Origin of the sequence: Bordetella trematum (assembly GCF_900078335.1) — a bacterium.
Lineage (GTDB): Bacteria > Pseudomonadota > Gammaproteobacteria > Burkholderiales > Burkholderiaceae_B > Bordetella > Bordetella trematum.
The window spans coordinates 110335-166537 of sequence record NZ_FKBR01000006.1 but is presented as its reverse complement, the minus strand read 5'-3'; the positions used below and the strand labels follow the sequence as shown (position 1 = coordinate 166537).

52 protein-coding genes (2 of these 52 running past the window's edge) are annotated in these 56203 nt (G+C 67.7%); 33 read left to right on the top strand and 19 right to left on the bottom strand.

All coding sequences use genetic code 11. The features are described from left to right. Positions 1–2135 carry the 3' portion of an efflux RND transporter permease subunit gene (locus A7V84_RS01440; protein ID WP_063492275.1) on the top strand. Its footprint begins 922 nt before the window's first position, so 2135 of the gene's 3057 nt are visible here — the last part of the coding sequence; its start codon lies off the left edge, out of view; its stop codon occupies positions 2133–2135. Here A7V84_RS01440 and A7V84_RS01435 read toward each other — a convergent pair. After that, positions 2132–3151, bottom strand: coding sequence for a helix-turn-helix transcriptional regulator (locus A7V84_RS01435; RefSeq protein ID WP_025516169.1), 1020 nt, complete (start codon positions 3149–3151; stop codon positions 2132–2134). The two genes, A7V84_RS01440 and A7V84_RS01435, sit on opposite strands and share 4 nt — an antisense overlap. Positions 3152–3316: 165 nt before the next feature. On the opposite strand from A7V84_RS01435, the gene A7V84_RS01430 reads away from it, so the two are divergent. The 5 genes from A7V84_RS01430 to A7V84_RS01410 all read left to right on the top strand — a co-directional run bounded on the left by A7V84_RS01430 (position 3317) and on the right by A7V84_RS01410 (position 9068). Next, positions 3317–3694 (top strand): RidA family protein, encoded by a 378-nt coding sequence (locus A7V84_RS01430; RefSeq protein WP_033534713.1) that lies wholly within the window; start codon positions 3317–3319, stop codon positions 3692–3694. 2 nt (positions 3695–3696) lie between these two features. Continuing rightward, positions 3697–4884: an acetylornithine deacetylase gene (gene argE / locus A7V84_RS01425; protein WP_033534714.1), complete on the top strand. Its 1188-nt coding sequence runs from the start codon at positions 3697–3699 to the stop codon at positions 4882–4884. 19 nt (positions 4885–4903) lie between these two features. Next, on the top strand, positions 4904–6184 hold the full coding sequence (locus A7V84_RS01420; protein WP_025516164.1) for an MFS transporter: 1281 nt from the start codon (positions 4904–4906) through the stop codon (positions 6182–6184). Between the two features lie 33 nt (positions 6185–6217). Beyond that, positions 6218–7198 (top strand): threonine/serine dehydratase, encoded by a 981-nt coding sequence (locus A7V84_RS01415; protein ID WP_033534715.1) that lies wholly within the window; start codon positions 6218–6220, stop codon positions 7196–7198. Positions 7199–7661: 463 nt separating this feature from the next. Further along, entirely contained in the window at positions 7662–9068 is a 1407-nt protein-coding gene (locus tag A7V84_RS01410; RefSeq protein WP_025516161.1) for an amino acid permease, read from the top strand. A 49-nt stretch (positions 9069–9117) separates the two neighbouring features. On the opposite strand, the gene A7V84_RS01405 is transcribed toward A7V84_RS01410, so the two are convergent. From A7V84_RS01405 to A7V84_RS01390, 4 genes are all read right to left on the bottom strand, one after another. Beyond that, the gene (locus A7V84_RS01405) at positions 9118–10803 is read right to left on the bottom strand and encodes an HAL/PAL/TAL family ammonia-lyase (RefSeq protein ID WP_063492276.1); all 1686 of its coding nucleotides are present in this window, start codon (positions 10801–10803) and stop codon (positions 9118–9120) included. A 15-nt stretch (positions 10804–10818) separates the two neighbouring features. Beyond that, complete coding sequence (locus A7V84_RS01400) at positions 10819–11997, bottom strand: MBL fold metallo-hydrolase (protein ID WP_082833028.1); 1179 nt, start codon at positions 11995–11997, stop codon at positions 10819–10821. A 252-nt stretch (positions 11998–12249) separates the two neighbouring features. Beyond that, entirely contained in the window at positions 12250–12876 is a 627-nt protein-coding gene (locus tag A7V84_RS01395; RefSeq protein WP_033534716.1) for a response regulator, read from the bottom strand. A gap of 27 nt (positions 12877–12903) precedes the next feature. Then, positions 12904–13884 (bottom strand): tripartite tricarboxylate transporter substrate binding protein, encoded by a 981-nt coding sequence (locus A7V84_RS01390; RefSeq protein WP_025516155.1) that lies wholly within the window; start codon positions 13882–13884, stop codon positions 12904–12906. Positions 13885–14044: 160 nt separating this feature from the next. Here A7V84_RS01390 and A7V84_RS01385 point away from each other — a divergent pair, with 160 nt between their 5' ends. Then, on the top strand, positions 14045–15148 hold the full coding sequence (locus A7V84_RS01385) for a PAS domain-containing sensor histidine kinase (RefSeq protein WP_025516153.1): 1104 nt from the start codon (positions 14045–14047) through the stop codon (positions 15146–15148). Between the two features lie 70 nt (positions 15149–15218). Here the strand turns inward: A7V84_RS01385 and A7V84_RS01380 are convergent, their stop codons facing one another. Genes A7V84_RS01380 through A7V84_RS01365 form a run of 4 tightly spaced genes read right to left on the bottom strand, consistent with a single transcriptional unit; the run spans position 15219 to position 20517 of the window. Further along, positions 15219–16013 (bottom strand): crotonase/enoyl-CoA hydratase family protein, encoded by a 795-nt coding sequence (locus A7V84_RS01380; RefSeq protein ID WP_025516152.1) that lies wholly within the window; start codon positions 16011–16013, stop codon positions 15219–15221. A gap of 27 nt (positions 16014–16040) precedes the next feature. Further along, the gene (locus tag A7V84_RS01375; RefSeq protein ID WP_025516150.1) at positions 16041–16838 is read right to left on the bottom strand and encodes an enoyl-CoA hydratase; all 798 of its coding nucleotides are present in this window, start codon (positions 16836–16838) and stop codon (positions 16041–16043) included. 9 nt (positions 16839–16847) lie between these two features. Further along, positions 16848–18713: an acyl-CoA synthetase gene (locus A7V84_RS01370; RefSeq protein WP_063492277.1), complete on the bottom strand. Its 1866-nt coding sequence runs from the start codon at positions 18711–18713 to the stop codon at positions 16848–16850. 19 nt (positions 18714–18732) lie between these two features. Then, a complete protein-coding gene (locus tag A7V84_RS01365) occupies positions 18733–20517 on the bottom strand; it encodes an acyl-CoA dehydrogenase (protein WP_033534719.1) in 1785 nt (594 codons plus the stop codon). A gap of 186 nt (positions 20518–20703) precedes the next feature. Here A7V84_RS01365 and A7V84_RS01360 point away from each other — a divergent pair, with 186 nt between their 5' ends. Next, positions 20704–21108 (top strand): DUF2946 family protein, encoded by a 405-nt coding sequence (locus A7V84_RS01360; protein WP_127070820.1) that lies wholly within the window; start codon positions 20704–20706, stop codon positions 21106–21108. Between the two features lie 114 nt (positions 21109–21222). After that, positions 21223–23298 (top strand): TonB-dependent copper receptor, encoded by a 2076-nt coding sequence (locus A7V84_RS01355; RefSeq protein ID WP_063939965.1) that lies wholly within the window; start codon positions 21223–21225, stop codon positions 23296–23298. Here A7V84_RS01355 and A7V84_RS01350 read toward each other — a convergent pair. Continuing rightward, positions 23295–24167 (bottom strand): LysR family transcriptional regulator, encoded by an 873-nt coding sequence (locus A7V84_RS01350; protein WP_235815943.1) that lies wholly within the window; start codon positions 24165–24167, stop codon positions 23295–23297. The two genes, A7V84_RS01355 and A7V84_RS01350, sit on opposite strands and share 4 nt — an antisense overlap. Positions 24168–24281: 114 nt before the next feature. Between A7V84_RS01350 and A7V84_RS01345 the strand changes: the two genes are divergently transcribed. Next, positions 24282–25496 carry an amidase gene (locus A7V84_RS01345; RefSeq protein WP_082833080.1) on the top strand — a complete coding sequence of 405 codons (1215 nt, stop codon included), beginning with the start codon at positions 24282–24284 and terminating at the stop codon, positions 25494–25496. 19 nt (positions 25497–25515) lie between these two features. Continuing rightward, positions 25516–26487, top strand: a complete 972-nt coding sequence (locus A7V84_RS01340) for a Bug family tripartite tricarboxylate transporter substrate binding protein (protein WP_025516138.1) — start codon at positions 25516–25518, stop codon at positions 26485–26487. Between the two features lie 72 nt (positions 26488–26559). Here the strand turns inward: A7V84_RS01340 and A7V84_RS01335 are convergent, their stop codons facing one another. Next, positions 26560–27012 carry an Lrp/AsnC family transcriptional regulator gene (locus A7V84_RS01335; RefSeq protein WP_025516136.1) on the bottom strand — a complete coding sequence of 151 codons (453 nt, stop codon included), beginning with the start codon at positions 27010–27012 and terminating at the stop codon, positions 26560–26562. 81 nt (positions 27013–27093) lie between these two features. Between A7V84_RS01335 and A7V84_RS01330 the strand changes: the two genes are divergently transcribed. Continuing rightward, entirely contained in the window at positions 27094–27711 is a 618-nt protein-coding gene (locus tag A7V84_RS01330) for a LysE family translocator (RefSeq protein ID WP_033534720.1), read from the top strand. 20 nt (positions 27712–27731) lie between these two features. Here A7V84_RS01330 and A7V84_RS01325 read toward each other — a convergent pair whose 3' ends face one another. Further along, complete coding sequence (locus A7V84_RS01325) at positions 27732–28100, bottom strand: RidA family protein (protein ID WP_170283328.1); 369 nt, start codon at positions 28098–28100, stop codon at positions 27732–27734. Further along, entirely contained in the window at positions 28097–29020 is a 924-nt protein-coding gene (locus A7V84_RS01320) for an NAD(P)-dependent oxidoreductase (RefSeq protein ID WP_033534799.1), read from the bottom strand. The genes A7V84_RS01325 and A7V84_RS01320 overlap by 4 nt, the downstream gene beginning before the upstream one ends. 291 nt (positions 29021–29311) lie before the next feature. Here A7V84_RS01320 and A7V84_RS01315 point away from each other — a divergent pair, with 291 nt between their 5' ends. Beyond that, positions 29312–29995, top strand: a complete 684-nt coding sequence (locus tag A7V84_RS01315) for a GntR family transcriptional regulator (protein ID WP_025516129.1) — start codon at positions 29312–29314, stop codon at positions 29993–29995. A gap of 15 nt (positions 29996–30010) precedes the next feature. On the opposite strand, the gene A7V84_RS01310 is transcribed toward A7V84_RS01315, so the two are convergent. Next, positions 30011–30775: an AraC family transcriptional regulator gene (locus A7V84_RS01310; protein ID WP_025516127.1), complete on the bottom strand. Its 765-nt coding sequence runs from the start codon at positions 30773–30775 to the stop codon at positions 30011–30013. A 96-nt stretch (positions 30776–30871) separates the two neighbouring features. On the opposite strand from A7V84_RS01310, the gene A7V84_RS01305 reads away from it, so the two are divergent. Further along, entirely contained in the window at positions 30872–31984 is a 1113-nt protein-coding gene (locus A7V84_RS01305; protein WP_025516125.1) for an MFS transporter, read from the top strand. A 42-nt stretch (positions 31985–32026) separates the two neighbouring features. On the opposite strand, the gene A7V84_RS01300 is transcribed toward A7V84_RS01305, so the two are convergent. Beyond that, positions 32027–33106, bottom strand: a complete 1080-nt coding sequence (locus A7V84_RS01300; protein WP_063492280.1) for a DNA-binding protein — start codon at positions 33104–33106, stop codon at positions 32027–32029. A gap of 236 nt (positions 33107–33342) precedes the next feature. Between A7V84_RS01300 and A7V84_RS01295 the strand changes: the two genes are divergently transcribed. From A7V84_RS01295 to A7V84_RS01205, 19 genes are all read left to right on the top strand, one after another. Then, the gene (locus A7V84_RS01295; protein ID WP_025516122.1) at positions 33343–34350 is read left to right on the top strand and encodes a site-specific integrase; all 1008 of its coding nucleotides are present in this window, start codon (positions 33343–33345) and stop codon (positions 34348–34350) included. Between the two features lie 99 nt (positions 34351–34449). Beyond that, the gene (locus tag A7V84_RS01290; protein WP_025516121.1) at positions 34450–34731 is read left to right on the top strand and encodes a peptidylprolyl isomerase; all 282 of its coding nucleotides are present in this window, start codon (positions 34450–34452) and stop codon (positions 34729–34731) included. 382 nt (positions 34732–35113) lie between these two features. Beyond that, positions 35114–35827 carry a GntR family transcriptional regulator gene (locus A7V84_RS01285; RefSeq protein ID WP_025516120.1) on the top strand — a complete coding sequence of 238 codons (714 nt, stop codon included), beginning with the start codon at positions 35114–35116 and terminating at the stop codon, positions 35825–35827. Continuing rightward, positions 35824–36543, top strand: a complete 720-nt coding sequence (locus tag A7V84_RS01280) for an ABC transporter ATP-binding protein (protein WP_063492281.1) — start codon at positions 35824–35826, stop codon at positions 36541–36543. The genes A7V84_RS01285 and A7V84_RS01280 overlap by 4 nt, the downstream gene beginning before the upstream one ends. Then, positions 36540–37334, top strand: coding sequence for an ABC transporter permease (locus A7V84_RS01275; protein WP_052125714.1), 795 nt, complete (start codon positions 36540–36542; stop codon positions 37332–37334). Before A7V84_RS01280 ends, A7V84_RS01275 begins: the two co-directional genes overlap by 4 nt. Positions 37335–37353: 19 nt before the next feature. After that, on the top strand, positions 37354–38346 hold the full coding sequence (locus A7V84_RS01270; protein ID WP_063492282.1) for an ABC transporter substrate-binding protein: 993 nt from the start codon (positions 37354–37356) through the stop codon (positions 38344–38346). A gap of 45 nt (positions 38347–38391) precedes the next feature. Next, on the top strand, positions 38392–39396 hold the full coding sequence (locus A7V84_RS01265) for a zinc-binding dehydrogenase (protein WP_197479215.1): 1005 nt from the start codon (positions 38392–38394) through the stop codon (positions 39394–39396). Positions 39397–39412: 16 nt separating this feature from the next. Then, a complete protein-coding gene (locus A7V84_RS01260) occupies positions 39413–39835 on the top strand; it encodes a PaaI family thioesterase (RefSeq protein ID WP_025516112.1) in 423 nt (140 codons plus the stop codon). Positions 39836–39839: 4 nt separating this feature from the next. Continuing rightward, complete coding sequence (locus tag A7V84_RS01255) at positions 39840–41366, top strand: class I adenylate-forming enzyme family protein (RefSeq protein ID WP_063492283.1); 1527 nt, start codon at positions 39840–39842, stop codon at positions 41364–41366. Next, on the top strand, positions 41363–42442 hold the full coding sequence (locus A7V84_RS01250; protein WP_063492284.1) for an ABC transporter substrate-binding protein: 1080 nt from the start codon (positions 41363–41365) through the stop codon (positions 42440–42442). The genes A7V84_RS01255 and A7V84_RS01250 overlap by 4 nt, the downstream gene beginning before the upstream one ends. Then, positions 42439–43728 (top strand): acyl-CoA thioester hydrolase/BAAT C-terminal domain-containing protein, encoded by a 1290-nt coding sequence (locus A7V84_RS01245; RefSeq protein WP_063492285.1) that lies wholly within the window; start codon positions 42439–42441, stop codon positions 43726–43728. The genes A7V84_RS01250 and A7V84_RS01245 overlap by 4 nt, the downstream gene beginning before the upstream one ends. Then, the gene (locus A7V84_RS01240) at positions 43725–44483 is read left to right on the top strand and encodes an ABC transporter ATP-binding protein (RefSeq protein WP_025516105.1); all 759 of its coding nucleotides are present in this window, start codon (positions 43725–43727) and stop codon (positions 44481–44483) included. Before A7V84_RS01245 ends, A7V84_RS01240 begins: the two co-directional genes overlap by 4 nt. Beyond that, positions 44476–45255: an ABC transporter permease gene (locus A7V84_RS01235; RefSeq protein ID WP_025516104.1), complete on the top strand. Its 780-nt coding sequence runs from the start codon at positions 44476–44478 to the stop codon at positions 45253–45255. The genes A7V84_RS01240 and A7V84_RS01235 overlap by 8 nt, the downstream gene beginning before the upstream one ends. Positions 45256–45307: 52 nt before the next feature. Then, on the top strand, positions 45308–45526 hold the full coding sequence (locus A7V84_RS01230; RefSeq protein WP_025516102.1) for a SlyX family protein: 219 nt from the start codon (positions 45308–45310) through the stop codon (positions 45524–45526). Positions 45527–45563: 37 nt separating this feature from the next. Further along, complete coding sequence (locus A7V84_RS01225) at positions 45564–46346, top strand: deaminated glutathione amidase (RefSeq protein WP_063492286.1); 783 nt, start codon at positions 45564–45566, stop codon at positions 46344–46346. 449 nt (positions 46347–46795) lie between these two features. Next, positions 46796–47569: a sterol desaturase family protein gene (locus tag A7V84_RS01220; RefSeq protein ID WP_025516098.1), complete on the top strand. Its 774-nt coding sequence runs from the start codon at positions 46796–46798 to the stop codon at positions 47567–47569. Beyond that, positions 47553–48446: a fatty acid desaturase gene (locus A7V84_RS01215; protein ID WP_063492287.1), complete on the top strand. Its 894-nt coding sequence runs from the start codon at positions 47553–47555 to the stop codon at positions 48444–48446. The genes A7V84_RS01220 and A7V84_RS01215 overlap by 17 nt, the downstream gene beginning before the upstream one ends. Positions 48447–48461: 15 nt before the next feature. Next, positions 48462–50378 carry a StlD/DarB family beta-ketosynthase gene (locus A7V84_RS01210; RefSeq protein WP_063492288.1) on the top strand — a complete coding sequence of 639 codons (1917 nt, stop codon included), beginning with the start codon at positions 48462–48464 and terminating at the stop codon, positions 50376–50378. Next, positions 50375–51271 (top strand): DUF6999 family protein, encoded by an 897-nt coding sequence (locus A7V84_RS01205; protein ID WP_025516092.1) that lies wholly within the window; start codon positions 50375–50377, stop codon positions 51269–51271. Before A7V84_RS01210 ends, A7V84_RS01205 begins: the two co-directional genes overlap by 4 nt. A 1-nt stretch (position 51272) precedes the next feature. Here A7V84_RS01205 and A7V84_RS01200 read toward each other — a convergent pair whose 3' ends face one another. The 4 genes in view from A7V84_RS01200 to A7V84_RS01185 are tightly spaced (at most 11 nt apart) and all read right to left on the bottom strand, a layout consistent with a single transcriptional unit that may run on beyond the window. Then, entirely contained in the window at positions 51273–52205 is a 933-nt protein-coding gene (locus A7V84_RS01200; RefSeq protein WP_063492289.1) for an acyl-CoA dehydrogenase family protein, read from the bottom strand. Positions 52206–52209: 4 nt separating this feature from the next. Then, on the bottom strand, positions 52210–53355 hold the full coding sequence (locus A7V84_RS01195) for an acyl-CoA dehydrogenase family protein (protein ID WP_025516088.1): 1146 nt from the start codon (positions 53353–53355) through the stop codon (positions 52210–52212). Between the two features lie 11 nt (positions 53356–53366). Then, positions 53367–54329, bottom strand: a complete 963-nt coding sequence (locus tag A7V84_RS01190) for a tripartite tricarboxylate transporter substrate binding protein (protein WP_063492290.1) — start codon at positions 54327–54329, stop codon at positions 53367–53369. A 10-nt stretch (positions 54330–54339) separates the two neighbouring features. Beyond that, a protein-coding gene (locus A7V84_RS01185; RefSeq protein ID WP_063492291.1) for an acetate--CoA ligase family protein crosses the window boundary here: on the bottom strand, positions 54340–56203 show its 3' portion. It continues 242 nt past the right edge of the window; the window shows 1864 of its 2106 coding nt (coding positions 243–2106); its start codon lies beyond the right edge, outside the window — the gene reads right to left on this strand; its stop codon occupies positions 54340–54342.

The window sequence follows — 56203 nt, the reverse complement described above, 5'->3', positions numbered from 1 at the left end:
CGCTGTTGCCGGCCGACGTTGAACTGGCCGTGGTGCTGGACCGCTCTCCCGGCATCCAGGCCACGCTGCAGGAGGCCCACCTCACGCTCGCCCTGGCAAGCCTGCTGGTCATCCTGGTGGTATGGCTGTTTCTGGGCGACCTGCGCGCAGCGGCCATTCCCAGCCTGGCCATCCCTGTGAGCCTGGTGGCCACCTTTGCGGTCATGTACCTGGCCCGGTTCTCGCTCAACAACCTCTCGCTGATGGCCTTGATCGTGGCCGCGGGACTGGTGGTCGACGATGCCATCGTGGTGGTGGAGAATATCCGCCGTCACATGGAGCTGGGCGTGCCGCCCCTGCGCGCCGCTCGTCGCGGCATGGCCGAAGTCGGTTTCACACTGGTGGCCATGACCCTGGCGCTGGCGGTGGTGTTCGTCTCCATCCTCTTCATGGGCGGGCTGGTCGAGCGCCTGTTCAGCGAGTTTTCCATCACCCTGGTGGCGGCCACGTTGATTTCGCTGTTCGTGGCGGTGGCCATCATCCCCGGGCTGTGCGCTGCCTGGCTGCGCCCGGCGGCCGGCCCGCCGCGCCGCCTGGACCGGCTGCTGCAGCGTCTTCAGAATGGCTATGACCGCTCGCTGGCCTTCACGCTGCGCCATCGCCGCAGCGGGCTGGCGGTGCTGGCGGCCATCGTGGCGCTCAATGTGTGGTTGTACCAGCAGGCCCCCAAGGGCTTCATGCCGACCCAGGACACCGGCCAGCTGCTGGGGTTCGTGCGCGGTGACGACGGCTTTTCCTTCCAGGTGATGCAACCCAAGATCGAAGCCTACCGGGAACTGGTGCGGGGCCACCCCGCCGTGGAGGACGTGATCGGGTACAACGGCGGCAGCCTGGGCATCAGCAATTCGCTGTTCCTGATCCGCCTCAAGCCCGCCTCCCAACGACGCGACAGCGCCTCTCAGGTAGTCGACTGGTTGCGCGCCAATGAGCCGGCTGTCGCCGGCGGCATGTTCTTCGTCAACGTCGACCAGGACCTGCGCATGCCTGGCGGCTTCAATGCGTCGGGCGACCAGGAGCTGGCCATTCTGGCCAGCGACGTCACGACCCTCAAGCAATGGTCGCGCGCCATTTCCCGCGCCTTGCAGGACCTGCCGGAGCTGCGCGATGTGGACGCCGTGGGCGAAGCGGCCACGCTGCAGGTGCAGGTAGAGATCGACCGTGTCGCCGCGCAACGCCTGGGCGTGGACATGCAGACCATCGCTGGCGTGCTCAGCAATTCGTTCAGCCAGCGCCAGGTCGCCACGCTGTACGACGCGATGAACCAGTACCGCGTCGTGCTGGAGCTGGATCCGCGCTATACCGAGGATCCCGCCGTGCTGGAGCGCGTTCAGGTCCTGACCGCCGAAGGCCGGCGCGTGCCGCTGGCCGCCTTCGCGAGCTATCGCTACGGGATGGTCGATGACCGCATCTACCATGATGGCCTGTTCGCCGCGACCGGTATCGGCTTTTCGCTGGCGCCCGGCGTCTCGCTCGAACAGGGTCTGGCCGCCATCGACCGCGCCATGACCGAACTGATGCTGCCCTCGCAGATCCAGACCCGGCTGGGAGGGAGCGCGCGCAGTTTCCAACAGGCCCTGCAGGACCAGCCGGGGTTGATCCTGGCGGTGCTGGTGGCGATCTACCTGGTGCTGGGCATGCTGTATGAGAGCCCGGTGCACCCGCTCACCATCCTGTCCACCCTGCCCTCGGCCGGCATCGGCGCTTTGCTGGCCTTGCGCCTGGCCGGCATGGAATTCAGCTTGATCGCTCTGCTTGGCCTCTTTCTGCTGGTGGGGCTGGTCATGAAGAATGCCATCATGATGATCGACTTCGCCCTGCTGCTGGAGCGGCGCGAAGCCCTGGCTCCCGAAGTCGCGATCCGACGCGCGGCCAGACTGCGGCTGCGTCCCATCCTGATGACCAATTTGGCCGGTTTGCTGGGCGCGCTGCCGCTGATGCTGGGGTTGGGCGAAGGTTCGGAACTGCGCCGTCCGCTCGGCGTGGCTATCGTCGGGGGCTTGCTTATCAGCCAGTTCATCACCCTCTACAGCACGCCGGTGGTTTACGTCGCGCTGGATCGCCTGCGCCGGCGCCCGCCTGCCGCGGGCCCGACCTAGGCCGGATCGGGCAATCCGGCCGCCTCGCGCGGCGCCACGCCATAATGCCGCCGGAAAGCCGTGGAGAAATTGCCCGGATGGTCATAACCGACCTCGTAGGCGATCTGCGTGACCGGCAGGCGCGCGGCGCGGATCAGGATCAGGGCATGGCGCATCCGGACGCGCAGCAGGAACTCGGGCACGGTCACCCCGTGCACGCGCTTGAAAAGGCGCGAGAGGGTGGAAACGCTGACCCCGGCCTCGTCGGCAAGCTCGCGCAGGCTGGGCGGCTCGCGGAATGCCGCCGCCAGGCGAGCCGCCGTCTGTTCGGCCAGGCCGCGATCACGCGGACGTACGTCGGCCGCGTCATGCCGCATATAGGAAAAAAACTGCCGCACGATGTCTTCTGCGCGAGCCTGCAGCAGCAGCCGGCGCGCCGGCAGATCAGCCTGCGGCTCGAAGAAACACTGCGCGGCCTGCTGCATGGCCGGCGTCAGCCCGGCATGGAACAAGGCGAAGGTGTCGGGCTGTTTGTCCAGGTAACGGCCCAGCGGCCCGACATAGGCGGCGCTATCCAGCCCGAGCTCGTCGAGCAGATACTCGCGCGAGCAGGAAATCGTGACCGACCTCTCGCGCGCCCCGGCCCCGAACCGCTCGATCTTGTGGGCCCCGCGCGGTTGCAGCAAGGCGCTGCATGACAGGGCCTCGATCGGATGCGGCGCCTCGCGGCCGTCGGTGACCGCAGAACACCCGCTCATGCGCAGGTGTATCTTGAGCGCGCCGCTGCAGTCGTAGAGTTCTTCGGTTGCCTGCGGGCGCACGATCTCGGCCCAGCTGGCTGAGAGCCCTTCACGCAGCAACAGGGTATCGCGATAGCCCTGCATGCCGCCGCTGGCCGGCCGGGCGGCGATGAAACAGGCCGACCCCACCGGCTGCATGTCCACCACCTGATAGGTATGCGGCACATAGGCATGCAGACGGTGATCGGGAAACGGCGGCACGGAACGAGAAAGCGGGACGGGCAAGATGGCGCTCACGTTACCGGCAGCCCGGCGCGCTGGCAAGCCTCCTGCGCACGGGCGCGGGAAAACCCGCAAGTCGCCCGTTTCTGCCGCTTTGGCATAGGTTCATGGCGGCTGCGCATAAGCAAGGCCGCTAAGGCAGGGATAAGCTGGGCGCCGGATTTTGTTCGGAGCCACAAGATGTCCCAGCCTGACCTTGCGCCGCGGCGCCAGCCGCAATTCTCCAGCCATCGCCGCGCCGGCGAACTGGTGTTCGTTTCCGGCCAGATGGCCTTTGGCGAAGGCTTTCGCATCGAAGGCGATGACGTTGCCGCCCAGACGGCACGCTGCCTGCAGCGCATCGCCGACGAACTGGGGCGCGCCGGCCTGGGGCCGGGCGACATCGTCAAGGCGACCGTCTGGCTGGCACGGGTGGAAGACTTCGCCGCCTTCGATCAGGCTTACGGGGCCTGGTTCGCCGGCCATATCCTGCCTGCCCGCTCTACCGTGCGCGCCGATCTCATGGTGCCTGGCGCCCTGGTGGAGATCGAAGCCATTGCCTGCCAACCCGGAGCCTGACCATGAGCCAGACCTCGCCGCAACCCGATTCCGCCATCGACTGGATCGGGCGCCTGATTCGTTTCGACACCACCAGCCGCAACTCCAACCTGGCGCTGATCGACATGGTGCGCAGCACCTTCGAGCGGTTCGACATGGTGTCGCACCTGACCTATGACGCCAGCGGGAAAAAGGCCAATCTCTACGCGACCCTGCCGGCGGCTGACGGCAACACCCAGGGCGGGATCGTGCTTTCCGGGCACACCGACGTGGTGCCGGTCGATGGCCAGGCCTGGGACACCGATCCGTTCGACCCCGTGATCCGCGACGGGCGTCTCTACGGGCGCGGCGCCTGCGACATGAAAGGCTTCATCGGTACCGCCCTGTCGCTGCTGCCGCAGATGCGCCGTACCCGACTGGCCAAGCCCATCCATTTCGCGCTCTCGTACGACGAAGAGGTCGGCTGCGTGGGCGCGCCCCTGATGCTGGCCGATCTGCAGGCGCGCGGGCAGCGGCCGGAGGGCTGCATCGTTGGCGAGCCGACCTCCATGCGCGTGATCGTGGCCCACAAGGGGATCAATGCCTGGCGCTGCTGCGTGCGCGGGCAGGCCGCCCACTCCTCGCTCACGCCCAAGGGTCTGAACGCCATCGAGTACGCCGCGCGACTGATCTGTTTCATCCGTGAACTGGCCGACGAGATGCGCATCGCCGGCCCTTACGATGAGGCTTTCGACGTGCCGTTCAGCACTGCCCAGGTCGGCACCATCCAGGGCGGCATCGCCATCAACACCATTCCGGCGCTGTGCCAGTTCGACTTCGAACACCGCAATCTGCCGGGGGCCGATCCGGCCCGTTTCTTCGCCCGCATCCGCGCCTATGCCGAAGAGGAATTGCTGCCGCGCATGCGCTCGGAATCCCCCGAGGCGGCCATCGACTTCGAATCGCTGGCCAGCGCCCCGTCGCTGGATGCCTCCGAGCAGGCCGCCATCACGCAACTGGTGCGCGCCCTCACGGCCGATCAGGCGCACCGCAAAGTGGCCTACGGCACCGAGGCCGGTCAGTTCCAGCAGGCCGGCATCCCGGCGGTAATCTGCGGCCCGGGCGATATCCGCCAGGCCCACAAGGCCAATGAATTCGTGGCGCTGGACCAGGTTGCCCAGTGCGAAGGCTTCCTGCGCGGCGTCATCGATAATCTTGCCCAACAATCCTAGCCCTCGGAGGCTTGCCCCCATGACTACCGCAAGTGCACAACCGGCCGGCGCCAAGCCCCAGCCTTCTTCATGGCGCATCATCGCCGCCGCCTCCATCGGCAATGCGCTGGAGTGGTTCGACCTGGTGGTCTACGGTTTTTTTGCCGTCACCATCGCCCGGCTGTTCTTTCCCAGCGACAACGAAAGCGTGTCGCTGCTGCTGACGCTGGGCACTTTCGGCGTGTCATTCTTCATGCGGCCGCTGGGCGCGCTGGTGCTGGGGGTCTATGCCGACCGGGTCGGGCGGCGGGCCACGCTGACGCTGGCCATCATGCTGATGATGCTGGGCACCCTGATCATCGCAATCATGCCCACCTATGACGCGATCGGCATCTGGGCGCCCATCGGCATCGTGGTGGCGCGGATGATCCAGGGCTTCTCGGCTGGCGGCGAGTTCGGCAGCGCGACGGCCTTCCTGGCCGAGCACACCCCCAACCGGCGGGGCTTTTTCTCCAGCTGGCAGGTCGCCAGCCAGGGCGTGACGACGCTGCTGGCTGCCGGCTTCGGCGCCGGCCTGAACGCGTGGCTGAGCGCCGAGCAGATGGCCGACTGGGGCTGGCGCATCCCGTTCTTCTTCGGGCTGCTGATCGGCCCGGTGGCCTATTACATCCGCACGCAGATCGACGAAACGCCCGAGTTCCTGGCGACCGAACGCAGCGCCGCCCCCCTGGCGGAGACCTTCACGGAGCACCGGCTGCGCCTGTTGCTGGCCATCGGCACCGTGGTGCTGGGCACTGTTGCAACCTATCTCGTGCTGTTCATGCCGACCTATGCGGTCAAGCACCTGGGCATCCCGCCGACGGCCGCCTTCGCGGCCACCCTGGTCACTGGGGTGGTGCAGTTGATCGTCTCGCCCTTCGTGGGGCACTGGTCGGATCGCCACGGCCGTACCGGCGTGATGATGGCGTCCGCCGTGCTGTTCCTGCTGTGCATCTACCCCTTGTTCATGCTGCTGGCGGCCAACCCCAGCCTGGGCACCATGATCGTGGTGCAGATCGCGATCGGCATCCTGCTGTCGGGCTACTTCGGCGCCCTGCCCGCCCTGCTGACGGATATCTTTCCCACGCAGACGCGCACCACCGGCATGTCCCTGGCCTACAACATCGCCGTCACCCTCTTCGGCGGGTTCGCGCCCTTCATCATCGTGTGGCTGATCGCCACCACGGGCAACAAGTTCGCGCCCAGCTTCTATCTCATCTTTGCTGCGCTCATCAGCCTGAGCGCCCTGGTGGCGGTACGCCGACGCCTGGGCCTGCGCTGACGCGCCGATTCATCAAGGACGTCTCACTCCAATATGTCTCAGACACAGACTCCGCCCGTCCCCGGCGCCGCCGATATCGCCCTGGCGCAAGAACGGTTGCAACCCTGGGTGCGCCGCACGCCCGTGCTGCAAACCGACGCCTTCACGCCGGTGGCCGGCACCCCCGTGAACTTCAAGTTCGAGCTGCTGCAGGTCAGCGGCACCTTCAAGGCCCGCGGCGCCTTCTCCAACATGCTGGCGCTCAGCGACGCCCAGCGTACTGCCGGGGTGACCTGCGTGTCGGCCGGCAACCACGCCGTGGCGGTGGCCTATGCCGCCATGCGGTTGGGCATCAGTGCCAAGGTGGTGATGATCAAGACGGCCAGCCCGGCGCGCGTCTCCTTGGCGCAGGAATACGGCGCCGAGGTGATTCTGGCCGAAGACGGCCCGAGCGCCTTCGAAACCGTGCTGCGGATCCAGGATCAGGAAGGCCGCTTTTTCGTCCATCCCTTCGATGGCCCGGCCACCGTGCTGGGCACGGCTACCCTGGGGCAGGAATGGATGGAGCAGGCTGGCGAACTGGACGCGGTGATCGTGCCCATCGGCGGCGGCGGCCTCATCTCCGGCATCAGCCGCGCAGTCAAGTTGGCCCGCCCCGGCTGCCAGGTGTTTGGCGTCGAACCGGCTGGCGCGGACGCCATGCATCGCAGCTTCGAGGCCGGCAGCCCCGTCAAGATGGGCCCGATGCAGAGCATTGCCGACAGCCTCATGGCGCCCCACACCGAGCGCTATACCTATGAATTGTGCCGCCAGCACGTCGACCGCCTGGTGAAGGTGGACGACGACCTGCTGCGTCAGGCCATGCGCTGCCTGTTCGACCAGCTCAAGCTGGCGACCGAGCCGGCCTGCGCAGCCGCCACCGCCGCGCTCATCGGCCCGCTCAGGCAGGAGCTGGCCGGCAAGCGCGTCGGCGTGCTGCTGTGCGGCACCAACACCGATCCACAGACCTTCGCGCGCCATCTGAACGCATCCTGAACCCCGGCACCCGGGCCTCGGCGCCCGCCTCTGGCGCATTCATCCAGGATGCGCCGCAGGCGCGGCCCGCCCACTGCCCTGCGCCCGCCCCCCTGGCATCGCCTGGCGCAGCGCTGGCGATCGCCCCGGCCTGAAAGCTTCGTGTCGCCAGGCTGCGTCGCGTATTCATATCTTCCCTCGGCGCAGGGATGCGAATAAGCGGCTTCTCTCATGAGACGCGCCCCGATCCTATTGATGGACAGCCACTCATCATCCCGATCGCGCACGCACACCAATGAGACATCCGGGCCGGCCGGGAGCAGAAAGCGGATTGATCTGTTACTGCGCCCCTTTCCTGCTGCCACCCCAAGCTCTTCCGTACTCTGGCCCCCCCGCGAGCAACCGGCCAGCCATCTTCCCGTGTCAGGCATCGTCACGACAACAGCGCTGGGCCGGCCATCGCCAACCCGCAACGGAGACGCTGTTGTCCAACTCAAACCACACTGAACTGAAAGGCGGGCTCAAGCCGCGCCACCTCACCATGATGTCGATCGCCGGCGTGATCGGCGCGGCGCTCTTTGTCGGTTCCGGCACCCAGATCGCTCTGGCCGGCCCAGCCGTCATTCTGGCGTTTCTGGGCGGTGGGATCCTGGTGGTTCTGGTCATGCGGATGCTGGGCGAAATGGCGGTCGCCCAGCCTGACACCGGCTCCTTCTCCACCTATGCCGACCGGGCCATCGGTCGATGGGCCGGCTTCACCATTGGGTGGCTGTATTGGTATTTCTGGACATTGCTCATGGGCTGGGAAGCCTATGTGGCGGGCCAGATACTCCATGAATGGTTCCCCATGTTTCCGGCCTGGGGCTACGCACTGATCCTCACGGTGACGCTGATCGGAGTCAATTTCCTCAATGTGCGCAACTACGGTGAGTTCGAGTTCTGGTTTGCGCTGATCAAAGTCGTGGCCATCATCCTGTTTCTGGTGATCGGCAGCCTGGCCATCGTTCACCTCTGGCCCTGGGGCGAGGCGCGTGGCTGGAGTCAACTGACCGCGCAAGGTTTCATGCCCAACGGGCCCAAGGCGGTCGTGGTGGCGCTGTTGGGCGTCATGTTTGCGTTCATTGGCGCCGAAATCGTGACCGTCGCGGCCGCCGAATCTGCCGATCCGGGCCGGGCGATTCTCAAGACCACCAACTCCGTGGTGTGGCGCATCTGCCTGTTCTATATCGGCTCTATCTTCATCGTGGTCTGCCTGGTGCCGTACAACTCGCCCGGCCTGCAAGACCCCACCCGGGGCACCTACGACATCGCGCTCGATGCTCTCGGCATTCCGTACTCCCGCCTGATTGTGAATTTCATCGTACTGACCTCTGTCTGCAGCTGCTTCAATTCGGCGCTCTATACGGCCTCGCGCATGCTGTATTCCCTTTCGAAACGGGGCGATGCGCATCGCATCATGCAACGCACCGGGCGGCGCACCGGCACCCCCTACGTGGGCGTGATCATTTCCAGCCTGTTTGCGTTTCTGGCGGTATGGCTGACCGCCACTTCACAGATGGATCTGTACGACGTGCTGATGCAGGCAACCGGCACCATCGCCCTTTTTGTCTATCTGGTGATCGCCTGCTCGCAGCTGCGCATGCGCCAACGCCTGCAGGCGCAGGGCGTCGCCTTGCAATTCAAGATGTGGTTGTTCCCCTGGCTGACCTACGCCGTGATTCTCTTCATTATTGGCGCCCTGATCATCATGGTGGTGGAAGGCACCTACCGCAACGAGGTGCTCTACACCTCCCTGCTGGGTGGCGTGATTGTGGTCATGGGCATTGTGGCGCAGGTATTCGGCATCGGTAAACCTCGGGACGCGGCCGGCGCCAACCCGCCCGCGCGCTGACCGCGAGCGGCGCCGCCCGGCGTGAGGGCCGGGCGTCAGCCGCCCGCCATCAAGGCGGGGATTGGCGGCGGTGCGCCGCCAGGAAAGCATGGGCACGCGCCAGATCCTGATCGACCCGACGGTCGGCCGTCAGAGCCGGCACGACCTGACGGAAACTGCGCCACAGCGCTGCGGTGCCCTGCCCGGGCTGGTAATCCGGGTGCGCGGCCCGGCGCAGGTCCAGCGCCTGCGCGGCCAGCAGCAACTCCAGGGCGAGCTGGCGATTGACCCCGGCCACCTGCTGACCCAGGCGTTGCGCAATCCAGGGAGCGTTGCTGCCAACGTCCTCGATATTGCCCGCCTGCGGCTGAACGTCGGTCATCACCGGTTGAGCCAGACTGCGCACCCCGGCGGCGAGCGACGACACGCTTTTCTGCACCGGCCCATAGCCGATGGCCCCGCCACCCGGGCTGAGAAAGCGCGCCAACCCGGTGAAGCCGCTCTCGGTCAGGCGCAGGCTGCGCTGCGCCGACAACTGCGCCACCTGCGACAGGGCCACCGTCATGCCCTGCAGGGGCAAAGCCCAGGCGCTGGGGTCGAAGCTGGCGCTCGGAATGACCGCCCCACGCACCTCGCCCTGTGTCACGTAGAACTGTTTCTCGTAGGCCGAAGCGTCGGCCGGAACCGCCGCGTCGAGCACCACCGTCGGGTTGTCATCGGCATGGTTGATCTGCAGCACAAGCTGCGCCTGCAACAGGCCCAGCAGATCCCGGGCCGCACCGTGCGCCTGGCTGGCCGTGCGAAAGCTCAGCGGATCCTGCAAGGCCCGCTGCGGATCGGGCTGCCACAACGAACTGCCCTGCAGCAGCTCGCGCATATGAGAGGCGGCGGCCTGCTGGCCGGAAAAAGGCCGCTGAGCCTGCGTCACCGGCAGCAGCGGCGCCAGATTGCCGCCCAGCCCTTCCAGCGACAGCGCCGCCACCGCATCGGCCTGCGCCAGCAAACGGGCCACATCGCGCGCGGCCAGACTGGCCAGCGCGGCGCCGTAGGCATTGGCGCTGACCACGCCCAGGCCATCCTTGCCATACAGACGCAAGGGCGTCAGCCCCGCCTGCTGCAGCGCGTCGGCGGCAGCCATCCGACGCCCCCGGTAATCCACCTCGCCCTCCCCCATCAGGGCCAGGCCGATGGGCGCCAGCACGGTGATGTCGGCCTCGCCGACCGATCCGTCGCCAAACAGCACCGGCGTGATGCCGTGATTGAGCAGATCGGCATAGCCTTGCACGACCTGCGGCTGCAGCCCGGCGCCGCCTGTCAGGGCCGTATTGAGGCGGATCAGCAGCGCTGCGCGCGCCACCTCACGCGGCACCGCCTCACCATAGGCCGCGCTGTGCGAATTGAGCAGATCTCGGTTGAACTGTTCCGAGCGGGCGCGCACCGCCGGCGAAATCTCGCCGCCTTCAAAGATGGTCTGGTCCTTGTTCAGCCCCACCCCCCGGTTCAAACCGTAGACCGGACGGTCCAGTTTGGCGTAGGCCAGCAGCAACGCGTGGGCGCGCTCGACCCGCTGACGCGCGTTGGCGTCCAGGGAAACCGGACAATCATGCCGCGCCACGGCTTCGATCTGCGCCAGCGTCAGGGAACGCCCATCCAGCGCGACCGCGGCGCAGCCGGGCGCGGCCGATGCCAGCGACGGCAGACCTGCCAGGTACAACGCCGTCAGCCGGCTCAGGGACTTCAGTGAAAAAACAGGCATGGTTGCACTCCTGCCTCAAGGACGGCCGCCCAGCGGCAGACGCATCAGATCCTGGCCGACCACCACCGGCCCGGCGAAGGTCTCGCGCGCCTGCGCCCAATGCTCGGCCGGCGCATCACCCGGCACCAGATGCGACAGCACCAGCGTCCGTACCCCGGCTCGTGTGGCAACCTCGCCAACCTGCTGCGGTGTGGTGTGGGCCTCCAGCAGCTGCCTGGCCAAGGCCTGCTGACGCGCATCCCAGGGTTTGGCCCCGACGATGTGATCGACCCAGGCCGGATCGATCGCCTCGTGCACCAGGATATCGGCGCCCTTGGCCAGACGGATCAGGTTGTCGCTGACGGCTGTATCGCCGGAGAACACCACCGAACCCTGGGCCGTGTCGAAGCGATAGGCAAAGTTGGGAAAGACCAGGCCATGCGGCACCAGCGTGGCGCTGACCTTGACCTGCGGATCCTGCCACACCACGAACGGTTCCATCGGCGGCGCCGGGTCGGTATTGGGATCCACCTTCAGCCCGGCCGGCAGGGCAATGTCATGAGTCTGGAAGAACTTGCGCACATCGGGCACGCCCTCGCTGCGCACCCGGATGTTCATGTCGGCCGCCATGGCGCCCACGATGGCGTCGACCATGTCGCGCGTGCCCGCCGAGGGGTTCTCGTGATGGATGACGACCTCTTCCTTCATGCCCGGGGCCAGCGGCGGCAGCACGCCGCGGTTGCCCGGCCCGAAAATCTGCAGCGATGCGCCGGCCCGGCGGCGTGCGCTGGGGTCGTACATCAGCAGGCTGGCCAGATCGACCACGTGGTCGGTGTGCAGGTGCGTGAAGAACACCGCCTGCTCCATGCCGGGCTTGATGCCGGCGCGGCGCAACTGCCGGTAGGCGCCCGAACCCAGGTCCACGATATAGGCCCGGCCATCGATCACCAGCGCCGACGAAATGCCATGCGGCGAATCCTTGCCGTACCAGGTCGGGCCGCCGGCCACGCCCAGCAGCACCAGTTCGGCACCCGGCGCGGCGGCCAGTGCGGCGGCGGGACGGGCCGCGTCGGCGGCCTGGGCCGGCAGACCCACTCCCCAGGCCAGGGCCAGCGACAGCAGCGATCCGCCCAGCACGGCGGCCCGGCGGCGCCAGGCGGCGCGCACGGGGGAATACGAAAGGGAGCCGGCCTGGCCGGCAAACGAAGCATGCATGGGATGTCCTCCTTGGTATGGCTGGCAGATCGGTCGAGCCGCCTTGTCATCGTCCGACCGACCGTTTGCGGCCGCCAGACTGTTGCCGGGTGGCCTGGCCCAGACAGACCCCCGGTATGCCCGCCATGATAGGAAGCACAAAACCTAATGTCGCATTCCGTTTCGTCGCTGCTTCATAACACCTTGTTAAGGGCCAAAAAAAGACCCCATGACCGAGAGTGGACATAGGGCGGAAAGCGGCAGCTCGCCAGATCAGTCGATCAGGCGATGATGAATGGCGTACTGCACCAGCTCGGCATTGCTGCCGGCCTTGAGTTTCTGGAGAATGCGCGCGCGGTAGGTGCTGACGGTCTTGACGCTGACGATCAGTTGCTGGGCAATGTCGGTCAGGCGTGCGCCCTGCACCATGAGCAGGAATATCTGCCGCTCCCGTGGCGAGAGGGATTCGTGCAGGGTTTCGCCTCGCGCTACCGTAGCCAGTGTCTTGTCGGAGATCTCGGCCGGGAAATAGCGCCCGCCGGCGGCCGCCTGGCGGATGCTCAGCACCAGCGCATCGGGCTCCATGTCCTTGGCTACGTAGCCGGTGGCGCCCAGCTGAAAGGCACGCAAGGCATATTGCTCGGCCGGATACATGCTCAGCATGACGATGGGCAGCCGGGGCCATTCCGCGCGGATCGACGGCAGCACGTCCAGGCCGCTGCGCCCGCGCAGGTTCACATCCAGCAGCAGCACATCATAGGCAGCCTCGCGCAGGCGACCGAGCGCCTCCTGCGCGTCGGCCGTCTCGCCGGCCACGCAGATATCGTCTTCGTCGGCCAGCAGGCGCTTGAGACCCTCACGGAAGATGGTGTGGTCATCGACGATCAGGACACGGATCATGGGTGGCGACAAGACGGGTGACAGGACTTACTGGCCGCCGCGCGGTACGTTCAGGGCGCCCAGGATACGGGTTTCGCTCTCGACCGCATCGCGCGCGAAATCGCGATAGGCCGCAGCGTCGAGGTATTGCTCTTCCATATCATAGTTGGTCAGCGACTCCTGGAAGGCCTTGCCCTGCATGGCCTGGCGGAATCCATCGTGCAAGCGCTGCACCACGGCGGGCGGCGTGCCCTTGGGCGCGGCCAGGCCCCACGGTGAAGTCTGTACCATGTCGATGCCCACTTCGCGCAGGGTCGGCACATCCGGGAACTGCGGCACGCGCTTGTCCGTCCAGACCACCAGCAGGCGCATCTTGCCGGCCTTGACATAGGGCACCCACGATGAGGCGTCCGCCACCGACATGATGTGTCCGCCCAGCAGGGCGGGCAGCGCCTCGGCCACCCCCTTGTAGGGCACATGATTGAACTGCACCCCCAGCGTGCGGGCAATCTGCTCCATCGTCAGGTGCTGGGTGGTGAGGCTGCCCACCGTACCGTAGCTCAGCTCGCCGGGATGGCTGCGGGCATACTCGACGTAGTCCCTGAAGCTCTTGATGGGCGAGTCGGCCGCCACCACCAGGCCCCAGGTGAAGCCGGTCAAGCGAATGACGTATTCCAGGTCCTGGGCAGGATCCCACTTGATGCTGTTGATGTACGGCAGCCGGTACACGCTCTGCGGAATCAGGCCCAGGGTGTAGCCGTCCGGCGCACTGTTGAGCAGCTGATAGGCCGGCATGACACCACCGGCGCCAAGCTTGTTCTCGATGATGATGGGCTGGCCAAACACGGTGGCCGCGCTCTCGGCCAGGGCCCGGACCACAATGTCGGTCACGCCGCCTGGCGAGAAGCCGACCAGGATGCGGATGGGCCGCGAAGGGAAGGCTTCGGCGGCATGCAGGGCACGGCCCAGCAGCGTGCTGCCGCCAAGCGAGGCGGCGGCAGCCAGTTTCAGAAGTGATCGTCGTTGCACCGTGTTGTCTCCCGTATCTGGCCCGGCATTGACATGCATGTAGGGCCTCATTAGTGTGGGAGAGAGTTTAAAGAGGCGTGTTCGTATTTTCTTGTCGGATATAGCCTATCTTCATGTCATCGTTTTCCTACTTGGAAGGCGATATTCCAGGTGTGGAAGGATGCAGGATCTTCGCTGGCCCTTGAGCCAGGATGCTACCAATTATCGTCTGCTCTTCGAGGGGCTGATTGAACAGTCCGTCGCGGGCATCTACCTGTTGCAGAATGCGCATCTGGTCTATGTCAATGATGCCTTTGCGCGGCTTTGCGGCGTGCCACGGGAAAAACTGGTCGGCCGCCCGTTGGCCAAAGTCGCCCCGCCGCAGCAGCGCGACTCCCTGCTCAAACAGTATGAGCGCCGCCTGACCGGCGACAAAGATTCGACCTTCACGGTGCGCCTGCAATTGCCCGGCGGTGGCGAACGGGCCCTGGAGATCCACGGACGGCGCATCGATTTCAATGGCGAGCCGGCTGTCATCGGCGTGGGCATCGACGCCACCGAGCGCCTGCAACGCCAGGCCGAGCTGCAGCAATCGCGCGCCGCCCTGGCCGAGCTGGTAAACCATATCGAAACCTTGCGTGAGGCCGAGCGCCAGCGCTTCGCGATGGAGCTTCATGATGCAGTGGGCGGCATGCTCTCGGCGCTCAAGTTTGATCTTTCGCGGCTGTCACGCCAGTTGCACAAGACGCCCGACGAGCCGGCGCAGGCGCAACGGCTGACGCAGATGATGGGACAGTGCCTGAGTTTGCTGCAGGACACCATCACCACGGTGCGCCAGATCTCGGAAGACTTGCACCCCAGCGCCCTGCCCCACCTGGGCCTGCCCGTGGCCATCGAGAACCATCTGCGGCAGTTCGAGACGCGTTACGGCCTGATCTGCCATTACCGCAAGCAGGCCGCTCCGCTGGCGCTGGATGCCGACGCCATGGCGCATCTTTACCGCATTTTCCAGGAAAGCCTTACCAACGTCGCCAAACATGCCCAGGCCCGCCATGTCTGGGTGACGCTGGAACACGATGGTGGCGCACTGGAACTGACCGTGCGCGACGATGGCGTGGGTCTGCCGCAGGCGCAACCACGCCCCGGCAGCTACGGCTTGATGGGTATGCGCGAGCGCGCCCGCCTGCTGGGGGGCACGCTCGCGCTCGAGCCCGCGCCGGATGGCGGTACCTGCTTGCGGCTGCGCCTGCCTGACCGGCCGGCGCCATCGCGGGCATCTGCCTGAAAGCCTGACCGGAATCCATTGCGGGGCCTCCATGGGGCCCCGCAATGCTCATGTCTGGAGCCGGACCGCGTCAACGCCCCTGGAAGCGGGCCTCGCGACGCTCGATGAAGGACTGGATGCCTTCCTTGAAGTCTTCCGAAGCGAACACCTTTTCGCGAATGGCCGGGATGCAGTCGATGGCGGCGGTTTCACCGCCGCGCAGATATTCCAGCGCGGCCTGCTTGGTCGCACGCAGGCCCAGCGGCGCGTTGCGGCAGATGCGCCGCGCCAGGTCCATGGCCCGTTCGAGATGCTGTCCGAAGGGCACGACCTCCTGCACGAAGCCCAGCTCGCGAGCCCGCTCGGCGCCGAACTCCTCGCACAGAAAGAGGTGGTACATGGCATTGCCCCAGCCCGTGCGCGTCAGATAGCGGAAATGGGCGCCGCCCAGCGGCGCAATGCCGCGGCGCGACTCCAGCTGCCCGAAGCGCGCCGTGTCGGCGGCCACCACGATGTCGCAGGCCAGCATGATCTCGATGCCGATGGTGTAGGTGATGCCCTGCACCACCGCGATCACCGGCTTGGTGGTGCGCCGCTTCAGGCCGAAGGGGTCGACCCATTCGTCCGGACGCGGCCGGGCCGTGGCCTTGGGCCCGAAAAACTTGGGCATGTCCAGCCCGGCCGTGGTGTGCTCGCCGGCGGCGCAGACAATTGCGACCCACAGCTCGTCATCGTCCTCGAAGGTGGTCAGATGCTGCGCCAGCTGCTCCATCATCTCGGGCGAGAAGGCATTTTTCTTGGCCACGTTGTCGACCGTGATCAGGCAGATGTTGCCCTGGCGCTCCAGGCGCACCTCGCCGGGCCGATCGCTTGCGCTTGTCGTCATATCGCTATCTCCTTGGGATGTTCAGGCTCAGCTCAGCGCCTTGGCGCCCTTGATGGTGGAGTCCAGGCCTCGCTTGAGGTGCGCCTGAAACTCTTCGGTGACATGGGAAAGCTGGTGCACATCGAAGTGCGCCTGGATGGCGGCACGAAAACCCTGCGCGTCCCAGGTCCGGTTGAGCGAACGCTTGGTAAAGCGCAGCCCATAAGGCGGGGCCTTGGCGATGTGTTCGGCCAGCGCCAGGGTCGCGGCTTCCAGCTCGGCCACGGGCACCACGCGGTTGACCATACCGATCTGCAAGGCCTCCTGGGCCAGCAGGCGTTCGCCGGTGAAGATCAGCTCCTTGGCGCGGCGCATGCCCATCACCCACGGATGGATGAGCACCTCCAGGCTGGCCGTGCCCATGGAATGGGCCACCGGGTCGGAGAAAAAGGCGTTATCGGCGCAGACGATCAGGTCACACATATTGGCCACCATATAGCCGCCGGCGATGCAGGCGCCCTGCACCTGGGCAATGGTGGGCTTTTTCAGATCATGAATGCGCAGGCAGTACTCCAGAAAATGCTCTTCCTCGTACTCCCAGCGCTGTTCGACGGTGGGGTTGGGCCGCTCCACACGGGCCGACTTCAGATCGTGGCCAGCCGAGAAATGGTCGCCCACCGCACCCAGGATCACGACCCTGACGCTGTCATCGGCCTCGGCCGCGCGCATGGCGTGGTCCAGCTCGCGCAGCAGGCTGCGGTCCTGGGCGTTGCGGACCTCGGGCCGGTTCAGGTAGATACGGCAGACCGCAGCGATGTGCTCGACCTGGATCAGGGAATAGTTCATCAGTGTCTCCTAGACAGTGGCCGGCTCGGCCGGCTCGATGGAATAAGGGGTGGTGAAGGTCGCCAGCGCAGCCCGCAGTTGACCGGCCGACGGACCGCCGGGCTGACGCAGGATGCGCAGCGCAGTACCCGGCTCCAGCTGCAGGCGCACACCGGCCAGCAAGCCGGCTTCCTGCAGGGCTTTCTCGAAGCCACGCAGGGTGGCGTCCTCGCGCAGCCGGTGCTTGAGGATCTTGCCCACCGGAGAACGCGGCAGGTTCTCGACGATGTAGCAATCCTTGGGCGCCGCTGCGCGCTCGGCGATGCCCGCGCGCACGGCCTGCAGCAGGGTCTGCGAGTCGATGCAGGCGCCGGGCCGCAATTGCACATAGGCCACCGGCACCTCACCGGCATAACTGTCCGGCCGCGCGACCACCGCGGCCTCCTGGACCAGCGGATGGCGATAGAACACTTCTTCGACCGCCTTGGGGTCGATGTTGTGTCCGCCCCGGATGATCAGATCCTTGCGCCTGCCCGTGATCCAGATATAGCCATCCTCGTCGATACGGGCCAGGTCGCCGGTATCCAGCCACTGAGCGCCGTCGCCCGGCAAGGCGCCGCCGCCGGCGTACCCCGCGGCGATGGTCGGTCCGGCCAGCCACAGCAGGCCGGGCTGGCCTGGCGCGCAGTCATTCCCTTGCTCATCGACCACGCGCGCACGGTGATACGGAAACAGCAAGCCCACCGAACCGGTTTTCACCAGGCCGCCGGCCGGGTTCATCATGCATACCGAGGTGGTCTCGGTCATGCCGTAGCCCTCTCGCACCGGCAGACCGCTCAAGGCCAGAAAGCGCTCGGCCACCACCTCCGACAAAGGGGCCGAACCCGACATCACCCCCTTGACGCTGGCCAGGTCCGCCCGGCTCAGGCTGCCTTGCACCAGCTGATTCATGATGGTGGGCACGATGGTCAGGTAATGGATGCCGCAGGTGCGCAGAACATCACCCAGGCGGGGCAGCAGCTGCGGATGACGCCAGCCTGCCGACGTGGCCAACACCACGCAGGCGCCCCGCGCCACCGTGGCCAGACAGCCCGCAAACGCACCCACCACATGGTAGAGCGGCGTGGCCGACAGGCGTCGTTCGCCCTCGGAGATACCGGCCACCACGGCGCTCAACCAGGCGCTGGCCACGATATTGGCGTGGCTCAGGCGCACCAGCTTGGGGTCGCCGGTGGTGCCGCCGGTCGGGAACAGGGCCGCCAGATCTTCGCCTTGCGGCAACTGCCCGGTTGCGGGCGGCGTCGCGTCATAACGGTCGATGTCGACGTCATAGTCCAGGAAGCGCACGCCGGCGGGCGCCGCACCGCTGCGATCGCCGCCCAGCCGGACCACGGTTTTCAGCTGCGGGCAGCGGGCCACCACCTCCAGTACCTTGTCCCAGATGGGCGTCTGGGCATCGCCGCCATAGGCCATCAGCATCCGCGTGCCGGCGGCAGTCAGGATGGCGGCGATGGCCTCGGCTTCCAGCATCCAGTTGATCGGGTTGACGACGGCTACCGTCTGCCCGCCCCACAAGGCATAGAGCGCCGGCGGCGTATTGGCCAGCAGCAGGCTGACCGTCTCGTGGCGGCCCACGCCCTCTCTGCGGATCAGGTCGGCCATCTGATGCACCCGCGCCAGCATTTCGTCGTAGCGGATGCCCGGCGGGCAGACCGTATCGGCCGGATCTTCCACGTAGCGGATGGCGATCGCCTGCGGTGCATGGCGACAGGCCGCCGCGAGCAACTCGTAAGTGCTGGCAGGCAAGCCGCGCGCGGCCAGCGGCCGGGACTCGAACTCGCGGATGCGCGCCGCGCTGGACAGATCCGCATGGATCCAATAGCTGGGTAAAGTCATAGGCCTGAAAAGCTGCGAATCAAATCACCAGAGCGCCGGGGTCCATCACCCTGTCGGCGGGCACGAACAAGCGCGCCAGGCGCATCTCGGTCTCGGGGAACAACACATCGAAGTAGAACCTCGCCGTGGCCAGCTTTTCTTCCTGTTGCTGGCCGGCCGGCAGGGTCTGCAGGGCCGCCACGATAGCGCGGCACCAGAATTGGCCATAGACCAGGTGGCCCACCAGGCGCAGAAAATCCGCGGCCGACGCGCCGATCTGGGCCGGCTCGCGCCCGGCCAGGGCGGCCAATCGGGGCACGGCCTGCATCAGCTGGCGGCCCAGTGCATCGAGCGACGCGGCGCAGCCGGCCCATTGCGGCCAGGGCTGCAGGGCCCGGGCGGCCTGCGCGGCCATGTCCACCAGCCCCTGCAGGCGCGCGCCGTCATCGGCCAGCACCTTGCGCGCCAGCAGATCGTGGGCCTGCACGCCGTTGGTGCCCTCGTAGATGGGAAGAATGCGAACGTCGCGCAGCGTCTGCTCGATACCCGACTCAACGATATAGCCGCTGCCCCCATGGACCTGCACCGCCAGGTTCACGGACTCCACTGCATTGTCCGAGACGAAGGCCTTGGCCACCGGGGTCAACAAGCTGAGCAAGCCCGCGGCGCGCTCGCGGTCCTGGGCCTGTGGCGCATGCTGCTCCATGTCGATCTGCAGGGCGAGCCAGTACAGGAACATGCGCGCGCCCTGCGCCCAGGCCTGCTGCGTAAGCAGCATGCGGCGCACATCGGGTTGCGCCAGTATGGGGTCGGCCTCGCCCGAAGCGCCACCCTGTCCCGGGGCGCGCGACTGCAGCCGCTGGGCGGCATAGGCCAGCGATTTCTGCAGCGCGATCTCGGTCAGGCCCAGGGCCTGCGCGCCCGTGCCAAGGCGGGCCGAGTTCATCATCACGAACATCGCGGCCAGGCCCTTGTTGGCCTCGCCCACCAGAAAGCCGCGTGCGCCCTCGAAACGCAACACGCAGGTCGCATTGGCGCGCAGACCCAGCTTGTGTTCCAGGGCGTCGCAATACACGCCGTTGCGCTCGCCGGGGCGCCCTTGCGCATCCGGCAGACGCTTGGGCACCAGGAACAGGGAAATGCCGCGCGTCCCGGCTGGGGCATCCGGCAGACGCGCCAGCACCATGTGCACGATATTCTCGGTCAGGTCGTGGTCGCCGGAGGAAATGAAGATCTTGCCGCCATCGATCAGGTAGCTGCCGTCGTCCTGGGGCCGGGCACGGGTGCGTAGCCGGCCCAGGTCGGTACCGGCCTGCGGCTCGGTCAGGCACATGGTGCCGGTCCATTCGCCGCTGGCCAGGCGCGGACCGTACAGCGCCTGCAGCGCAGGGCTGGCGGTGGCGCGCAGACAGCGATAGGCGCCTTCCGAGAGCCGGGGGTAAAGGGCAAAGGAGATATTGCTGGCGCCCAGCATTTCACCGAACAGCGCCGACACCACCGTCGGCAGCCCCTGGCCGCCATGCTCGGGGCTGGCGCAAAGCCCGGACCAGCCGCCTTCGGCATAGGCCTGGTAGGCCTGCACGAAACCGGCCGGAGTGCGCACCTCGTGCCCCTGCAACTGGCAGCCGCTGCGATCGCCCGGGGCGTTCAGCGGCGCCAGCACGCCGTGGCAGAACCGGTCGGCGCCGTCCAGGATCTGATCGAGGGTGTCGCGGTCGATATCGGCGGCGCCGCAACGCTCGCGCAACATCGTCTCGGCGTCAAGCACATCGTAAAGCGCAAAGCGCATATCGCGCCGGGGCGCGGTGTAGAGACCGTTCAACATGGGGTTCTGCCGTTTGTTCCAGAGATGGCGGCAGTGTGCATCAGCTACATACCCGACGTAATGTCAGAATAGACCTAACTAACTGTCAGTTAAATCTGATCAGGCTTACCCTGAGAACAATGCGAGCCGGCCCGATGGCGCCGGGCTCGTGCTACCATCCGCCCGCAAAAACCAGAGACCACGAGCATGATGGCAACAGGACGAACCGGCAAAGGAGGGATCGCGTTGATCGCGGCCTTGCTGTTCGCCTTCCATTCGGTGGTGGCCGCCTCGGCGCTGGGCATGCTGCGCGTCGATGGCGTCACCACCATCGTGTGCACGGCCAGCGGGCCGCGCGTCATCACGCTGCAGGCCGACGGCAGTACGGCCCCCCTCTCCAAAGATTCACCGCATACCGGCGCCATGCCGCACTGCTGCACCGCCGGCAGCCCTCTGCTCGACGCCGGCCTGCTGCCCGTGCTGCTGGTCCTGTCGTGGCCGCTGGGCAACCCAGCGCCCTCCTACCTGCCGGCGCACAACCCCGACCCTCTCATTCCCGCAGGCTGGCTGGACGATGCGCCAGGCCGCCCGCGCGGCCCGCCCCTGGTCTGACCGCTCTCGCCCCTTGATTTCCCGTGCCTGCGCTGTTGCGCGGGTTGCGTGGACGCCTGTTGCCTGTCCTGATGTGCGATGCGCACCGGGACCCTTCATCTATCGAAAGCGATCATGTCATTGCCCTACTTCCCGGCGCGCGCCAGCTCTCTGGCGGCCGCCCTTTGCTATGTCTTCAGCGCCCCGGCCCAAAGCGGCCAGCCGCCCGCGGTGTCCCTCCCCGTGGCCGACATGGACCCGGTGGTCATCACCGCGATCGCGCCCAGCTCGCCGCTGACCATCGTCACCGATCCCAAGCTGCCGCGCCAGCCTCTGCCGGCCAGCGACGGGGCCGACTATCTCAAGACCATTCCCGGTTTCTCGGCCATCCGCAATGGCGGCAGCAATGGCGACCCCGTGCTGCGCGGCATGTTCGGTTCGCGCCTGAACATCCTCGTCGACGGCGGCAGCATGCCTGGCGCCTGCCCGGCCCGCATGGACGCGCCGACCTCGTACATCTCGCCGGAGACCTTCGACCGCCTGACCGTCATCAAGGGCCCGCAGATCGTGCTCTGGGGACCGGGCGCCTCGGCCGGCACCATCCGCTTCGACCGCGAAGCGCCGCACTTCGAGGAGCCGGGCGTGCGCTTTGACGGCAGCCTGACGGGCGGCTCGTTCGGGCGCAATGACCAGATGCTCGACCTGACGGCAGGCAACGGCAAGGTTTACACCCGCATTACCGCCAACCATTCCCACTCGCAGGACTACAAGGATGGCGACGGCAACAAAGTGCCCTCGCGTTGGGACAAGTGGAACGCCGATTTCGCGCTCGGTTTCACCCCCGATGCCGACACGCTCTACGAGTTGACCGCCGGCACCGGCGACGGCAACGCCCGCTATGCCGGACGCGGCATGGATGGCGAGCGTTTCAAGCGCGAAAGTTTCGGCCTGCGCCTGGAAAAGCAGCACCTGAGCGATACCCTGAGCAAACTGGAGGCGCAGCTCTACTACAACCATGCCGACCACGTCATGGACAACTTTTCTCTGCGCTCGCCCGATCCGCACAGCGCCATGCCCATGGGTATGGCTGCCAACGTCGATCGTGCGACCTGGGGAGGCCGCGTGGCAGCCACCTGGACCCTCTCGCCGGAACTGGAACTGATCACCGGGCTGGACTTCCAGCAAAGCCGGCATCGCTCGCGCAACGGCACGCAACACCATTCCTATCGCAAGCAACGCTGGGTCAAGGATGCCGATTTCGGCAACACCGGCGTGTTCTCCGAACTTACCTGGCGTCTGGATGAGGATCGCCGCGTGGTGGGCGGCGCCCGGATCGATCGGGCCCAGGCCAAGGACTTCCGCCCCACGACCGGCGGCATGATGCATGCCCGGCCCAACCCCACCCATGACGAACGTCGCCGCGACACCCTGCCCAGCGGCTTTTTGCGCTACGAGCAGGATCTGCAGGCGGCGCCGGTGCAATGGTATGTGGGCCTGGGCCATGTCGAGCGCTTCCCCGATTACTGGGAGCTGTTCTCGCCCGGAACCGGCCCGGATGGCGCGGTCAATGCCTTCAAGGGCGTCAAGCCCGAGAAGACCACGCAACTGGACTTCGGCGCCCAGTATCGCGACGAGCGCCTGCAGGCGTGGTTCTCAGGCTATGCCGGCAAGGTCAGCGACTACATCCTTTTCAAGTACCGCAGCGGCGGCATGATGGGCTCGACCTCGCAGGCCACCAACGTCGATGCACGCATCTTCGGCGGCGAAATGGGCGCCAGCTATCGCTTCACACCGCAATGGACCGCCGGGGCCACGCTGGCCTACGCCTGGGCGCGCAATACCAGCGACGGGCGGCCCTTGCCGCAGATCCCGCCCCTCGAAGCCCGCCTGACCGCCACCTATGATGACGGCACCTGGTCGGCCGGCGCGCTGTGGCGGCTGGTTGCCGCCCAGCACCGCTATGCCCGCAACGAAGGCAACGTGGTCGGCAAGGACTTCGGGCCCAGCGCCGGGTTCGGGGTGTTCTCGCTCAACGCTGGGTATGCCGTGAGCAAACAGCTCAAGCTCAGCGTGGGCGTGGACAATCTGTTCAACAAAACCTATGCCGAACACCTGAATCTGGCCGGCAACGCCGGTTTCGGCTACTCGGGACGCACGGCCGTGAACGATCCGGGCCGCACGCTCTGGGCGCGCGTGAACGTGAAGTTCTAAGCCGCCTGTGCCATGCGACTGCGCAATTCGGCCAGCAGGCCCTGCGCGGCCGCATGGTTTGAGCCGGCCAGGCTGGCTGCGACCAGCCGGGCCGGCAGTCCGCCACGCAGGGGCAGGAAAGTCAGGGGTTCGCCCCGCATGCGGGACAGCGAACGCGGCACGATGGCCGCGCCTGCGCCGATTTCCACCAGCGTCAGCAAGGTCGGGATCATGCTCTCGCGCACGATCCGCGGCCGTTGCCCGATCGCTGCGAACATCTCGAGCAGCAACTGACGAAAGTAAGGCGAGGCTTGCTGGGAATAGCCGATCAAAGGCAGGCTGGCGGCCTCCTGCAGGCGGAGGTGCCCGCGCCCGGCCCAGGGATGGTCGCTGCGTACCGCCAGCATCATGGGTTCGCGGCTGATCTCCACCACGTCGACCCCGGTTTCCGGCGGCATCGGCCGCATGAACGCCAGATCGATGCGGTGACTGCGCAGCAAGGCCGTCATCTCCACCGAGTTGGCTTCATGCAGGTCGAGCTCGACCTCGGGATGGTCGCAACGATAGCGGTACAGGCTGTCGGCCAGGGCCGAATAGGCGGCAGTGGGAGCCAGACCCACCTTGAGCGGGCCGCTGTCGCCATGCGCGGCGCGGCGCGTGGCGCGCAACATGGCCGCGGTCCGGGCGGCCAGCTCGGCGGCGTGTTCTGCCATGACAGCACCGGCGGGCGTCAGGCGCACCGAGCGGGTGGTCCGTTCGAACAGCGGTGCGCCAATCAGCTCCTCCAGACGCTTGATCTGCTGGCTGAACGGCGGCTGGCTCATGTGCAGGCTATCTGCGGCACGCCCGAAATGCAGCGTACGGGCGGCGGCGCAAAAGCATGCCAACATCCGGTCATCAAGGAACATTGAGTCGTTTTTCATCATAATTCCTGTCGGATTTTGAATTAGACCATATTCAATCTGCTGCTTAAGATGCGGTCTCTCCGTTTGATGCAGCAAGCCATGTCCTCGCCATCCGCCCTGCCCGTTTCCCTTTTTGCCGCAGCACCCGCGCTGGCGCAGGCCGACCGCTCTCTGCAGGCCTGGGTCTGCCTCGACCCCGCGCCGCAGGCGGCGGCCAGCGGCCCCCTGGCAGGCCTGGATTTCGGCGTCAAGGACGTGCTGGACGTGGCTGGCCTGCCCACCCGTTGCGGTTCGCCGGCCAGCGACGCGACTCCCGCCACCGCGGACGCCGATTGCGTGGCCCGCCTGCGCGCCGCCGGGGCACGGCCCCTGGGCAAGACCGTCACGGCCGAGTTCGCCCATGTCTGGCCCGGCCCGACGCGCAACCCGGCCCATCCGGCGCACACTCCCGGGGGCTCCTCCAGCGGATCGGCGGCGGCCGTGGCCGCCGGCATGGTGCCTTTCGCCCTGGGCACCCAGACGGGCGGCTCCATGATCCGGCCGGCCGCTTTCTGCGGCGTGCTGGGTTTCAAACCCAGTTTCGGCGCCTTATCGCGCCAGGGTATGCGCGTGATGTGCCCCAGCCTCGATGTCATCGGCTGGCATGCCCGCGACGCTGCCCTGGCCCAGCGTATCGGCCAGGTGCTGCTGCCGCCCGCCGCGCCGCTGCCGGCCGGGAAGCGGCCCGCCTTGCGCTGGCTGGAAGATCTGCCGGGCCATCCCCTGAGCGCCAGCGCCCGCGAAGCCTTGCGGGAGGCGGCCGCCGCCTTGCAGGCCCGCGGCTGGATGCTTGCCCCGGGTGCGCCGATGGCGCAGGCCGCCGAACTGTTGCAGTGCCACAGTCTGCTGGTGCATCACGAATTGAGCACCAGCCTGGCTGCGTTGGCCGAGCATCCGGCCCTGTCGCCGCGCCTGCGGGCGGCCCTCATCCAGGGACGCAAGCAGGCGCCGGCCGACACCGAACATGCCTACGCACGCCTGCAGGCCTGGCGCGCACATGCCTGGGAGGCGGACTTCGGCGACGCCGACCTGATCCTGACTGCCGGCGCGCTCGGCCCGGCCCCCGAGGGTCTGGCCCATACCGGCGAGTCCGGATTCAACAAAGCCTGGTCGGTGCTGGGCTGGCCCTGCCTGCACCTGCCCACCACCCACGATGCCCGCGGGCTGCCGCTGGGCGTGATGCTGGTGGCGCGGCCCGGCGCCGATCACGCCCTGCTTGCCTGGGCAAGACAGATCCACCCCTTGATAGACCGGCGCCCGCGTGCTGCCGCCTGAATTTTCCACGGAGCCCACCATGACCCGCATTTCCACTCTGTTCAAGACGGCCGTCCTGGCCTGCGGCCTGATGGCCGCCCTGCCCGCAGCGGCCGACTATCCGGACCGCCCCATCACCGTCACCGTCCCGGTCGCCCCGGGCGGCACGGTGGACATCGTGGCCCGCATCATGGCCGAACAACTAGCTACCCAGCTGGGCCAGCCAGTCATCGTCAGCAACAAGGCCGGCGCCGGCGGCGTGGTCGGCACGCAGGCCGCCAAGCGCGAGCGCAACGACGGCTACAACCTGCTGTTCACGGCCAATAGCAACCAGCTGATCGTGCCCTGGGTCTATGCCAAACCGGGATTTGACCCGATCCAGGATTTCAAACCCATTGCCGCCGTGGGCGTGGTCCCCAACGTGCTGGTGGTGAACCCGGGTTTCCCCGCCCGCGACCTGAAGGAATTCATTGCGCTGCTCAAGGCCAACCCCGGCCAGTATCAGTACGCCTCGGCCGGCAGCGGCACGCTCAATCATCTGCTGGGCGAGATGCTCAACGAGCGCGGCGGCTTCGGGCTGGAGCATATCGCGTACAAGGGCGTGGCTCCGGCCATGACCGACGTGCTGGGCAATCAGGTGCCGATGCTGTTCGCCAGCCTGCCTTCGGCGCTGGAGGCCGTGCGCGCCGGCAAGCTGCGCGCACTGGGCGTGACCAGCGCCGAGCGCGTGCCGCTGCTGCCGGAAGTGCCTGCCATCGCGGAGGCCTTCCCGGGCTTCAGCGGTGACCTGTGGGTGGCCTTCTATGCCCCGGCGGGCACGCCCGACGAGGCGATCGCGCGCCTGCACCAGGCCATCGAAGCCGCGCTGGCCGCGCCCGCCTTGCAGGCCCGCTTCCAGCAACTGGGCGTGACCGCCATGCATGACGGGCCGGCGGAACTGGCTCGCCGCCAACAGGCCGAACTGGCCCAATGGGAAGCAATCGTCAAATCCTCGGGCGCAAGCTCGCAGTAAAGCACTGCCCAGACCGCCGCCCGCTTCAGCGCGGGCGGTTGGCTTTGCGGCCCGCGCTCAGGCCGCAAGCGCTCAAAGCGGCAGGGGCCGGTTCTGGACGATGTTCTTCATCACCAGCGTGGAGGTCAGCCGCTGCACGCTGGGCAAGCGCGACAGGCTGTAGTCATACAGTTTCTGGTAGGCCTGCAGATCCGTGGTCACCACGTGCAGGATGAAGTCCGGATCGCCGAACAGCCGCTGTGCCTGGATCACCTCCGGCACCTGAGCGACGGCCTCCTCGAAACCCTGCACGGCTGCGCGGTCCGTCACCCGCAGGGTCACGAACACAATGGCCGAGAAGTTCAGCCCCACGGCGGCGGGATTGAGGAAAGCCCGATAATCGGCGATCACGCCGGCTTCTTCCAGCGCCCGCACGCGCCGGTGACAAGGCGACAGGCTCAGGCCGATGCGCTCGGCCAGATCGGTCAGGGAAAGCCGGCCGTCTTTCTGCAGTTCGGCAAGAATCTTTTTATCGATATCGTCCATGGCAGAAATTCTGCCGGATGAACGCCTTTTTTCGCAAGGATGGAAAAGTTCTTTGCGCGCACGGCCCGATAAGCTTGCGCCATGGACTTCTCAACGCTTTTGCTGTTTTCGGCAGCCGTCATTCCCCTGGTCTGTACCCCCGGCCCGGACATCCTGTTCATCGCTTCTCAGGCGCTCGGCGCCGGCACAGCCGCCGGCCTGCGCGCCACGGCCGGCGTGGTGCTCGGCTATGGTGTGCATTCCTTGCTGGTCGCGCTGGGCCTGGCTGCGCTGGTGGCCGCTTCGCCCGTGTTGTTCGAGATCATCCGCTGGATAGGCATTGCTTACCTGCTCTACCTGGCCTATCTCCTGGGCCGCTCCAGCCTGCGCGCCGGCGCCCTCGAGGCCGCCGCGCCACAGGCGCAAAGGCCGTTGCGCAAAGGCCTGCTGACTTCGCTGCTCAATCCCAAGGGGATGATGGTCTATCTGGCCATCCTGCCGCAGTTCATGGATCCGCAATCGGGCGACTCCACCGTGCAGGCAGTGCTGCTGTCGGCGGTCTTCATGGCGTGGTGCACGGTGATCTATTCCCTTGTCGGGATTGGCCTGGGACGCCTTGGCGCCCAGGGGCTGAGCAGCGCGCGCCGCCGCCTGGTCGATGGCACGGCGGGCGCGCTGATTCTTCTGGCCGCCGGTTTCATGGCCCTGATGCAACGTTGAGCGGCCCCGGCCCGGCGACGTCAGACTGCCGCAATGGCAGAAATCTCGACCCGGATCTCGGGCGCGGCCAGCATCATGGCCGCACAACGGCGGGCCGGCGCATGCCCTGGGACGATCCAGGCGTCATAGACACGGTTCATGGCCTCGAAATCATCCATGCTGGACAGCCAGATGGTGACATCGAGCAGGTGGCGTTTGTCGCTGCCGGCCTGCGCGAGCAAATCCTCCAGCGCTTGCAGCACCTGGCGGGTCTGGCCGGCGGCATCCTGGCTGCGATCAGCGGCCGTATGCCCGGCCAGATAGACGGTCTGGCCATGCACCACGGCGCGGGCACGGCGGGTGTTCTGGTCCAGCCGCGTGATGGACGACAGGGGCGCGGACCGGCTCATTGCCGGACCCCCTGGCCGCTGACCCGGCGGCAATGATTCAAGGCAGCCTGGATCAGGTTGTCGCTGGCCTCTGGCGTACGGAACGCCGAGTGCGCCGACAGCGTCACGTTGTCCAGCTCATAGAGCGGATGCTGCGCGGGCATGGGTTCGACGTCGAAAACATCCAGCCCGGCGTGGCCCAGCTTGCCGCTTTTGAGCGCGGCAATCATCGCCGCCTCGTCGACCAGCGCGCCGCGCGCAGTATTGATCAGGATGGCGCCATCGCGCAGCGAGGCCAGTCGCGCAGCGTCCAGAAAACCGCGTGTCTCGTCGGTCAGCAGCAGATGCAGGGACACCACATCGCTGTCGGCCAGCAAGGTGTCCAGATCCACGAACTCCACGCCAGGATGGGATTTGGCGCTGCGGTTCCAGGCGACCACTTTCATGCCCACGCCCTGCGCCAGGCGGGCCAGTTCGGCGGCGATGCCGCCGAAGCCGATCAGGCCGAGGGTCTTGCCGGTCAGCTGCATGACGTCGGTACGCAGCCAGTTGCCTGCACGCATGCCGCGATCCATGCGCGTGAGCCGCTTGGCGCCGGCCCACATCAGGGCAAAAGCGCATTCGGCGACCGCCGTATCGCCGTAACCCTTGATGATGTGCACCTCGATGCCCAGTTCGGCCAGGGCTTCCGGATCCATATAGGAGCGCGCGCCCGTTCCCAGAAACACGACATGCTTCAGGCCCTTGCAGGCGCGTGCGATGTCCACCGGCAGATGCGTGTGGTCGATGATCGCGATCTGCGCATCGCCCAGCACGGCCGGAATCTGCGGCGGCGTGATGTCGGGCTGCGCGTTGATGACCAGTTCCGGGTCGCCCGGCTGGTGCAGGCGCCGGGCCACGGCGGCAAGCGTCGGATTGGCATCGATGAAGACGGCTTTCATGGAGAATTCCTGTTCGGGTGGAAAGGGATAATCGGCGCCGCGCCGGCGCATCCGCACAGGCTGGCTCTAGCTGTATACAGATGATGATGCTATATATGTATTCAGTCAATGCGCCGCCATCGCAGCCCTTCTGCGCCGCAACACGACCGGACCGTTTTCCTGGATCTGGCGGGCCACCGTCCACCACGAATGTACTAAGATGGCTGCCCTGTTGCCTTGCCCTGGCGCCGCTTGCGGCCCCAGGCAGGTTTTTCGCTGTTGCCACCGACCCACCTGCCCTCCGGAGATCCCTTGACCGCCGCCACAGACAGCATTGTCGACAAAGTCTATCTGCGCATCCGCGACATGGCCATCGACTATGAGTTCAAGCCCGGCGAGCGGCTCAACGAGGTTGCGCTGGCCAAGACATTGGGCGTGTCACGCACGCCCCTGCGCGAGGCGCTCAATCGCCTGAGCATCGAGGGCCTGCTGCGCTTTCTGCCGGGAAAGGGCTTTTTCTGTCGCGACCTCGACGTGCAGGAAGTGTTCGAACTCTACGAACTGCGCAAGGCGCTGGAAATCGCCGCCCTGCGGCTGGCGCTGGAGCGCGCCGACGAAACCCAGATCGGCGAAGCCATGGCCTTTCTGGCCACGACCGGCCCGGAAGCCGGAGAACGGCCCGTCTCGGAGCTGGTCGCGCTGGATGAGGCCTTTCACGAGCGCCTGGTCGCCATGGCCGGCAACGGCGAGATGCTGCGCGTGCTGCGCAATGTGCACGCCCGCATCCGCTTCGTGCGCTGGATCGACATGGCGCGCGGGGAACGGCCGGCCAGCCAGCAGGAGCACCAGCAATTGCTGCAGGCCCTGGCCGAACGCAATGAAGCCGCCGCCGTGGCCATCCTCGAGCGCCACATTGGCCGCCGCCTGGATCAGATCACGGCTGCCATCCGCGAAGGCTACGCCCGCATCTACATGCCGGTGCGCACGCAGTCCTGAGGCGACCGTCGCCGCTCAGCGGCGCGCGGCCAGATAGGCGCGCGGGGTGCTCCCCGTCATTTGCCGGAAAAACGCGCCGAAGGCGCTGGCGTCGGCAAAACCCAATACCTGGGCGGCCGCCGTAAGGCTGACGCCTTCGGCAAGCAGTTCGATGGCGCGCAACAGCCGCCATTGCTGGCGCCAGGCCTGATACCCCATGCCCGTCTCCTTTTGCATGATGCGCCCGATGGTGCGTTCGCTGGCGCCGGCGCGCGCGGCCAGTTCGCCCAGCGTGGGCGGCAGACCGTCATCCAGCCAGCGCGCCAGACGCCGGTCGCGCGGCATGGGCAACAGCATGGGCTCCTGCGGCGCGCGTGCGATCTCATCGAGGCACAGCGCCAGCAGATGGGCGTTGCGCCCCTCGTGCCAGGGGCTGTCCAGCGGCGCCTGGGCCATGGGCTCCAGCACGGCGGCCAGCAGATCGCTCACCGCCAGCACCGCCACTTCGGCCGGCAGCCCCGGCAGACCGGGGACAAAATACAGCGAACGGTAATCGACCACCTGACGCATCTGCGCCCGGTGGGCCACGCCAGGCGGTATCCATACCGCGCGCGACGGCGGCAACAGACAAACGCGATCGGCCAGCGTGATGCGTGCCGAGCCTGCCCGGGTATACAACAGTTGCCCGCGTCCGTGCTGGTGCAGCCCGGAGTCGTGATCGCCCAGGGCAGCCGCGATACCCAGCACCGGCGCCGGCCAGGCGTCGGGGTTGAACTGCGCGTGCCGTTCCAGCCAGACCATGGATTGACCGATTTTTATGGTTTATTGTCGGAAACATAATAATCCGACAAGCGCCTGAGCGCCAGAATGCCGCAGTCCATTTTTGCGGAGGATGCCATGCCCTGGCATTTGCTGGCGCCCTGCGCGGCGCTGTTGATGTTTCCCCAATTGATGCAGGCTTTCTACAGCCCGGCCCTGCCGGACCTGGCGAGCGCCTATGCCTTGCCGGCCGCTCAGGCCGCGCGTCTGTTCGCCGTGCATGCGGGCGGTTTCGCGCTGGGCGTGCTGTTGTGGGGCTGGGCCAGTGACCGCATCGGGCGCCGGCCCAGCCTGACCCTGGCGCTGGTGCTGTGCGCGATGTGTTGCGCCGGCGCGCTCCTGGCCCCCAGCTTTGCCTGGTTGCTGGCCTGTCAGGCCATTGCCGGCCTGGCAGCGGCGGCCTGCTCGGTGGTGCCCCAGACCTTGGTGCGGGACCTCTACGACGGCCCGGTATTGCGGCGGGCCTATTCCCACCTGGGCATGGCGCTGTCGGCCAGCCCGGCCATCGGTCTGTACGCCGGCGCGCTGCTGGCCGCCCACGGCGGCTATCGCAGCACCTTGCTGGCGCTGTCGCTGGCCAGCGCCGCGCTGTGCGCCTGGAGCCTGGCGAGTCTGCCGGAGACCCGCCCCGGGCCCGGCACGCCGCTGTCGCGCGCGCTGTTGCAACGCATGCTGGCCGACCGCGTGCTGTGGCGCCGCGCAGCGATGGTGGCCTTGCTGAACGTCGCCTGGGGCAGCTATTTCGCCCTTGCTCCCTTTCTATACGAGCGCCTGCAGGCGCCAGCCGAGCGTCTGGGCGAAAGCGGAGCCTTGCTCGCGCTGGCCGCGGCCGCCGGCGCGGCCCTGAACAACCGGCTGCTGGCACGTGGCTGGGCGGAGCCACAACTGCTCAGGCTGGCCGCCTTGCTGCTGGCCGGCGGCGCGCTTGCCATGCGGGCCTTGGATGGCAACACCGCCTTCGCCCTGGCGATGGTGCCGGTGATCACCGCGTTCGGGCTGGCCATCCCCAATCTGCTGGGGCCGGCTCTGGCCGCCTATGCCGATTGTCGCGGCCTGGCCGGTGCGCTGTTCGCCCTGGTGTATTACCTGCTGATCGGGGCCGGCATGGAAGCGGTCAGTGCGTGGGGCTCGCTGCCGGGCGTGCTAGGGGTATGCGCGGCCGGGTTCACCCTCCTGCTTGTGAGGCGCTAGCGGCTCCCTTCGGCCACACACTGCCGCCATCCGGGGCGGGAGCTATGCGGTTTGATCCGGCGTGTCAGGCACCGGCGCGGGCATCGACGAGGGAGTCGCCAACGCGCGCGCCTGCACCAGGGCGGCGATCTGCCCATCCTTGATCTGCAGCTGGGCCTGCAGCTCCTGCAGACGCAGTTGCAGATCAGCCTGCCTTTCTGCCTGGGCGGTCTGCTGCTGCGCGAAGGCCTGGCGTTGCGCCTGGGCCTGGGCCTCGGCCACAGCCAGCTCGCCTGCGGACGTCGCGCGCAGTTGCGCCAGCTCGCGTTCCAGTTCGCGCGCAGCCTGCAGCGCCGCCTGCAAAGCCTCCTCGCGAGCGGCATCGCGCGCGCTGGCGCTGCGCCGCAGTTCTTCCAGCTCTTCCTGGGTGCGGCGCAGGGCTTGCCGCTGCGCGTCCAGGTCCAGCAACCAGCGCCGCTCGTGGCTGGCATGACGCGCTTCGGCCTGCGACATGGCCTCGCGGTGCGCCTGCTCCAGCTCGGCGCTGGCCCGCTGGTGCGTCTGAATGGCCTGGGCCAATGCCTGTTGGCCTTGCTGGCGTTCGGCCTGCGCCGCTTCGCGGGCCTGCTGCGCCTGCTGGCGCTCCTGCTCCAGCGTCAGTCGCAACGCCTCCAGCGCGCGCTCGCGCTCGCTCAACTGTTCGATGAGCGCCTCGCAACGGCTTTCGGCGGCCGCAGCCTGCCCCTGGGCCTGCGTCAGCGCAGACTCCAGATCGGTTTCGCGCTGGGCCAGCCGCACTTGGGCCTGAGCCAGCGCGGCGCGTTCGCCCACCAGCGCCTCGGCCTCTGCCTGCAGCGCCCGCTGAGCCTGAGCGGCGGCCGCTGCGGCCTCGGCCTGCGCCGCCTCGCAAGCCACCGCCCACAGACGCTGGGCCGCATCGCGTACCGGATCGGGGGCCTCGCCCACGCCCGAACTGGCGATCAGACGAGGGCCCAGTTGCTGGAACCAGGCCTTCAGGTGTGGGCCCACGGTATTCGGTGAACCGCGCCCCAGATGCAGCCGCACCCGCTCGATGGTGGGTTGCTCGCCGGCTTGCAGCACCGCATCGGCGGCTTCCCAGACATCCGCTTGTTGAATCGCCATTCGTTTATCCCGCAAGACGTGGTTTTCCTCTATTAGCGCGGATAATATATATTTATCCGACCTAACTGAATGTTTGATGTATTAAATAATACATACTACATATGTTTTACAACAACACCAAGCGAAATCTAAGCCCACGCCCGGAGAATGGAGGGGAATCCCCGCCCGCAAGCCTGCCGGCCTCGCCCGCCGCGTTGCTGCAAGCCCTGGGGCCCAGTGGCGAGTCATTGCGCGCCCTGATGCGCGAGGGCAGCTCGAAGAACACCCAGGCGGCCTATCGCGCCGCGCTGCGGTACTGGGCCGCCTGGCATCGCGAACGTTTTCAGCAACCCTTTGCCCTGCCCTTGCCGGTGACGGCGGTGCTGCAGTTCGTGGCGGATCATCTGGAGCACGTCGGCACGGTTGACGGCCTGAGCCGCCGCGCCCACGACCTGCCGCCCGAGGTGGACCAGGCCCTGGTGGCGGCCGGGGTCAAACGCGGTCTGGGGCCGCTGAAACTGTCAACCGTGCGCCACCGCCTGGCGGTGCTGTCCGAAGCCCACGAGAGCCTGGGGCTGGCCAACCCCTGCCGCGACCGCGCCGTGCGCAGTCTGATGGCGCGCAGCCGCGCCGCCTATGCGCGGCGGGGCGAGCTGCCGCAGGGCAAGGACGCCCTCACACGGGAGCCCCTGGAGCGCCTGCTGGCCACCTGCGACGACAGCCTGATCGGCCTGCGCGACCGGGCCATGTTGCTGTTCGCCTGGGCCAGCGGCGGACGCAGGCGCTCGGAAGTCGTGGGGGCCACCTGCGAACAGTTGCAAGCCACGCCCGACGGCTACGTCTTCACGCTGGCCCACTCCAAGACCAACCAGCAGGGCCAGATGCGCGCCGACGTATACAAGCCGGTGGTCGGCCGCGCCGCGCGCGCCCTGGATGCCTGGCTGGATGCCGCCGGCATCAGCGCCGGTCCGCTTTTCCGGCGAGTCAGCCGAGGTGGACAGATCGGCCCGGCATTGGGCGCCGAGGCGCTGCGCCGCATGGTGCAGGCGCGCGCCGCCCAGGCCGGGCTGGAGGGGGATTTCAGCGCGCACAGCCTGCGCGCCGGATTCGTCACCGAGGCCGGACGGCAAGGCCTGCCCCTGGCCGACGTCATGGCCATGACCGGACATGCCAGCGTGGCCAGCGTGGTCGGCTACCACCGCGCCGGCTCGGTGGCGGCCTCGCGCGCCGCGCGCCTGCTCGACGAAGACGCGCCGGCGGCCTGAAACCGCGCTCAGGCCCGGCTACACTAGCGTTTCCGGCGGGTTGCGGCCCGTCTCACCCACCCGGCGCCGGTCAGCGGCCGCGCCAACCAGGAGCTTCACATGGCACACGCCTCCGCCCGTCATATCCTCGTTTCCACCGAAGCCAAGGCCCAGGAACTGAAAACCGCCATCGAAAACGGCGCCGATTTCGCCCAGCTGGCCAAGGAAAACTCCAGCTGCCCCTCCAGCCGCCAGGGCGGCGAACTGGGCACCTTCGGCCCGGGCGAAATGGTGCGCGAATTCGACGAAGTGGTGTTCAGCGCCCCGGTCAACCAGGTCCAGGGCCCGGTCAAGACCCAATTCGGCTACCACCTGGTCGAAGTCACCGACCGCCAGGACTAAGCCGCCCGCGGGCCGCCAGCGGCCCGCCCGGCTGGCCAGACCTGCGCCCCGCCCTCGGCTCATGCCGCCGGGCGGGGCGTTTTGTTTGGCGCCAGATCCGGCTTGCCAATCCCCCCCGGCGAGCCGGCCCCTGGCCGCGGTCGCCGGGACGGCCGCCTGCGCCAGCGCAGGCCCGCAACACGGCCCCGCCCCGACAGGCGGCGCTGCGCCGCGGTTACGACGGCGCTGGGCAGCCCAGCTGGGCCGTTCAGAGACGGGTATATCCATACTCCGCATTCTTCGTTTCGTCCTGCTCCATGCCTTCCTAGAATGCCTGCATCAACGGTTGAAACGCCAGCGGCAAGCCGCTCAGAGGCGCTCGCCGGGCTTCTCAAGATGCAGCATGAACGACCCTAACTCCCCTTCCCTCAGTGCCGGCGATGACGCCTACCGCCGGCTGCGCCGCGATGTCATCTCCTGCCGCCTGGCTCCGGGCGCTTTCGTCACGGAGCCGGAGCTGATGGCGCGCTACGACATTCGCAAGACCAGTTGCCGCCTGGCCCTGACCCGGCTGACCCAGGAGGGGCTGGTGCGCTCGCGACCGCGCAAAGGGCATCAGATCGCACCCATCACGCTGCGCGATGTCGAGGAAGTCTTTCAACTGCGGGTGCAGCTTGAGCCCCTGGCGGCCCGCCTGGCCGTCGGCCGGGTGGACCTGGACCAGCTGCGCGCCCTGGAGGCGGCTTGCCGCGAACCGCATCCGGTGCTTGGGCTGACGGCCCAGATCGATGTCTTCATGGACGCCAACAAGGCCTTTCATCTGGCCATCGCCGAGGCCAGCGGCAATCAGCGCCTGCTGCGCCAGCTGAGCATCTTGCTGGACGAAATGTCGCGTCTGGTGGCCCTGGGTTTCGGCGTGCAAAAGACCAAACCGGAAATCAAGCACGATCACAACGCCTTGATCGAGGCGTTTGCCGACCACGACGTGCGCCGGGTCGAGCAGATCACGCGCCGTCATATCGAGACGTTCCAGGCCATGACGCTGGAGAAGCTGTATGCCAGTCTGGCGCAGACCGGCGCGGCCGTGCCCGTGCACGGCCCCGGGAGCTGGCAATGAGCGCCGCCCTGACCCTGAGCGGCGTATCGCAGCACTTCGGCGCCCATGAGGTGCTGCGCGGCATCGATCTGCAACTGGCGCCGGGCGAAATCGTCGCGCTGCTGGGCGCCTCGGGCTGCGGCAAGTCAACCTTGCTGAATCTGGTGGCCGGGCTGCGCCCGCTCCAGCAAGGCCGCATCACGCTGCAGCCGGCCGGCGCGCGCCTGGGCTATCTGTTCCAGGAGGACCGTCTGCTGCCCTGGCTGTCGGTGCTGGACAATGCCGCCCTCGGGCTGGAGCCCCTGGGGCTGGGGCGAGCCGCGCGCCGGGAGCGCGCTCGCCAGGCGCTCGCGCTGGTCGGGCTGGCGGACTTCGCCCTGGCATGGCCGCACATGCTCTCCGGCGGCATGCGCAGCCGCGCAGCACTGGCCCGCAGCCTGGTTACCGATCCGGCGTTGCTTCTGATGGACGAACCATTCTCCAAGCTCGACCCGAACACCCGCAACCAGATGCATGCCGAACTGCTGGCCATCCAGGCCCGGCGCGGCACCACCATTCTGATGGTCACCCATGACGTCGAAGAGGCCGTGGTGCTGGCCGATAAGGTAGTGCTGCTCGCGCCACGCCCCGGACGCATTGCCCACACCCGGACGCTGGATCTGCCCCGGCCTCGTCTGCCGACCGATCCATCCGTGACCGAGACCACGCGCCAGCTGCGCCTGCAGGTGAGCGCATGAAGACACGCACCCTGAATCTGCCCGGGCCCGCCGCGCCCCTGCGCTGGCCCGCACTCTGGCTGGCGCGCCTGGGCCTGCTGGCCGCCTTCGTGTTGCTGTGGGCCTGGGCCGCCAGCCGCGTGCCGGCCTTCATCCTGCCCGGCCCCCGGCGCGTGGGTCAGGCCCTGGCGACGCTGCTGACGGCGCCAGGATTCTGGAACGAGGTCGGCGTGACCTGCTATCGCGTGCTGGCCGGCTTCGGCCTGGCGGCCGTGGTCGGTGCGCCGCTGGGCCTGGCCCTGGGCGCGAGCCGCGGACTGGCCAGCGTGTTCGAACCGGTGCTGGCCGTGTTGAACACAGTGTCCTCGGCCATCTGGGCGGTGTTCGCCATCATCTGGTTCGGGCTTTCCAATGGGGCAACCGTGTTCGTGGTGTTCATGACCGCGATGCCGCTGATCCTCACCAATGTCTGGCAAGGCGCACGCAACGTGGACCCGCAACTGCTGGAGCTGACCCGCACGCTGGGATTTTCGCGCCTGCGCACGCTCTGGCGCGTGCACCTGCCGGCCATCCTGCCCTACTTCTTCTCGGGCGCCCGCCTGGCGTTCGGTTTCGGCTGGCGCGTCTCGCTGGTGGCCGAAACCCTGGGCGCCTCAGACGGCATCGGCTACCGCCTGCGCCAGGCGGCAGACCTGGTGCAGACCGACCAGGTCTTCGCGTGGACCCTGTTGCTGGTGGCGCTGATGCTGGCGCTGGAGACCGGCGTACTCAAACCCCTGGAGCGCCACCTGTTCCGCTGGCAATCCTCTTGAACTGACTGGAGTTTCCCCTATGTTTCTCACCCGCCTGCTGCGCAAGGCGTCGGCCGCGCTCGCCCTGATTTTCCTGACTCCCCTGGCGCACGCCGCCGAGCCGGTGCGCATCGGTTACTGGAGCAGCGGCGTCAGCCTGGGCTTTGGCGCCGTGCTGGAAGCCACCCCCTTCCTTTCCGAACAAGGCCTGCAGGTCCAGTTCGTCCGCTTCCCCGAAGTGAATGCGCCGCTGCGCGCGCTGGCGGCCAACGCGATCGATCTGGCCTTCGGCGCGCCGGCCGCGGGCGTGTTCAGCAGCGCAGCCCAGGGCGTGCCGATCCAGGTCTTCGCCGCCACGCAACCGGCCGACGTGCAGTTCGTCGTGCCCGCCGACAGCCCTGTCACGGAACTCTCCCAGCTGCGCGGCAAGCGCATCGGCATGTCGCCGGCAGGCAGTTCGGTGGCGGTGATCGCCGGCGCCGTGCTGGCGGGCAATCATGGCCTGGAGCCGGGCGATTTTGCGCTGGTCGGCGGCAATGAATCCCGCCTGGTCCAGTTTCTCGCCCAGTCCCAGATCGATGCCGCGGCGCTGCGCTCGGTCACGCTGGCCCAGCTCGACCACGGCTTGAAGGTGCGCCGGCTTGGTTCTTTCGCCAGCGAATGGCAGCGCCTGACCGGCAGCCCGGCCGTGCCGTACATCGGCATCGCTGCAGTGCGCAGCGACTTTGCACAGGCGCATCCGGACACGCTGGCCCGCGTGATCGCCGCCCTGAGTCAGGCCAGCGATTGGGGCGCGGCCCACCCCCAGGAGGTGGCCGCCATCCTTACCCGCGCCGCCAACCTGCCGCCGGCCGACGCCCAGGCCTACGCCGAGCAATGGCCGCAGATGTACCGCATCAGCTTCGAGCCGGCCGACCTCACCACGCTGCGCCACCAACATCAGGTATTCGCGCAGGCCGGCCTGATCCAGGGCGAGTTGGCGCCGGGATTGTTTCTCACTGCGCCCTACGAGCAGGCCAAGACTCTGCGCTGACCCTCTTTCCCTTCCGACTTAAGGATGTCTGTCATGTCACAAACCATGAAAGCCCTGTTGCTCAACGAGCACGGCGGCCTGGAACAACTGCGGGTGGTCGCCGACCACCCCCGCCCTCGCGCCGATGAAGGTCATGTCGTGCTGCGCGTGCGCGCCGCCTCCTTCAACTATCACGATGTCTTCACGGTGCAGGGCATGCCCGGCATCAAGGTGCCGCTGCCGGTGGTGATCGGCCTGGACCTGGCCGGCGAGATCGCCGAGGTGGGCCCCGGCGTTGCCGGCTGGCAGGCAGGCGATCGCGTGCTGGTCAATCCGCTGAACCGCAAGCACGGCCTGATGGGCGAGATGCTCGACGGCGGCATGGCCGAGTACTGCCGGGTGGCCCAGGACCAGTTGATCGCCCTGCCGCAGCAAGTGGGGTTCGACGAAGCCGCCGCGCTGCCGGTGGCCTACGGCACGGCGCACCGGATGCTGGTCACCCACCGGACCGTGCGCCCCGGCGACCGCGTGCTGGTGCTGGGCGCCAGCGGCGGGGTCGGCACCGCCAGCGTGGTGCTGGCCAAGATGCTGGGCGCCGAAGTCATCGCCTGCGCCGGCAGCCCGTCCAAACTGGACGCCCTCAAGGCGCTGGGCGCGGACCACGTCGTCAACTACCGCGATACCGATTTCTCCAAGTGGGCCATTGAGCAATTCGGCAAGCCCCAGCGGCGCAGCCACGAGGGTGGCGTGGACGTGGTGGTGAACTTCACTGGCGGCGACACCTGGCGGCCCTCCCTCAAGTGCCTCAAGCGCGGCGGCACGCTGCTGGTCTGCGGCGCGACGGCCGGCCACGACCCGGCCGAGGACCTGCGTTACGTCTGGAGCTTCGAGCTGAACATCAAAGGCTCCAACAGTTTCTACGACGACAACCTCAAAGCCTTGCTCGATCTGGTGGCAGATGGCCGCATCCGGCCGCTGATCGACCGGCGCCTGCCCCTTGAGGAGGCCGCCCGCGGTCTGGCCCTGATCCGCGATCGCGAGGTGCTGGGCAAAGTCATCGTCAACCCCTGAACCCGAGGTGTCATCCATGAGCGCAAACCCGAATCTTCCCGACCCCGCCGACATCCAGGCGCGCCTGCTGCGCGGCCCCTACCATCAATGGCTGGGCCTGCAGGTCGAACGCCTCGCGCCAGGAGAGATCGAACTGCTGGCGCGCTGGCGCGAGGAGTGGGTGGTCAATCCGGACAAAGGCTATACCCACGGCGGCATCCTGGCAGCCCTGGTGGACCTGGCCGCCGACTGGGCGCTGGTATCCGAAACCGGGCGCGGCGTGCCCACCATCGACTTGCGGGTCGACTACCACCGCGCGGCCCAGCCGGGCGACCTGCGGGTCCACGGCAAGGTGATCAAGTTCGGCGGGCAGGTCTCCAGCGCCGAAGCCCATGTCTACGACAAGGACGGCAAACTGGTGGCCAGCGGCCGCGGCGTGTACGCCACGCCGAGGGGATAGTCCCATGACCGAGCGTCCCTTCTCCGTCAGCCATCTGGGCGCCCTGGCCGATCACTGGCCCGCGCATCGCCCGGCCCTCATCGCGCTGGATGACACCGGCCAGCCGACCGTCTGGCGCTATGGCGAATTGCGCGCACAGGCCTGCCGGCTGGGCAGCGCCCTGCTGGCGCGCGGACTGCCGCCCGGCGCGGCCGTGGCCATCCTGGCGGCCAACTCGGCCGACTATGTGGTGGCCTTGCTCGGGCTGGCGCGAGCGGGGCTGGTGGCGGTGCCGCTGAACATCAAGTTTCCGGCACAGACCCAGGCCGAGGTGCTGGCCGACAGTGGCGCGGTCCTGGTGCTGCATGACACCGCCCACTGCCCGCCCGGCGCGTTGCCGGCCATCGCCTTCGGTTCTTCGGCCTGGCACGCCTTGCTGGCCGAAGGCAATCCCCGGTTGCGGCCCCAGCCCCTGGCCGGCCTGGCCTTGCTGCTGTACACCTCGGGCTCGACCGGACGCCCCAAGGGCGTGCGCCTGAGCCATGCGGCGCAATGCTGGACCGTGCGCACCCGCCTGCAGGACACGCCGCTGGACCAGGAGCGCGCCCTCATTGCCGCGCCGCTCTATCACATGAATGCGCTTGCCCTGACCCAGCTGGCGCTGGCCAGCGGCGCCACGGCCATCCTGCTGCCACGCTTCGAGGCGCGCGCCTACCTGCAGGCCATCAGCACACACCGAGCCACCTGGCTGACCGCCGTGCCGCCCATGATCGCCATGCTGCTGCGCGAGGGTGAGGCGCTGGCGCGGGCCGACCTGTCGTCGGTGCGCGTCATCCGTCTCGGTTCGGCCCCCGTGCCGGACAAGCTCTGGCGCCAGATCCGCAGCTGGCTGCCACGGGCGCGCGTCATCAACGCCTATGGCACGACCGAAGGCGGGCCGGTGGTGTTCGGGCCCCATCCGCAGGGCCTGCCGACGCCGCCGGCGTCCGTCGGCTATCCGCATCCGGACGTCAGGTTGCGCCTGGTTCCCGGACCCGATGACGATGCCGATACCGGCCTGCTCGAACTGCGCAGCCCCGGCCTGATGCAGGGCTATCACCGGCGCCCCGATCTGCCATCTCCCTTTACGCACGATGGCTACTACCGCAGCGGCGATGTGTTCCGCCGTGACGCTCAGGGTTTCTACACCTTTGTGGGGCGGCGCGACGACATGTTTGTGTGCGGCGGCGAAAACATCTACCCCGCCGAGGTCGAGCGCATTCTCGAAGGCCATCCCAGCGTGCAGCAAGCCTGCGTGGTGCCCATGAGCGACGACATCAAAGGCGCCAAACCGGTCGCCTTCGTGGTCGCCCGCGACGGCCAGGCGATCGACGCCGCAGCCCTGCAACGCCACGCCCTGGCCCATGCCCCGGCCTACCAGCATCCGCGCCGGGTCTGGGTGCTGGCCGCGCTGCCCCTCAATGGCACTCACAAGATCGACCGCGCCGCGCTGGCCCGCGAGGCCGCCCGGCGCCTGGCCCCCCCTTCTTTGACCGCGACTGCTTCTTCATGACTGTATCGAAATCACTTTTCCGCTTGCCTGCGCTTGCGCTGTGCCTCGGCCTGAGCGCGCCAGCCGCGGCCCTGGACGAAGTCACCGTGGCCCTGGCCGTGCCGCTGGCCGTGCATGATGGCGGCCCCTATGCGGCCGCCGAGACGCTGGGCTACTTCAAGGCCGAGAACCTGGCGGTCAAGACGCTCGTATTTCAAGGCGCAGGCGCCCTGCTGCCCCAGGTGGCCAACCGGCGCGTGACCGTCGGCTATCCGACCTCCGAACCGGTCATTGCCAGCCATTTCAGCGGCAAGGATCCTTTGCCGTTGCGCTACTTCTACAACGGCGTGCCGACCAACACCATGGAATTCGCCGTGCTGGCCGATGGGCCGTTGCGCGAGCTGAGCGACCTGCGGCACCGCAAGGTCGGCGTGGGCGCCCTGACGTGGGGCACCATCCCGGGCGGGCGCGCCGCCTTGCGCAGCGCCGGCCTGCAACCCGGCAAGGACGTCGAATTCGTGGCCGTGGGAGCCCTTGCGGCGGGTTTTCAGGCCCTGCGCGCCGGCCAGGTCGACGCATTGAACTTCAACAGCAGCTGGAATGACATGCTGGAGCTGGGCGGCACTCCGATACGCCGTCTTTCCTATCCGCCGGTGTTTGCCGAAACGGCGGGCAATGGCTTCATCGCCCACCAGGACACGCTGCGCGAACAACCTGATCTGCTGGTGCGTTTTGCGCGCGCCTATACCAAAGGCCAGATTGCCTGCGAAGCCAATCCCGGGTTCTGCGTGGAGGCGTTCTGGCGCGCCAACCCGCAATCCAAACCTCCGGGCGAGGCGGCCGCCGAACGCGACAAGGCTGCCACCCTGCTGTCGCGCCGCCTGGCACGGGTACTGCATCGTCCCGAGGGCAGTCCGCGCATACCCGGCCAATACGATCTGCCCGCCATCCGGAGCAGCATCCAGGCCATGGTCCAGGCGGGCGAGTACCCCTCGGCCGACCTGCCGCTGGAGACGCTGTTTTCCAATGAGCTGATCGCCCGGATCAATGATTTCGATGCCGAAGCGGTACGCACCCAGGCCAAGGCGCAACCATGAGCACGCCGCGCCTGATTGTCGAACCGGCCGACGCCCTGGTCGATATGGCGCGCAGCATCCGCGCCGAGGACCTGCCGCCGGGGCCGGCCCAACTCAGCGCCACGCTGCTGCACCCCGATGGCAGCCGCTGGCAGAGCCAGGCCACCTTTCTCATCGGCCCGGACGGTGGCCTGGATCTGGATATCCATCCGCCGCTGGCTGGAGACTGGGACGTGCCAGACGCCATGAACGCCGTCACCGCCATGCGGCGGATCAGCCCGCCGCGCGAAGGCGCAGAGGCCGAAACCACCGATCCCTTGCACATCGACCTGCGCTTGCAGACGGCCACCGCTTGCCTGCGCGCCGGGCTGGTGCAGCGCTTCGCCTTGCCGGAGGTGCGCTGCGAAGCGCTGCGGAATACCCCATTCTCGGGTGCCCTCTACCACCCGCCCGGTGCTGGCCCGCACCCGGCCGTGGTGGTCTTCAATGGTTCCGGCGGCGGCGTGGCGCATCAGCGCGCCGCCGTGCTGGCCGCCCACGGCTATCTGGCGCTGGCGCTGGGCTATTTCAAATCCCCCGGGCGTCCCGAGGCCATTTCGGAGACACCGCTGGAGTACTTCGAGGCGGCATTGCAATGGCTGCACCGCAGTCATCGCCCGCGTGGCGGTTTCGTGGCGCTGACCGGACAGTCACGCGGCGCCGAGCTGTCATTGCTGCTGGGAGCGCGTTTCGCGCCCCTGGTCAGCGCGGTGGCGGCCTATGTGCCCAGCTCGGTGCTGCACGGCACGTTGCGCGCCGGCCGGCCCGGCCAGGCACCCGACGGGGTGGCCTGGACCTGGCAGGGCGAGCCCTTGCCCCATGTGTGGCAAGACAATCCGCTAGCCGACTGGAGCGCCTACCGAGCCCGACCCGGCGGCTGCGTGCCGGTGCGTCAAGCTCCTTCCTTCGTCAGCGCCCATCGCCACGCGCCCAGTGTGGCCGCGGCGCGCATCCCGGTAGAACAGATCCGGGGCCCGGTGCTGCTGGTGTCCGGCGGCGACGATGGTTTCTGGCCTTCGGCGATGTACGCCGATGAAGTAGCGGCCAGCCTGGCCCGTCACGGCCACCCCTGGCCGGTCATGCATCTGCGCGCCGATGGCGCCGGCCACGCCATCGGCTTGCCTTATCTGCCTGCCACCCTGATCGCCCGCCCGCATCCGGTGGCCGGCGTGGTGCTCGACGGCGGCGGCAGCGCCCGCGCCAACGCCCGGGCCAGCCGCCGTGCCTGGCAGGCGCTGCTTCGTTTCCTGAGCGAGGCCAGCGCATGAGCGTCGAACTCGCGTTCCGAGACGTGTGCCTGACCTACCCGGCACGGCGCGGCCCGATCGAGGCGCTGGGGCCGATCAGCCTGACCCTGGCCGAGGGTGAATTCGTGGCCGTGCTGGGGCCGTCGGGTTGCGGCAAATCCACCCTGCTGAAACTGGCGGCGGGGCTTGAGCGTCCCAGCGCCGGCGAGATTCTGCTGGGCGGCGAGCCTGTGCTCGGCCCCGGCGCACACACCGGCGTGGTCTTCCAGAAACCGAATCTGCTGCCCTGGCAGACCGTGGAGCGCAACGTGCTGCTGCCGGCACGCACCCGCGGGCTGCCGCTGGCTGCGGCGCAGGAGCGAGCGCGCCGCCTGCTGGAGCGGGTCGGGCTGTCCGCCTTTGCGCGCAACTACCCCTTCGAACTGTCGGGCGGGATGCAACAACGGGTGGGCATTGCACGCATGCTGTTGCCCGACCCTCCTCTATTGCTGATGGACGAGCCCTTCGCCGCCCTTGATGCGCTCACCCGTGAGGCGCTGACCCTCCAGCTGCAGGATATCTGGAGCCAGGACCGCAAATCCGTGCTGTTCATCACCCACAGCATCCCCGAAGCCGTTTTCCTAGCCGACCGCATCCTGGTGCTGTCGCCCCGTCCCGGGCGCATCGTCGAGGACTTCCGGCCCGGCCTGCTGCGCCCGCGCACGCCCGACACCCTTGGCCAGGCCGACTTCAACGCCGCCTGCCATCATCTACGCCGTCATTTCCGCCATGTCTGAACGCTCCCGCGCGCGGCTGCCCGCGCCTCTCTATCCTCTCATCAGCTTGGCCGTACTGCTGGCGCTGTGGCAGGCCGCGATCGAGGTATTCGCCATCCCCGATTACCTGCTGCCCGCTCCCGCCGCGGTCGGACAGGCCCTGGCGCAAGGGTTTGCCGACGGCAGTCTGTGGCCGCATATCGGCGCCACTCTTACCGAGGCCCTGAGCGGCTACGCGCTGGGCTGCGGCCTGGCCGTCATATCCGGTGCCCTGCTGGCTGAGTCGCGCACGTTCGAGCGCTTCTGCTATCCGGTGCTGATCGGCATCCAGGCCATGCCCAAGGTGGCGCTGGGGCCCATCATCCTGGTGTGGTTCGGGTTCGGGCTGGCCTCCAAGGTGGTGCTGGTCGCCCTGGTGTGCTTTTTCCCCCTGCTGGTGAACACCATCAACGGGATCCGCCGCAGCGACCCCGAGCTGCTGGACGCCTGCCGGGTGTTCTCGGCCTCGCGGCTCTTTCTGCTGCTGCAGGTGAAGCTGCCGGCGGCAGCCGGGGATATTTTCTCGGGACTGCAGATCGGCGTGTCGCTGGCGCTGATCGGTGCGGTGGTCGGCGAGTTCCTTTCGGCGCAACAGGGCCTGGGCTATCTGATCGCATCGGCCTCGGTCAGCATGAATCTGGCGGTCATGTTCGCCGGCGTGGCCCTGCTGGCAGTGCTGGGCCTGAGCGGCTCGCTGCTGATGCGCGGGTTGCACGCCCGCGTGGTGTTCTGGGAAGCCGGCGCGCGCCGCTGACCCGGGATCGACCATTGGCGTGCGGCGCCGGCTCTGGGGTTTAATACCGGTTATGGAACCCTCGCATGAACTGACATCGCGCGTGACCGAGCTGGAGGTCAAGCTGGCCTTTGCCGAAGACCTGCTCGAACGCCTGAACCAGCAGGTCTTCGAACAGCAAAAGCAGATTGCCGCGCTGGCCGGCCAGCTGGCCCAGGTCAGCCGGCAGATGCCGGAGGCCGCCAACGCCCCCTGGCGCAGCCTGCTCGACGAACGCCCGCCGCACTACTGAACCCGCAAGAACGGCGCCTGCGCGCCTGGAGAACACAATGAAAATCGCCATGGGCCAATTTGCCGTGCGCCCGGTCTGGGAAGAAAACGCCGCGCTCTGCCGCGACCTGATCGACCGCGCCCGCGCCGGCGACGCCGACATGCTGGTGCTGCCTGAGGGCATCCTGGCGCGCGACATCACCGATCCCGACCTGGTGCTGCGCGCCGCCCAGCCGCTGGACGGTCCCTTCCTGTCTGCACTGCTGCCGGCCACCAGCGGCCTGACCGTTTTCCTGACGGTGCACGTGCCGGCCGGCGACGGCAAACTCTGGAACACGCAGCTGGCGCTGCGCGACGGGCAGATCGTGGCCCAGTACCGCAAGCTGCACCTGTATGACGCCTTCAACATGCAGGAGTCGGTCAATGTGCACCCCGGCACCGAAGTGCCCCCGCTGGTGGAGGTCGCCGGCATGAAGGTCGGCATGATGACCTGCTATGACCTGCGCTTTCCGGAGCTGGCTCGCCGTCTGGCGCTCGATGGCGCCGAGGTGCTGGTGGCGCCTTCGGCCTGGGTCAAGGGCCCCATGAAAGAAATGCACTGGCAGGTGCTGTCGCAGGCCCGCGCCCTGGAGAACACCTGCTACCTGGTGGCCGTCGGCGAGTGCGGGCCGCGCAATATCGGCGCCAGCATGACCGTCGACCCCTTGGGCGTGATCGTGACCCGCGCGGCCGAAACCGACGCGCTGGTGTTCGCCGAGCTGGACCCGGCCCGCGTACAGCAGGCCCGCCAGTCCCTGCCGGTACTGAACAACCGCCGCTTCGCGCGGCCCGAGCTGGCCTGACCGGACCATGACGGGCCCGCGGACCATCCGCTGCGTTTAAGACGCCGGGGCTACGCCTGCCTCACGGACTGCTGCGCGCTCCCGCCGCGTGCAAGCGGGCTTTGCCGTCATGGCCTGCAGCGCGGCGGTCCGGTGTGCACGGCATCACCCCAACCAGCAGGCATCGTGGCTTCCTCTCCGGTGAAACCAATTGTTTCATCCGCCCTGCGATGCCCGGGACACGGCGAACCCTGGCGATGGCGAGCGCTGTCGCAAGACCACGCAGCCGAGGCAGGCGGCTCCCTGCCGACTGCCTGCGCCGCACTCGCGCCTGGCCCGGTCCCGCGCCGGCTGCAGGCTGCATGAAGCAATTGCTTAACAATCCGGCCGACCCTGCCTCGGACATTTGCGTAATATCGCGACAATTCCGTAACTGACGCGCGGGCGGTTGCCGGCGCGCGGCGTAATCCATGACCGAAGCCTTCATGGCATTGACGGCCTGGCAGGTGATGCTGGCGGGCCTGGTGTTTTTTGGTGGCATCTACCTGCTGTTCGGCGGCCTGACCTGGCTGCTGACGCGCCACCTCCTGCCAGCCCTGGGCATCGGCCGCCGGCTCGACCCGCGACCCGTCACGCCGGCGCAGTGGCAACGCGAGTTCAGGCTGTCCGGCCTGAGCATCCTGCTGTTCGGCACCGGCATGATCTTTCCCTGGGGGCTGCTGCAACTGGGCTGGGCCCGCCTGGATCCGCAGGCCGGCGCCTGGCAGATCACGATCGAGATCGCGCTGCTCATGATCTGGAACGACATCCACTTCTGGGTCAATCACCGTCTGCTGCATACCCGCTGGCTGCGGCGCTTCCATGTGCCGCATCACCGCTCCGTGGTGACCACGCCTTTTGCCACCTACAGCTTCCATCCGGTCGAGGCATTGATGCTGGGCAATGTGATCCTGCTGCCCATGGTGCTGCACACCTTCAGCTTCTGGTCGCTGTTCGCCGTGCCTTTGTTCAGCCTCTTTTTCAACTGCATCGGCCACGCCAACTACGATTTCTGGCCCAAGGTATCGGGCGCGCACTGGTTTGCCGCAAGCCGCCGGCATCATTTGCACCACGCCTGCTACCACGGCAACTACGGCTTCCAGTTCACGTTCATGGACCGCCTGTTCGGCACCCGCCTGCCGCCTGATGCCGCCGACTCCGTTCTGGCGCCGCAACGCCGACGCACCGATGCTGCGCAGGCCTAGAGCGGGGCTGCGCCACCGGCGCGATCTGCAGAGTATTGCCTATCTGCTGCTGGCGCCTGCCCTGGCAGCCTGGCAGTGGTGGCGGGGGTTTTCCTGGCCGCTGTATGCGCTGCTGCTCTTGCTTACCCTGGGCATCGGCGTCATCCATCACAACCATACGCATTTGCGCATGTGGCGGGGCCGGCTGGCCAACCGCCTGACCGACTTCTGGATCACCCTGCTGCAGGGCCATCCGACCTTTGTCTTCTGGCCGGCCCACGCAGCCAACCATCATCGCTACAAGCATGGCGCCCGGGACGAGGCGCGCACCTACCGCTTTGGCGGCGACACCAATCACCTCTGGGGCTATCTGATCCACCCCGTGCAGGCCGTCTGGGTGCTGATGCCACTGTTCTGGCGCTGGCTGGCGCGCATGCGGCGTCACCGGCCCGGGGTGTGGCGCTACTGTCTGGCGCAGTACGGAACATGGCTGGGGCTCTGGGGCGGCCTGTTGCTCATCGACCCGATCAAGGCCCTGCTGTTTGTGATCCTTCCCCAACTGCACGGACTGCACTGGTTGCTGGCGACCAATTACCTGCAGCACGCCCACGCCGACGGCGGGCCGCGTGCCCTGGCGGGCCTGAACTACGCCCGCAATTTCGAGGGCTGGGTCAACCCGCTGCTTTTTAACATCGGGCTGCACACGGCCCACCATGAACACCCGCGCGCCCACTGGAGCGAGCTGACCGCCCTGCACCATGGGCGCTATCGCGCCCTGGTGGACGCCCGCCTGAACGAAGCCGGCCTGCTGCCCTACATGGCCCGCGTCTTTCTGCTTGCGCTCCTGGTGCCCCGCCTGCGCTCGCGCTCGCTGATGGCGCCCGAACATATCCGCTGATTACCGAGAACCGCCATGCCCATCGCCTTTGACCGCGTCTACCTGGAGTCCGCTGGCTACTTCATGCCGGGCGAACCGGTAGACAATGCCGCCATGGACGCCTACATCGCGCCCCTGAACCGCATGTCGGGCCGCATCAAGACACGCATCCTGGCCGAGAACGGCATCCGCACCCGCCATTACGCCATCAACCCTGACGGCAGCCCGCGCCACAGCTGCGCCCAGCTGGCGGCCAAGGCCATCGGCGACTGCCTGGCCCAGGGCGGCCAGGCCCTGAGTTCGGTCGGCCTGCTGGCCAGCGGCTCCAGCGGCGGCGACGCCCTGATGCCGGGCCTGGCCAACATGATCCAGGGCGAAATGGGCGCCGCACCCATGGAAACCCTGTCGGTGCACGGCATCTGTGCCGCCGGCGTAGGCGCCATCCAGGCCGCCGCCAGCAGCGTCGAGCTGGGCGCGCACCGGCGCGCCCTGGCGGTGGCGGCAGAACTGCCGTCGCGCCTGTTCAAGCGCTCGCGCTTTGCCGCGCGCGGTTATGACGCCGACTTCGATGCCCACTTTCTGCGCTGGATGCTCTCCGATGGCGCCGGCGCCCTGCTGCTGGGCCAGGAAGGCCACGCCCTGCCCGGCCCCTCGCAGGGCCTGAGGCTCAAACTCAAGTGGATTCATCAACGTTCCTTCTCGGGCGACTATCCGGTCTGCATGCAACTGGGCCTGGACGCCGCGCGCGAGCGCAGCCATCTCGACTATCCCTCGTGGGAAACCGCCGAAACCGATGGCGCGCTCTCGCTGCGCCAGGATATCCGCCTGCTGCCCCATCTGTTCGATATCGGCATCCACGAGTATGCCGGTCTGGTGCGCGATGGCTGGCTCGATCCGGCCCGGGTGGATCACTTCCTGTGCCACTACTCTTCCGAGAAGTTCATTCCCGTGGTCGAGGATCTGATGGCCAAGTCCGGGCTGGTCATCCCGCGCGAGCGCTGGTTCAGCAATCTCGCCTGGCGCGGCAACACCGGGGCGGCCTCCATTCTCATCATGTTGGCCGAGTTCCTGCAGACGCGCGCGCTGCGCGCCGGCGAGCAGATCTTCTGCTACATCCCCGAGTCCGGACGCTTCTCGGCTGCGTATATGCTGCTGCAGGCCGAGGCCTGCGACGCCGCGCCCGCCCCGGCATCGCGCCCGGCCGGCGCGGCGCCGGCCATGCCCGCGGCCAGCGACGATGCCGACGCCATCGCCGCCCCGCATGACCCGGCGCAGGCGCCCGAAGGCCTGTCGGCCCTGCTGACCGAACTGGCCGCCATCTGGCACGACTATCGCTCGCGTGTCTGGCGCACGCCGCTGGTGCAGAAACTGCGCCGCGGCCACTTCCAGGCCGACGACTACGCGCGCTGGATGGCCGACTGGATTCCGCAGGTGCGAGAAGGCAGCAAATGGATGCGCGAAGGGGCCGCCTCGCTGGGCGACGACTATGCGCCGCTGGCCGCGCTGGTGCAGATGCACGCCGGCGAAGAGCAGAATGATTTCATGATCCTCTATGAGGACTACCGGCAGGCCGGCGGCAAGCAGGCCCTGGACGCTCTACGTCGTAATCCGGGCGGCGAAGCCCTCAACGCCTATCTGCATGCCCTGGCGGCCACCCGCGACCCCATCGGCCTGCTGGGCGCGATCTACATCATCGAGGGCACCGGTCAGCGCATCATCCCGGCGCTGCTGCCCTTGCTCAAGGCCAGCCTGGCCCTGCCGCCGCAGGCTTTCCGCTTCCTCGAATACCATGGGCACAACGACGAGCACCACCTGGCGCGCTGGCTGGCCGCCGTCGAATTGGCGATGGACTGCGATCCCGATGGCCAGGCCGCGCGCCGCATCGTCGATACCGCACGTCGTACTGCGGCCCTCTACCTGATGCAGTTTCACCACGTGATGGAGCAGGCATGAATCCCGAACCGCCGTTTCTGGCCGAGCCGCACGATCCGGCCGACCCCAATCCCTGGCGCGCGCTGTATCTGGATCGCAGCACGCCTTTGCCCGACGCCGTCAAGAAAGCCTGGCTGCAAGACTCCAGCAGCCGATCACGCCAGTATCTGCTGCCGTTTCTGCGACCCCTCGCCCGTCTGTGCATCATCCTGATCCAGGTCATCAAGACGGTGCTCCCCAAGCGCTGGTCGCACTCGCGCCTGCTGCACCGCATCCTGGTGTGGGGACTCAAGCGATTCGTCTCGCCGCAAGCCAACTGGCTGATTCTGCGGCACTTTCACCTGGGCGCGCAGATACTCGCCTTCATCGGCGCCAATTCGCCCGTGCCGGTTTCGACCACCCCGCTTACCCCGCCCGACCTGGATGCGCTCAAGGACGATCTGTTCGTCAAGCACGATATCAATCTGTTCAACTTCGTCATCCGTCTGAACCAGGCGCTGCGCGACGCCGGGCAGACCATGCACGCGCCCGCCGTCCTGGACTTCTCGATGATCGAAGACCCCGGCCTGAAGCTGGAAGACATGCCACAGGGACGGCTGAATTTTCTCGATCTGCAAAGCGCCATCGAGTTGTTCACGCCGCTCTACCAGCTGCTGCTGACCGACAACGACTTCTGGCGCGCCGCCAACTCCCTGCAGCTGGACGAAACCATCGGCATCTATGCTGCGCAGTTGCTGGGCGCGCCGCAACACCTGGTGCTGGTGAACAACAAACATCCCCTGGTGCCGATGTCGACCCTGCGCGCCGGCTACCGGCTGGTGCTGCACGGCCTGTCGACCGAGATGTTGCACAGCCTGCTGTGTGCGCACCGCAACGCGCAGCACGGCGCGCCGCAGCCGGCGCCCATCGCCTGATTCAGCCTGCCGCCAGCCAGACACGCTCCAGCAGCGCATCCTGGCTGGCGACGCCCTGCAACAGGGCAGCCAGGCGCAATACCCGCTTCAGATACAGGTGAACATCGCATTCCCAGGTAATGCCCATGGCGCCATGCGTCTGAACCGCCTGATGCACGCTGCGCGTGGCGGCCTCCACGGCAAGCCACTGGGCGCTGTCCAGGCCTTGTCCCGGCTCGCCGGCGTCATGCGCGCGCGCCGCGGCCTGCAGTGCCAGGCCGGCATCATCAAGCGCCATCCAGCACTCCGCCAGACGATGCTTGATAGCCTGGTTGGCCCCTATCGGACGGCCGAATTGCTGGCGCTCGCCGGCATAGGCGGCAGCCATGCGCAAAGCGGCCTGCGCCGCGCCCAGCATCTCCGCCACACGCAACAGCCGCAAGCGACAGTGCAGCGCCTGCGACTCCTGACTTGACAGCGGGCGCAACGTCCGGCCGCCAGCCGGCTCGACGGCCAGCCACCCCACGGGCATGCTGGGGTCCAGCCCGGGCCCGGCGCCGATGGCCTCGTGCAGCCACAGCCCCATGCCCTGACACATGACGATGGGGGCCCACCCATCGGCGCCCTCGACCAGGCCGTCGGCATCCGCCCAGGCATATCCCGGCTCCTGCGCCGGCAGCAAGGGTTGCACGGCCATGGTGGCCGCAAGCGGCAAGCTCAGCAGATGGCGGCCTGCGGCCTGCACGACCGGCCAGGCTTCCTGCAGGCCCAGGCCCAGCCCCCCGGCCGCCTCGGCCACCAGCATCTGCGGCCAGCCCTGCCCGGCAAGCTCGCGCCAGGCTTGCGCACGCAGTTCGTCGGCGGCTGCGGCCAGACGGCAGGCCTGGGCCGGGGAATGGGTAGCCCGGAAAAACCGCTCTGCGGCGTCGTGAATGGCTTTCTGATCTTCAGTCATGCTGCTAGCCCCTGGGCAGGCCAAGCAGTTGCTCGGCAATGATGTTGCGCTGGATCTCGGAGGTGCCCGCCAGGATGGTTTCTGCGCGCGACCACAGGTAGGCGTGCGACCAGGAGGCAGCGGCCTCATCGCGCGGCGCCACCGCCTGCGTACCCAGGCGCTCCATCGCCAGCTCGAGCAGGCGCTGATGCGCCTCGCTCCAGTGCACCTTGGTCGATGACCCTTCCGGGCCCGGCGGGTCGCCGCGCTCGGCCGCCGTCAGCGCCCGCTGCGACTTGAGCCGCAGCACCTCGCTGTCGAGCGCCAGGCGCGCCCAACGGCGGCGCGCGGCGTCATCGGTGCACAGCTCGCGCAAGGCCTGCAACTCCTGGGCAAAACGGACCAGGCGAGGAATGAAATACGTCCCGCGCTCGAAACTGGCCGCCGCCATCGCAATGCGCCAGCCGCCATGCTCCTCGCCGACCAGCGCGTCCTGCGGCACGAACACCTCGTCAAAGAAGACTTCGCAGAATTCCGCCTCGCCGGTGAGCTGACGAATGGGCTGCACACGCACGCCGGGGCTATGCATATCCACCAGCAGAAAACTCAGGCCCTTGTGGCGCAACGCCTGCGGGTCGCTGCGCACCAGCGCGAAACACCATTGGGCGCGGTCGGCGAACGAGGTCCAGATCTTGTGCCCCGAAATCCGCCAGCCGCCGGCGCAAGGCTCGGCGCGGGTGCGAACCGACGCCAGGTCCGAGCCGGCCGAGGGCTCGGAATAGCCCTGGCACCAGACCTCGCGATTGCTCAACACGCCGGGAAGAAAGCGTTCGCGCTGTGCCGGCGTGCCGAAGTGCAGCAAGGTAGGCGCCAGAATGCCGTGACCGATAAGGTTCACGCCCAGCGGCGCGCCGCAGCGGGCGTGCTCCTCATGGAAAATGGCCTGCCGCCCCAGCGGCAAGGCCAGCCCCCCGTACTCCAGCGGCCACCCCAGGCCGGCGCCGCCCTGTGCGCAGAGGTAATCCTCCCAGGCCTGCCGATAATCCAGCGAGCGGGGCTGTGCTCCCCCGGGCCAGGCTGCGGCGAAGTCGGCATAGGCCTGCGCCAGCCACGCGCGCAGGGCCTGCCGGTAGGCCTGCTCATCGGCCAGGGCCGCGATGCGATGCATCATGCTGCTCATTCCTACTCCAGGCGAATGTTCGCGTCGCGCGCCACCTTGGCCCAGGTGGCAATGTCCTGCTTGATGAAATCCGCGAAGGCCTGCGGATCGTTGCCGATGATGTCCAGCCCAAGTTCGCTGAACTTGGCCTGCACCGCCGGCTCCTGCACGATGTCGGCAATGGCCTGATGCAGCTTGCCGATGACCGGCCCGGGCGTACCCGCCGGCGCCACCAGGCCAAGCCAGGGCATGGCCGAATAGCCCGGCAGCCCCGAATCGGCCGCCGTGGGCAGATCGGGAACCGCCGCCGACGGCTGGGTGGTGGTCACTGCCAGCGCGCGCAGCCGGCCATCCCTGACAAAGGGGCCGGAAGAGGCCCAGGCGTCGAACATCAGCTGGATGCGCCCGGCCACCAGATCGGTCAGCGCCGGGGCGCTGCCTTTGTAGGGGATGTGTTCCATCTCCACCCCCGCCATGCTGTTGAACAGTTCGGCCTCCAGATGGGTCGAACTGCCCGCGCCCACCGATCCGTAGCTGACCTTGCCGGGATTGGCCTTGAGATAGGCGATCAGTTCGCCGACGTTCCTGGCCGGCACGGAAGGGTGCACCTCCAGCACATGCACCACCGACGCCAGCTGGCTGACCGGAGCGAAATCCTTGATCGGGTCATAGTTGACCTTGGCATAAAGACTGGGCGCGATGCCCAGGGACGACGCAGCCATCAGCAGCGTGTACCCGTCGGGCTCGGCGCGGGCGACGTAATCGGAAGCGATCATGGTGCCCCCGCCCGGCCTGTTCTCCACGATCACCGCTTGCCCCAGCCTGGCGCTCAATCGTTCCGCCACCAGCCGGCTCATGATGTCGGTCGCACCGCCCGGCGAGAACGGCACGACGATGCGCACCGGTTTGCTCGGGTAGGCATCGGCTGCCTGCGCGGCCGAGGCTCCCAGTGCCAGCGCGACACCGGCCATCAATTGTTTGATCATGATTGTCTCCTCACTGTGTGCCCGGGTTCCCCCGGGCGATTGCGGGCAGGATCAGGGCGTCCAGCACGGCGACGCCTTGTCCGGCCTCTCGGACCAGCAATGGATTAACTTCGATTTCACCGACTTCGCAGGGGGCCGCCAGCATCGCCGCTCCTACGGCGACGATGGCCTCGCACGCCGCCGCGACATCGCCGGCCGGCCCCCGATACCCCTCCAGCAAGGGGTAGGCCTTGAGCTCGCGCAGCATGTCATGCGCCATGGCGGCATCGACCGGGAGCAGACGATGGCTGACATCCTGGTAGAGCTCGGTCAGCACCCCGCCCAGCCCGACCGTCAGCACGGGGCCGAACACCGGGTCGCGGGTCGCGCCCACGATCAGCTCGGCCACGCCGCGCTCCATCGTTTGCAGCAACACCCCCTCCAGGCGCGCACCCGCCTGACGGGCGCCGGCCTCCATGAGCGTGTCGTAGGCATCGCGCACGCCGGCCTCGTCCTTCACATTGAGCACCACGCCACCGATGTCGGTCTTGTGCGCGATATCGGGACTGAGAATCTTCATGGCCAGCGGAAAACCCAGTTCGCGCGCCCGGGCCACGGCCTGCCCGACGCTGCTGGCGCAGGCCACGCGCTGCGCCGGCATGCCGAACTTCGTCAGCCAATCGCGCGCCGCCGCTTCGCTGCAAGGCAGCGACGCCACGGCGCGCTCGCCGGACGTAGCCACGGCTGCTGTCGTCAGGAAGGGGCGTCGGCGGCGCTCGCACCAGCGCAAGTAAGGCGCCAGGCTGTTGACGGCAAGCCCCAGGTCATCGAACACCGCCACACCGGCCTGGCGCAGACGATCGCGGCACCGGGCCGAGCCGGTATCGATCGCCACCAGGAGGCGCGGATGCGCGGCGGCGGTTTCCGCCAACGCATCGGCCATGCGATCCAGCATGTAACCCGGCGCGTAGATCACGACAGTGTCGATGGCCGGCGAGCGCGCCAGGGCGTCCAGCACCGTGCGCACGAAGTGAGGATCGTTGACGACGTTGCCGGTCACATCGACCGGGTTGCCCACCATGCCGTAATCCGGGATACCTGCCCGCAAGCTTGCCTGCAGCTCGGGCGGCAGATCCGGCAGCGACAGGCCCGCCTCGATGAACTTGTCCGCCAGAATCGCGCCCAGGGCGCCGGACATGGTGATGACGGCCACCCGCCGTCCGGCGCTGCGCCCGCGCAACTGCGCCAGGCTGGCAATGGCCGCCATCTGCGCAAAGTCGTCGGCCTGGATCACATTGAGCTGTTCAAACGCGGCGGCATACACACGCCGGTCTCCCGCCAGCGCGCAGGTGTGCGACCTGACGGCCTGCGCCCCCTTTTCGGTCGTGCCGGCCTTGAGCGCAATCAGGACCTTGTCCTGGCGCGCCAGGCTCTGGCAGGCCCGCACAAAGCGCGGACCATCGCGCAACTGCTCGATATACCCCAGCACGATGCCGGTGCCCGGGTCCTGGGCCAGATATTCCAGGTAGCGCGAGAAGTCGATGCAGGCCTCGTTACCCGTGTTGATGAAATGCGAGAAGGCCAGGCCCAGGCGGCGTCCGATGGCATAGACGGCGGCACAGACATTGCCGCTTTGGGTCAGCAGGCTGATGCTGCCCGCGCCTTGCTGCATCGGCGCGGTCTTGAAGACCGAAGCGAAGGCCGTATGCGCCTGCGTATTGAGGTTGGCAAAACCCATGCAATTGGGGCCGGCGATCGCCATGCCGCTTTCGGCCGCGAACGCCTCGAGCGTTTGCTGCAGGCGGGCGCCGGCCTCGCCCGCCTCGGCAAAGCCGGCGGCATACACGATCGCTGCACGCACCCCCCGGGCATGGCAGCGCCGCAACATGGCGGTG

Coding starts and splice junctions, on each gene's coding strand:
- A7V84_RS01420 (WP_025516164.1), top strand. CDS start 4,904: ATGACTACCGCAAGTGCACAACCGGCCGGCGCCAAGCCCCAGCCTTCT.
- A7V84_RS01375 (WP_025516150.1), bottom strand. CDS start 16,838: ATGAACTATTCCCTGATCCAGGTCGAGCACATCGCTGCGGTCTGCCGT.
- A7V84_RS01250 (WP_063492284.1), top strand. CDS start 41,363: ATGACTGTATCGAAATCACTTTTCCGCTTGCCTGCGCTTGCGCTGTGC.
- A7V84_RS01260 (WP_025516112.1), top strand. CDS start 39,413: ATGAGCGCAAACCCGAATCTTCCCGACCCCGCCGACATCCAGGCGCGC.
- A7V84_RS01335 (WP_025516136.1), bottom strand. CDS start 27,012: ATGGACGATATCGATAAAAAGATTCTTGCCGAACTGCAGAAAGACGGC.
- A7V84_RS01330 (WP_033534720.1), top strand. CDS start 27,094: ATGGACTTCTCAACGCTTTTGCTGTTTTCGGCAGCCGTCATTCCCCTG.
- A7V84_RS01430 (WP_033534713.1), top strand. CDS start 3,317: ATGTCCCAGCCTGACCTTGCGCCGCGGCGCCAGCCGCAATTCTCCAGC.
- A7V84_RS01255 (WP_063492283.1), top strand. CDS start 39,840: ATGACCGAGCGTCCCTTCTCCGTCAGCCATCTGGGCGCCCTGGCCGAT.
- A7V84_RS01400 (WP_082833028.1), bottom strand. CDS start 11,997: ATGCATGCTTCGTTTGCCGGCCAGGCCGGCTCCCTTTCGTATTCCCCC.
- A7V84_RS01200 (WP_063492289.1), bottom strand. CDS start 52,205: ATGACTGAAGATCAGAAAGCCATTCACGACGCCGCAGAGCGGTTTTTC.
- A7V84_RS01415 (WP_033534715.1), top strand. CDS start 6,218: ATGTCTCAGACACAGACTCCGCCCGTCCCCGGCGCCGCCGATATCGCC.
- A7V84_RS01275 (WP_052125714.1), top strand. CDS start 36,540: ATGAAGACACGCACCCTGAATCTGCCCGGGCCCGCCGCGCCCCTGCGC.
- A7V84_RS01340 (WP_025516138.1), top strand. CDS start 25,516: ATGACCCGCATTTCCACTCTGTTCAAGACGGCCGTCCTGGCCTGCGGC.
- A7V84_RS01405 (WP_063492276.1), bottom strand. CDS start 10,803: ATGCCTGTTTTTTCACTGAAGTCCCTGAGCCGGCTGACGGCGTTGTAC.
- A7V84_RS01270 (WP_063492282.1), top strand. CDS start 37,354: ATGTTTCTCACCCGCCTGCTGCGCAAGGCGTCGGCCGCGCTCGCCCTG.
- A7V84_RS01365 (WP_033534719.1), bottom strand. CDS start 20,517: ATGTTGAACGGTCTCTACACCGCGCCCCGGCGCGATATGCGCTTTGCG.
- A7V84_RS01310 (WP_025516127.1), bottom strand. CDS start 30,775: ATGGTCTGGCTGGAACGGCACGCGCAGTTCAACCCCGACGCCTGGCCG.
- A7V84_RS01235 (WP_025516104.1), top strand. CDS start 44,476: ATGTCTGAACGCTCCCGCGCGCGGCTGCCCGCGCCTCTCTATCCTCTC.
- A7V84_RS01195 (WP_025516088.1), bottom strand. CDS start 53,355: ATGATGCATCGCATCGCGGCCCTGGCCGATGAGCAGGCCTACCGGCAG.
- A7V84_RS01305 (WP_025516125.1), top strand. CDS start 30,872: ATGCCCTGGCATTTGCTGGCGCCCTGCGCGGCGCTGTTGATGTTTCCC.
- A7V84_RS01355 (WP_063939965.1), top strand. CDS start 21,223: ATGTCATTGCCCTACTTCCCGGCGCGCGCCAGCTCTCTGGCGGCCGCC.
- A7V84_RS01210 (WP_063492288.1), top strand. CDS start 48,462: ATGCCCATCGCCTTTGACCGCGTCTACCTGGAGTCCGCTGGCTACTTC.
- A7V84_RS01320 (WP_033534799.1), bottom strand. CDS start 29,020: ATGAAAGCCGTCTTCATCGATGCCAATCCGACGCTTGCCGCCGTGGCC.
- A7V84_RS01350 (WP_235815943.1), bottom strand. CDS start 24,167: ATGTTGGCATGCTTTTGCGCCGCCGCCCGTACGCTGCATTTCGGGCGT.
- argE (WP_033534714.1), top strand. CDS start 3,697: ATGAGCCAGACCTCGCCGCAACCCGATTCCGCCATCGACTGGATCGGG.
- A7V84_RS01325 (WP_170283328.1), bottom strand. CDS start 28,100: ATGAGCCGGTCCGCGCCCCTGTCGTCCATCACGCGGCTGGACCAGAAC.
- A7V84_RS01395 (WP_033534716.1), bottom strand. CDS start 12,876: ATGATCCGTGTCCTGATCGTCGATGACCACACCATCTTCCGTGAGGGT.
- A7V84_RS01205 (WP_025516092.1), top strand. CDS start 50,375: ATGAATCCCGAACCGCCGTTTCTGGCCGAGCCGCACGATCCGGCCGAC.
- A7V84_RS01285 (WP_025516120.1), top strand. CDS start 35,114: ATGAACGACCCTAACTCCCCTTCCCTCAGTGCCGGCGATGACGCCTAC.
- A7V84_RS01245 (WP_063492285.1), top strand. CDS start 42,439: ATGAGCACGCCGCGCCTGATTGTCGAACCGGCCGACGCCCTGGTCGAT.
- A7V84_RS01370 (WP_063492277.1), bottom strand. CDS start 18,713: ATGACTTTACCCAGCTATTGGATCCATGCGGATCTGTCCAGCGCGGCG.
- A7V84_RS01190 (WP_063492290.1), bottom strand. CDS start 54,329: ATGATCAAACAATTGATGGCCGGTGTCGCGCTGGCACTGGGAGCCTCG.
- A7V84_RS01290 (WP_025516121.1), top strand. CDS start 34,450: ATGGCACACGCCTCCGCCCGTCATATCCTCGTTTCCACCGAAGCCAAG.
- A7V84_RS01220 (WP_025516098.1), top strand. CDS start 46,796: ATGACCGAAGCCTTCATGGCATTGACGGCCTGGCAGGTGATGCTGGCG.
- A7V84_RS01240 (WP_025516105.1), top strand. CDS start 43,725: ATGAGCGTCGAACTCGCGTTCCGAGACGTGTGCCTGACCTACCCGGCA.
- A7V84_RS01360 (WP_127070820.1), top strand. CDS start 20,704: ATGATGGCAACAGGACGAACCGGCAAAGGAGGGATCGCGTTGATCGCG.
- A7V84_RS01265 (WP_197479215.1), top strand. CDS start 38,392: ATGAAAGCCCTGTTGCTCAACGAGCACGGCGGCCTGGAACAACTGCGG.
- A7V84_RS01230 (WP_025516102.1), top strand. CDS start 45,308: ATGGAACCCTCGCATGAACTGACATCGCGCGTGACCGAGCTGGAGGTC.
- A7V84_RS01215 (WP_063492287.1), top strand. CDS start 47,553: ATGCTGCGCAGGCCTAGAGCGGGGCTGCGCCACCGGCGCGATCTGCAG.
- A7V84_RS01300 (WP_063492280.1), bottom strand. CDS start 33,106: ATGGCGATTCAACAAGCGGATGTCTGGGAAGCCGCCGATGCGGTGCTG.
- A7V84_RS01225 (WP_063492286.1), top strand. CDS start 45,564: ATGAAAATCGCCATGGGCCAATTTGCCGTGCGCCCGGTCTGGGAAGAA.
- A7V84_RS01345 (WP_082833080.1), top strand. CDS start 24,282: ATGTCCTCGCCATCCGCCCTGCCCGTTTCCCTTTTTGCCGCAGCACCC.
- A7V84_RS01385 (WP_025516153.1), top strand. CDS start 14,045: ATGCAGGATCTTCGCTGGCCCTTGAGCCAGGATGCTACCAATTATCGT.
- A7V84_RS01280 (WP_063492281.1), top strand. CDS start 35,824: ATGAGCGCCGCCCTGACCCTGAGCGGCGTATCGCAGCACTTCGGCGCC.
- A7V84_RS01380 (WP_025516152.1), bottom strand. CDS start 16,013: ATGACGACAAGCGCAAGCGATCGGCCCGGCGAGGTGCGCCTGGAGCGC.